The sequence below is a fragment of the Companilactobacillus sp. HBUAS56275 genome (assembly GCF_036913655.1).
GTDB classification, from domain to species: Bacteria; Bacillota; Bacilli; order Lactobacillales; family Lactobacillaceae; genus Companilactobacillus; species Companilactobacillus pullicola.
In genome coordinates this window covers 1-57,671 of record NZ_JAYKKK010000007.1, presented here as the reverse complement: position 1 = coordinate 57,671, position 57,671 = coordinate 1, and the positions used below count along the sequence as shown (strand labels likewise).

The following is a 57,671-nucleotide window of genomic DNA, read 5'->3' as shown; positions in this document are numbered from 1 at the left end:
ATTTTCCCATTGATAGTTTACATGTTCAAAAAATTGCCTAAGCACCACACCGCTATTTTGGTAACGAGTGCAATCGTGCAATTACTACTAGTGATAGGGATTAAGTATTGGTTGCCAGGTGTTGACCGTGACAGTTGGTGGTATTTATTCAGAGCTTACGGAATGAACGTTTTAGTTTACCAATTCTACTTCATAGCTGGGGCTTTCGTAGCTATCCACTATGATCAAGTTGATAAGTTTATTGAGAAAAATCATCGGGTGATCGGCTGGTCAACTTTGGTTATGGCAATTGGGACGGTGTTCTTATTCTTTGGTAATCAAAATATTTTGAAACTAAGTATGAGTGCCACGGAATCAATTCACCAACCATTTATCTTTATCTACGATACTTTCATGATTGCCTTTGTTTTCTGGATCGGACGACAGTACGCCCATGCTCGAAACAATGGGTTGCCGAAGATAATTGACCGAGCAGTAAGCAATATGGCTAAAGTATCTTTTGGGATTTATCTAGTTCAGACGATTCCCATTACATTGCTATATGGCATTCTCAGCGTGATAAAGGTACCTTCAATCGTCATGTTGTTGTTATTGCCATTAGGATACGCATTTGTACTAGGCGGAGCCTTTCTTATCTCATGGTTCTGCTACAAAGTTCCTCCATTTGGAATACTAATCGGACGCCCGCAGTGGCACCTAACAAAAGGAGTTAAAAAATATGTCAGAAATAACGAATCTATTAAACAAACAGTTAAAGAATAATAAAAATGAAAAAATTATTAAGGATGAAACCACGAATAAGTGGTTCACGGGACTTGAATTTGCCGAGGATGTCAATGATTTGAAAAAAGAATTGATAGACTTACACATTGGTTTAGGAGATGTTGTCTTGGTATGTCTACCAAATACGGCAGCCTATCCCGTTTTGACCCAAGCACTTTGGGAAGTGGGGGCAGTCATGCATCCAATCTCTGCTACAACTCCAGAAAGAGAATTACAACAAGAATTAAGTGAACATGATTACGTTGCCTCAATTGTAGGCGAGGACTTAGTTAATGCCGTTTTGGATGAGAGAATGGCTATTGTAACGGCGTTACATTTACAAACTTATTCAATCTTGCACATTATTCGTGATCGAAATTTATTAGGACATGAACCGGCTTTACCCAGAGAAGATGATTTGGCCTTGATTCTTAATACTTCCGGCACGACAGGCAAGCCTAAACGAGTTGGATTAACACATCGTATTTTGAAAAATGCAGCTGAACATGACATTGAAAGTCACAAGATGAATGCTGATGACACCACGTTGATAGTAATGCCAATGTTTCATATCAATGCCCAAGCCATTTCTATCCTTTCTACCAGATTGTCAGGCGGCAAGATTGTAGTAGCTGAGAAGTTTAGTGCTTCAAAATTCTGGAATCAAATTCGGGATAACGGCGTTACATGGGTTTCAGTAGTACCAACAATTGTGAATATTCTGTTGATAAATCAAAATTCATTGGCGGCTTACGATGAAGATATTAAACTACGATTTGTGAGATGTTCATCGTTTGCTTTACCACTTGATAAATTAACTGAATTTCAAACTAAGTTCCATACAAGAATCATGGAGGGATATGGTATGACCGAAACAGCAAGTCAGTGCACCATTAATCCATTTGACGCCCCTAAGGTCGGTTCAGCCGGTAAAGCATTCAAGACTGACGTTGCGATTATGATTGATGGAAAAATTACATCTGAAAGTAATCAATTGGGTGAAATTGTAGTTAAAGGTGATCACGTGATTAGCGATTATTTAGACCCACATCCAGATTCATTTAAGGACGGCTGGTTCTTAACTGGAGATTTAGGTTATTTAGATAACGATGGCTACCTTTTTGTCAAAGGTCGTAAAAAAGACATTATTAATCATGGCGGTGAAAAAGTTGCGCCGGCCCAGGTTGAAAACATCCTAAGCCAATTAAATTTTGTCCGAGAGGTCTCAGTTATTGGAACTCCGGATACGCTCTATGGTGAAGCTGTTACAGCTGTTGTCATCACTCGTGGAGAACAAGATGAGGAATTGGAACGTCGAAAGATTATGGCACATGCAAAGGCCAGTCTTGCTAACTATGAACAACCAACACGTATCTTTTTTGTAAAAGACTATCCACGTAATGCTACGGGCAAAGTAATTCGCTTGAAATTGCGTGAACAAGTAATGTCAGCACTGGTAGGTAAGCGTGCATGAACAAAAGAAAACGTACTCTAAAGAAGATTTTAATCAGCGTTGTTCTACTTTTCTGGGCGGTAGTCGCTCTATATGGTTTCAAACAAACTGACACGAGTAGCTCTAGTTCAGGATTACAGACAGTAACAATTGGATATCAAAAAGGTGATCCTTTTGATATTGCCAAACAACGTGGTGAATTTGTTAAGAAGATGAAAGCCAAAGGTTACAAAGTTGTCTTCAAGGAATTCCAAGATGGTAATTCTTTGATGCAAGCATTGAAAGCCGGTAGTGTCGATTATGCTAGAACAGGTGATACGCCTCCAGTCTCAGCCCTTTCATCAGGTACTAAGTTAACCTATGTTGCTGCAGGAGCTTCGAAGGCTAAAGGATCTGGTATCTTAGTTAAGAAATCTTCAAGTATTTCTTCAATTGAGGATCTGAAAGGTAAGAAGGTCGCATATACTAAAGGAACTAGTTCCCAGTACATGTTGTTAGCTGCCTTGAAGAAGGCGGGTATGAGTGCTAGTGATGTTACATGGGTCAATATGGATCAATCCAGTGCCAGTGTTGCCTTTTCAAAAGGTAAGGTAGATGCTTGGGCTACTTGGGACCCTTATACCTCACAAGCTGAAACTAATCAAAACGCGAAAGTATTAGTAGATGGCTCGGGAATTACGAATAATCGTGATTACGTTCTAGCAACTCAAAGCTATGCTAAAGAAAATACTGAGGTTTCTAAATACTTGATCAAGTATTTGGAAGAAGATATGCAATGGGCTAACAATAATCATAATGAGCTTATAACGATGATGAGTAAGTCCTTGAAAGTTTCTAAAGCTGTAGTCAAGAAGATGGTAGAACGCCGTACCTATGGTATTTACGCGATGAATTCGACTTATGCCAAAGAGGAACAAAAGATTGCCGATACTTTCTATGATGCAGGCTTAATTGATAATAAAGTAACTATTAGTGAATCAGGTGATTATAAATGATGATAATAATAAATAAAAAGGTCGACCAGTTGGTCGGCTTTTTTGCTATCATTTAAAGATATATAAAGGGGAACATTATGAAAATAGGTGAACAACTTCAAAATCAGCGTAAACTGCATGGCATGTCGCAAGATGAACTGGCGGATGAATTGCATATATCTAGGCAATCGATATCTAAATGGGAAAATGGAAAATCTTTGCCGAGTTTCAGTAATGTTGTGGCTATTAGTGATCTATTTGATATTTCTTTAGATGAGTTGATTAAGGGTGACGCCGAATTGATGGATCAGTTTGAGTCTGGCAAACCTAAGATAAGTAAAACCTGGATGATAATAATCATCAGTTTCACAATCGCCATAATTATAATGGGAATTCTTAGGATTCTTCGAATATCAGATGATCGAATTGATACCTTATTTAGTATTCCTGAAATTATTGCATTCGGTTTTTTAATATATAATATTGATTGGAAAAAGTTTAATAAGGGAATAAATAAGAAACTAGTCTTTTGGGGAATTATTTGGCTAGGGTTGTATTTGATTCCTATAATAAATGATTTTATTGCTGGTTTCATTTACGGATTCACACATTAAATTATAGAAGAATATCAACTGATGTGTCTTTAAATGGCCGTCGGCAGTAGAAAATCTGTGGACCGCTGGAACGTGGCGGACACGATTATATGCCATAACGGTTATATAACGTATTGCCATGAATCTTTAGCTTTACATTGTTCGACGCAACTACTAGCTTCTGTCTTAGACAGCTCATTATCGATAAGATTTGATTATCAAAGAAATGAGGTGCTGGTTATGAATGTTAAAGAAAGAAGCTATTCAATTGGAAAAGGCTTTTTATTAATGGTTTGGTTTTATTTCTTGTATCAAGTGTCGGCAATTCCTATGGTGATTCCTACGCTTAAAACTATAAAAGAACTATGGATCAAGATTATCCTATTCGTTTTAGGAATTGTGCTGTCATATTTATTAATGAAATATATTTGGGATTATTTTGCAGGGGATTTCCATCCGGATGTGGAATTTCTGCCTTCTTTCGACAGAAAACATAAGGTCGTTATCTATATAATTTTGGCGATACTACTTCTAGTATTGGTAGGTTGGAGTTCATATGTGGTTCCTACTTCTGACAATCAATCAGAAATTATTGATATGTTTGGGAAAGGTAAGTGGAGTACTATTGTGTCGGTAGTTGCTTTAGGGCCGGTAATTGAGGAGTTGATTTTTCGTGGTGCTTTGCAAAAACTATTCTTTAGACGAATTGAAACTAAGTGGCAGATGGGATTATATATTATAATCTCAACGGCATTATTTACTTGGATTCATGGAACACCTTTTAACGCTCAGATGATTCCTTATCTAGTTATGGGTGTCATATTCTCATCATCATACGTTTTATTGGGTGATATTAAATATGATATTTCTTTACATGTACTGAATAATTTAATTTCTATTATTATGATGTCTGTATAGAAATTGATTTGTAACCATGGCATAACGATAATATTGTAATTGCAACCCCAAGTTTCTGTTCAGCGTGTGTGACTTAAGATAAGCTGTTAATTATCAAATGGGGTGGTTTTATGAAAATAAGTAGACAATTACAAAATCAACGTAAGCAACACAACATGTCACAAGAGGACTTAGCAAATAAGCTGAATATTTCACGTCAGGCAATTTCTAAGTGGGAAAACGGAACTTCGTTACCTAGCTTTATTAATGTGATCGCGATAAGCGAGTTATTCGATCTTTCTTTGGATGAACTCATCAAAGATGATCCTGAGCTGATCAGTAAATTTGAACATGAAAAAATTGGTTTAACTAAAGTAGAAACTATTGTCACAGTTGGCTTTGTCTTGGCTTTTGTAATTTTAGGGGTATTCTACTTTTATGGAATCACTTCACATGAAATGACGGATTGGATTTCATTATTTGAGTTGGTCGTTGGGATTGGCCTTTTAACTAATATCAAATGGAAAGTATTTAATAAATCACTTAATAAACGGGCCGTTATTTTTGGTATATTACTGCTAGCTCTATTCCTAATCCCTCAAATTATGCATGCTGTTCCTGAAATCATTCGAGGTATAGATCAGGGTATTGCGTATGGAAATTAATAACGAATGCGTAACGATAAAATTTGTAAAGAGGGTCGACTTTAAGTCGATTCTTTTTGTATATTTAGGTGACTTAGTAAGTGCAACCTCTAGGTTCTCGTCTAATTAAGTTATTGCATCTAAAATTGTGACTAAATAAAGGGGGACGCCAAAATGAAAATTGGTGATCAATTACAACAACAGCGTAAGCTACATCATATGTCACAGAATGAGTTGGCGAATAAACTTCATTTGACCAGACAGTCGATTTCAAAATGGGAAAATGGAACAACACTGCCGAGCTTTGCCAATGTTATTGCCATTAGTGAATTATTTGGTGTCTCTTTGGATGAACTGATTAAAGGAGATGTTGCACTGATGGATAAATTTAAGGATGATGGAAAAATCAAGTTAACGAAGCTTGAAACAATTGTGATTGTAGGATTTCTACTAACCATGATTGTTCTAGTTTCAATTTATATAATTGGAATTTCTATGAGCAATGTAATTGATTGGATGTCAGGATTTTCTTTAATATTTTTTATTCTTTTTGCTGTAAATATTAATCGAAGAAAATTCAATGCAAGTCTCAATAAGAAAGCTGTGATCTTTGGGATTTTACTATTAGTTTCAATCTTAGTGCCATTTATTATGAGTATTTTTAGTGGATTTGTAGAAGAAATGATAAGAATACAATGATTTCCCAAATAAAAATACCCTCTCAAATTTTGAGAGGGTATTTTAATCTTCTGAATTGAAATCTATCATAGGTAGGGTCATGGCCGGAAAACCACTTGCAGCGGTCATCATTGAGACTAGCGGCCGTAAATAAGATAGTAAGATCGTAGCAGCGTCTGTTTGTAAAATTTGTAAGGCGTCAACATTAGATATTTCATCATCGACTTTAAAATATGAAGATATTTTAGCAGAAATTTTATAAGGTACTTCATCTCGATTGAGATTAATAAAGAGGCTCAAATAGACGGGTACAGCTGAGTCCCAATCTATTTCTAGTTCTGGAGGCATTTCGACCATTGTTTTGATGTCTAGTTGTTCGAGACCATCAATGATATCGAACTGCTCATTAACTTTAAGGTCGAATTCTGAAACGATGGGATCATCAAATTGTAAGTATCGATCAATTTTATTCATGGTTGTCCTCCTCATACTTTTGTGTAAGTTTAGCATGTTCCGGAAGAAAGTAATATTTATCAGCTATTTCATTAAAAAATCGACCTCTAATGGGTCGATTTTTTTAAGCAGTTTGTTTTTGAATTTCCTTTTCACCGAGAATTTCATTGAGAACTCGATCTGCAACGATACCAATTTGACCGGCATTACGATTCTTAGGGCAATCTTCTTCATAATAGTTGGTAGATTCTTTCATAACGACGATACGGTCAGCCATACGTGCAGCTTCATCGACGTCGTGGGTAACAAGGATAGTTGTAAGATGTTGTTTCTGACAAACATCTAAGATTAGATCTTGCATCTTTCTTCTAGTTAAAGCATCCAACGCACCAAGGGGTTCATCTAATAATAAAACCTTTGGGTTAGTCATCAGGGCTCTGGCTAGAGCAATTCGTTGTTTTTGACCACCAGATAATTGATTAGGAAAATGGTCGGCATAATCGCCTAATTCGACGAGATCCAATAGTTCTTTGGCATGTGCTTTAGTATTTTTATCTTTTGAACCAAATGATAAATTGTCTAAAACATTCATCCAGGGAAGTAATCTATCTTCTTGGAACATCATTCTCATAATGGAACGGGAATTGTCTTCACCAACGTTGATGGAACCACTAGTTGGTTTTTCTAGGCCGGCAATTAAGCGGAGTAAGGTACTTTTACCACCACCACTCATACCAACTAAAGCGATGAATTCTCCTTGATTAATATTGAGGTTCACATTTTCCAAAGCAGTTAGATCTTGATACATTTTATTAACATTTTTAATTTCAATCATTGAATTTTTATTCATTAAACGTTACTCCTTCCAGTTTTTTGCCAATCAAGTAGTAAACTTTCAAAACTCTTTGCGACTAAGTCAGAAATTTTACCCAAGATGGCGTAGACGACGATACATAAAATAACAGTTTCCATATCCATGAAGTCTTCAGCATTATTAGCCATATATCCGATACCAGAACTGGCTGAGATGGTTTCAGCGACGATTAAAGTAGTCCACATAACACCTAGAGCGTAGCGGATACCGACGAGAATTTGTGGTAAGGCAGCTGGAAAAATAATTTTGAAGAACATTTGACTTTTGGATAATTCATACGATTTTCCCATTTCGATCAAATCCGGATCAACCGAGCTGATACCGTGGAAAGTATTGATATAGACAGGGAACATGGTTCCGATAGCGACTAAAGAGATCTTGGCCGATTCATTAATACCAAGCCATAAAATAATTAATGGAATAAGTGCTAAATGGGGAATATTACGGAACATTTGAATAGAGGAGTCGAATAGTAGTCGACAAGTTTTGGACATTCCGTTAATAAATCCAAGGATAAAACCAATTCCACCACCGATCAGAAGTCCTACGGTAGCTCGGTAAAGACTGATACTAAGGTTTTTAGGTAATTCGCCACTTTGAGTTAGTTTGATTCCGTCTTGGAGTACTGCTAAAGGCGATGGCAAAACGGAACTAGACAACCAACCTAGAGAGGAACTGACTTGCCAAAAAAGAATCAGGATAATTGGCAAGAGAAATGGTAATAGTTTAGTCACGGGAAGGCTTAATTTTCGTTTCTTCCTCGCGATGGTAAGAGTATTCTGCATTATCTAGGCCTCCTTTAATTGTTGAGTCACTTCTTGAGCTAGAAGTGTGCGTTGAATTTTTCCAGTAGCATTCTTTGGTAATTGACTACTAAAGATATACTTCGTTGGACGTTCAACAGGTAATAACTGCTCATTTGCTAATTCATTCAACAATGCAAGTTGGTGTCGATGATCTTGACTGATTTCAGTAGGAACAATAACGGCGGTGACAGTCTCACCATAAATTTTGTCAGGAACGCCAATTACAGCCATTTCGCGAACAAATTTCAAAACGTTGAGGCAATCCTCAACAGCCAGTGGATTAACATTTTCACCACCGCGGATGATCATTTCTTTACTACGACCAGAAATCTGTAGGTAACCATTCTCATCAAGAGAACCCAAGTCTCCGGTCAAGAGCCAACCATCATGAAAAGCTTCAGGTTGTGGATCGAGGTAGTGTGTAATAACACTTTCACCTTTGATAGCAATTTCTCCAATTTCATTTGATCCTAGTTCTTGATAATTCTCGTCTAAAATTTTTAGTTCAGTTCCAACAGGTAAACCGACACTATTTTGAAGTGGTTCATCTAATGGATTTTGAGCGATCTGACTAGCAGCTTCGGTCATACCGTAACTTTCGATCAAAGGAACACTGAAGCGACGGTTAAACTCTTCGTGGGTGCTTGGTAGTAAGGGAGCCGAAGCCGTTCTGAGAAATCTTAAATTGTTAGCAGCTGGCTGTTCGTCGCGTTGTAAAAGAATGGCAACGATTGCTGGAGTGAGTGAAATCCAACTTACCTTTTCACTACTGACTTCTTTCCAAAAGAGATGGGCACTGAACTTGGGACGGAAAAGCAGTTGTCCGTGGGATAGGCGAGTGGCCAAGTTGGAAATTACTAAGGCGTTGATATGAAACATTGGCATCAGGATAAAAGTACTGTCGTGACTGGTGAGTAACTGACTATCAATTACGTGGAAAGCTCCGGCTAAAAGTTGATGATGTGTTAATCCAACGCGTTTAGGTTTTCCTGTTGTACCGGAAGTATGCATGATAACCGCCAGTTGATCGTCATCGGGAGTTTCGTTTAGATGCGCGATGTGTGCGTTACGGATAAAAATTTGAACTTCTGGTTCATGTAAAGTAGTTAAACGTGGCTGATTAGTAAAAGTATCTTTTAAAATAGACAGTTCTTTAATATTTTCATTAAGGATAATTGCTGAATAATGGTATTGATCTTCCAATTCACTAATTTGAATTTCAGTGGATACAGGATTGATAGGTTGAACGATAGCCCCGATATCCCAAAGACTCTGGATAACGATCGAATAGGAAACGGAATTGGATAAGGCGACTAAGACGATATCGTTATGACCGATACCTTTGTTTTGCCAATAGTTTTTCCAAACACTTTCTTCTAAGTTAAGTTCACTACCTGTGTACCAGTGCTGGCCGGCATCTTGCATCAAAGGACGAGAAGAGCCGGAAATCAATTGTTGTTTTAATCTTTCTGTAAGTTCTGACATAAGTAATACCAAGTCCTTTCACTTGTTTAGTTGTTTGATTGAATAAACATAGTTTACAAGGATGTTGGCTGAGCAACTACTTAGGTTCGATAAGGTTTTTATAAGAAAAACTTAGAAAAGGGAGAGGCCCAAGCAAAGGTGCCCAGCTCACGAGGATTTACATGGTATTTGGAATTGCACACGTAGTGGGCGAGGCCAAATATTAGGTAAACCGGAATGAGTTCCTTTGCTTGGGCCGTTTAAACTGCATGCTTGAGGATAGGGCTGAAAAGGAAGGATTGTGGAAATATGCCACTCTCCACAACAAGCGGGATTGGTCTGGAACGCTGTGGACACAGATTTGAGCCAATTGAAGTTCGCAATTGTCTCAAATACTGGTCTTTTTCTAGGTGGGCAACCCACCAAGAAAAATTTCACGGCTGAGACCAATCCCGCTTGTTGCTCCGAGTTGAATAGTAGTTCTAGTTTAAGGATTTTTTCTGAATTTTGGGAACTTGGAATAGTGGTTTTTAATTTAGGTCAGTTCTTACTTGGGTTCGGAGAGCGCATGCTAATGAAGTAATTGTGATATTTTAATAGGATAGTGCTCCATCGTTCAGAGTTATCAATATTAAAAGGGAACAGAAACGAAGAATAACGAATTAAATAATTTATCACGAGTAAAATAATCAAAGTGTTATTTAGTCCGGAGTAAGAATTGGAAATGCATTCAGCTATGAAATTATTGTTATCGGCTATGCCGATTACAATAAGACCGATCTTGGAGATCCATGATTTCGTGCGAAGAACGAAATTATTAGCTCCAAGTCGTGTCCATAGCGTTCCAATGCATTCCCAATTCTTGCGGAGGACGGCAATCTATAGTGGAAATAAAAAAATCCAACTCCCAAAAGGAATCAGATTTCGTCAAATGTTATTTTAAAAATACTGCCACGAGGTTGATTATTGAGTACTTCGATACTGCCGTTGTTCAACTTAACTAACTGGGAAACAATGGATAAGCCTAAACCACTGCCTTTAATTTCAGTTGAATGAGAAGTATCTACTCGATAGAACCTTTGGAAAATAAGTTTTTTCTGATCATCAGGGATACCCATACCTAAATCGGCGACGGATAACTCTACTTTGTGATCGATGGACTTCAAACTCAAGGTTATCGGTGCATCGTCATCGGAATATTTGTTGGCATTATCTAATAACGCTACGATAATTTGTTTCAAGGTATCGCAATGTCCTGAAATGTGTAGGTCGGGTTCGATTTCTAAATTCATCTTGTGAGGGATGGATGCTTCATAGTGTTGTCCGATTTGTTCAGTTATCTCTGACAAATTCTCATCTTGTAAAATAACCTTTGCTCGGTCGGCTCGGGATAAATGTAAGAGGTTCTCAATTAAATTTTGCATACGCAGCGATTCTTCATCGATAAAGTCGAGTGATTCGGGTATGACTTCGGGATGTTTGTCACCGTGGCGTTTAATTAAATTGATATTGCCTCGTACGGCTGCAATTGGTGTTCGCAATTCGTGTGAGGCATTGGAAACAAAGTCTTTTTCTCGCTGTAGTCGTTCGTTTTGAGCTGTTAGTAAGTCGTTAAAGGCATTACCTAACTCGTGAATTTCTTGAGGACTCTTGGGCACGGTCAAAGTGGGTTGGTCGACTTCGGAGTCTTTGATGGTACTTCGTGTTTCATTAACTAATTGAATTGTGGGGGCACTTAATTTGGCTGCTAATTGTTGCGCCCACCAGGTTCCAAATCCTAAGGTAATGAAGACTACGATACTAATAATGATCAATAATAAAATCATGCTGTTGATCAATTTATTTAAACTTACCCAAATTTGGTAAGTCGTATCTGATTCTTTTTGTGAATAGAACAAGAAGAAGCCATAGCCGTTTACGTAGACGACATTTTTACCGAAGACGCTAAATTTTCTCTGGGCAATGAATTTCTTGGAGGCCGATGAAGTCATGATAACTTGGCCTTCGCGTCCAGATGTGGCAGTGATGGAGGACTTATTAGTTTTAACACGAATAACGGTATTCTGTTTAGAGTGACGGTTATTCTGATTATTCCAATGGATAAAACTTGGGATGTCATCGATGTTAGCTCGGTTTAAACCCATCATTTGTCCCTGAGCTTCATGAACGGTTAGAAGTGATTGTTGCACGCCAACGATAATCAGAATCAAAGCACTGATTGATAAAGTAATAATAATAACTAATTTCTTAATACCATTGCTGATTAACTCTTGATATGTCAACTGTCTATCGTTCATTCCGTCACATCCTCAAGTGAATAGCCGACACCTCTGATAGTTTGAATTAGAGGTTTATTTTTTTTGCCATCAACTTTGTTACGTAAATATCCAACGTACACATCAACGACGTTCTGTTGGCCTAAGAAGTCTTCACCCCAAACGTTATCGAGTAGTTCATCACGAGTAAAGACTTTACCAACGTGTTGTAGGAAGAATAGTAACAGATCATACTCACGTCTAGTTAGTTGGACAATAGCGTTGTCTCTAGTAACTTGGTGTGATTTAGTATTCAAAATTAAATCAGCAATTTGATAAGTTTGATCAGGTTCAGTCAGGTGTTCAGCACGTCTTTGGATGACTCGTACACGAGCTAACAATTCCTCAATTTCAAAAGGTTTAGTAATGTAGTCGTCAGCACCATTATCGAGGCCAGCCACCTTATCTCCGACATAATCACGAGCCGTCATAACGATAACAGGCACCTGATCATGCTTTCTGATACGACGTAAAACTTCCATGCCATCTAATTTAGGCAGCATCCAATCTAATAAAATCAACAGTAAGTCATTTTGATGTTTCTCGTACAGATCCATTGCTTCAACGCCGTCATTAGCGATGACTGTTTTGAAATCCTCAAATTGTAACTCCTTACTAACGTAACTTGAAAGACTACGTTCATCTTCAACAATCAAAATTGTATTTTTCATAACAAATCTCCCAATAATTATTTATTTCATTATAACTACCTTTTATTAAAGAAAGCTAAAAATTCCATTGTGTATGACATATATTTGTTAAATGCCTAGTTATTAGATATTAACGCTAATTATCAAAAAAATCCTAATCCAGATAATTGTATTTAATGTAGTAGGAATTATTATTTTGACAGAAGTAAATAAGGTATTTTTTAAACTAGGAAGTGTTATGATGCGTTCACAAAAAATGGTAGGCAAAATTACTGATCAATTGCCGGTTATCCTAGTCTTAGGTTTCTTTTCATTGTTGACTTCTATTTCCGGATCAAGCACTAATTTAGCTTTACCAAATATATCTAGAGCATTAAAAATAAGCAATGGTCAATCGACTTGGATCATTCAAATTGGTTTGATTGTTGCGACAATAACCTTTGTTTTGTTTGGTCATTTGGGTGACATGATTTCGAAGAATTTTGTATTTACTAATGGTGGCAAAGTTTTCGTTATAGGTTCACTTGTGACTGGACTTTCGATTAATTTTCCAATGATTATGATTGGAAGAACCATTCAAGCTATTGGTGTCGCGATGATTATGGCTAATTCTCTGGGAATTGTTAGTCAGTACTTTCCTGATGAATCACGTGGCGAAGCTCTATCAATGATTGCCATGTTTATTTCAATGGGAGCTATTTCTGGGCCAGCTATCGGTGGGATAATTCTGTCGGTTGCATCTTGGCGCTGGATTTACTTATTTAATGTGCCTTTGGGTATCATAATCATTTTATTTGGTCGTAAATTATTACCAACACCTAAAGTTTCTCTGGAAAAAATGTCATCATTACTGAAACGATTTAATTGGTTGGGGCAAATTATTTTTTCCATTGGCTTAACTTTATTCTTCTTAAGTGGTGCTTATTTTCAAAGCGGGATGAGTTCTTTTATAACAGGACTGATTTTTTTGGTAGTAGGTGGTGTGATTGCGCTATTAGCCTTTTATCAAGATCAGAAGTTTCACGAGTCACTGATTTCGACAGAATTGGTAAAAAACTGGGATTATTTGATATCGATTTTTATCCTATTTTTGGCGATGTTGGTTAACTCAATGTCTAATATCCTGTTACCATTCTACTTACAAAGCTATGGTCGAATTTCACCATTTATTAGTGGTTTATTGTTGATGGGGCAAGCTTTAACTATGCTAGTCGTCACACCAATCGCAGGATATATCACTGACCATTGGAATCGGGTCAATTTAGCGATTATCGGCTTGGCAATTTTGTTAATATCACAGATTGGTTATGCAATGTATCCACGAACGATGAACATGTTTATGATTATTACGCCAATTGTTATTAATGGCATTGGTTTGGGATTATTTTTACCGCCCAATAATACAATTACTATGGGTTCTGTTGATGACAGCTTATCGGGGGTGGCCGGTTCAATCACTTCATTTGCTAGAACTTTAGGTATCACGATGGGTATCAGTATGGCCTCTATTTTATTATTTGTGCAATTACCAAAAGGATAAAATATTACACCAAGTCTGGGTTTATCCTTCTTGAGATCATTCGATCACGTCTTTTATGTAGCAATTGCTATCTCTGCTTTATCATTGATTGTCATGATTTGGAGAAAATTTGCTACTAAGAGAACATAGCGTTCTTTTAGGTTAGTTTGTGTTACACTACAAACTGATCAGTTTGAAAAAGGATGACTTAAATGGAAAAAGCAATTGAAATTCTCAAAAAAAATAATTATAAGGTGACTAAACAGAGAACAGACTTAATTAGTTATCTCAAAAATTTTACAATTCATTACGTTGCTATCAACGATATTGTCAATTACATGCGCAATCTCTATCCTGGTATGAGTAACAATACAATTTATCGCAATCTCAAGGAGTTTGAGAGTATCGGTTTAGTTGAATACCAAGAAAAAAATAAGACGTTGGTTAAGTATCAGTGTGATTTCGAACATCGCCATCATCATCATTTTGTCTGTAAAAACTGTGGTCGGGTGACGGAGTTAAAGGCTTGTCCAATCGAATTCTTTACTGACCAGTTGCCTGGTTATACAGTTGAAGGCCATGCGATTGAGGTTTATGGTTTGTGCGCTGACTGTACTAAGAAGTTGCAACAAAAAGAAGCGTAAAATGATGGGGATGTATTTTGATTCCCGTTTTCCACAAAAAATATGTGGGCCGCTGGAACGTGGTGGACTCGACTTGAAGCTAATAATTTTACACTTCGTGCGAAATCATGGATCTCCAAGTCCGGTCTCCTACTAACCTTGCTTCGCAAGCTAAGTAGAATTTCACCACTGAGGGCCCACATATTTTTTGTTCCAGACTAATGAAGTATTCCATTCACTAAAATAGAAATGGAAATTGATATTTTTTGAAATTTATAAATTTTAATAGATATTAATTTGATTTGTAAGTAAAATAAATCATTCTTATTCTTCCAAAAAAGACGTTCACACTTAATCTATGAAGTGAACGTCTTTTTAATTTGGAAAAATATCTTGAAATGAAATATATTGGATTAAATATTTTATCTCAAACCAAACAATCGAAGTACTTTTTGTGGAGGCCGGCACTTTAAGCACATCAATCTTTAATGATTAAGTTTCCAATTCTTATAGCATAAACCTAAAAAGTAAGCAATTACTTCAAAAGCTGAGATGAAGAAGGTTACGGGCCAATTAGTAATGAAAGCTAGGTATAAGCCTAACCAAACGCCGATTAGAGATAATCCTACTGAAACAGCAATCATTTTTGGTACTGAGTGGACGATATATTTTGCGGTGGCTGCTGGAAGGGTTAAAAGTACGAAGACTAGTAGGGAACCAACAATTTGTGCACCGATGCTGACACTCAAGGCTAGGGTGATCAAGAAAGTTATCGAGAGTAATCTTGTTTTGAGCCCAGCTGCTTGCGCTCCAATGTGGTCAAAGGAGTCAAAGGATAGCGGTTTATAGAAGAAAATAAAGATCACAATCACAAATATAGCTAAGATCATCAGTTGATGAACTTCTTGAGCGCTAATTCCAACGATACTACCGAATAAAATATTAGTGGCGTAACTGCTTGATTCTGAGGATAGGGATAAGAAGAGGATTCCTAAACCAATGAATAACGAGGAAATGGCACTGATAGAGGCCTCACGTCTGGAGGACTCTGCACTCAAACTTCCTACGGCAATTGAACTGACTAAGGTGAAGAGAATCATTCCTGCTAGTGGCGAAATACCAACTAGAATTCCGAATGATGCTCCGGCAAAACCGATTTCTGATAAGGTGTGGGACAGAAAAGACATATTTCGTGAAACTACAAAAACACCAACTAATCCAGCCGTTATAGCGATAAAAGTACTGGCAATAAAAGCTTGTCGCATAAATTCATATTCAAACATAAAAATTATTCCTCCATCTCAAACATATCTTCAGAAACGTCTTGTACATCAATTGGTTCAACGGTCTTATTTTTGAATAGGAGAGCCCGACTGGTGTATTTCTTGGTCAAATCATAATCATGGGTAATGAAAATAACTGTCAGATGATATTTACGGTTCAATTCCTGGACTAGATCCATCAGTTGGTTCTTGACTTCAACGTCCAGACTCGCAGTAGATTCATCGAGAATCAAAGTTTTAGGATCATTTAATAAAGCTTGTGCTAAATAGGCTTTTTGCTTTTCACCACCGGAAACTAATCCTAAAGGTCGATCCTTAATTTCAGTTAATCCAGTTCGTTGAAGAATTGTTTTGATCAACTCATTATTATGCTGACGTTTTTCGGGATTTAAGGTTATCTTTAAATTTAATCTGATAAATTGTTCAATACTCAAAGGGTAATCTGAATCGATATTTCGGAACTGTGGAACGTATCCAATAGTTTGATTGGAAGTTTCAATGTGACCACCAGAAGGCTTTTCTAGTCCAATAATTATTTTAACAAGAGTGGTTTTACCGGAACCATTAGGTCCAACTAGACTGATAAATTCGCCATCATTGACTTGAAAATCAAGATTTTCGAAGACTAGTTGATTACCGAATCTTTTTGATAAATTTTCTACTTTGATCATAGTTATTTCTCGCTTTGTAGTATTTGATTGAGTTGCTTGTATTGCGATAACATCCATTGCTTATAAGTCTTATCTTTAGGTAAAGTTTCTGTGACCTTTAAAATGGGGATGTTATTAGCTTTAGCTTTTTTGACAAAATTATTAATGATCTTACTGTCTGTCTGGGTGTTGAGAACGAAGAAAGAGATCTGTTTATTCTTAATTCCTTCGTTCATTTTCTTGATGTCAGCTGGAGTAGGGTCGGTGCCATTTTCAATCGCTTTTTCAAAAGATTTGTTGGTGACTTTGAAGCCAGTTGCTTTTAATGAGTAATCGAAAACTGGTTCACTAACATAAACGTTTTTATTTTTGGAACTCTGAGATTTTTGACGTAATTTAGTGAGTTCTCTTTGAACAGGCTGCAGGGTGCTGATGTATTTTTGAGCGTTATTTTCAAAATAAGTTTTGTCATCAGGATACTTTTTGGCTAATTCTTTGGCTAAGTATTTAGCATATTTCGGCATTGTTTGTGGTTCGTACCAAATATGAGGATTGTCGCCGATTTTTTTATTCATAACATTTTCACCAATTTTGATGAAAGTACTGTTATCATCTTGATTCAACTTGTTCATCCAAGAATCATAGCCTAAACCGTTGGCAACCGTGATGTCAGCGTTACTAACTTGTTTGGCCACATTGGTAGTGGGCTCGTAGTCGTGAGGATCAATGGCAGGATTATTAATGATGGAAGTAACAGTTCCTTTGTCACCAACTACGGCTTTTGCAACTTCGGCGTAAAAATCAGTGGTAGTCACAATCTTTATTTTTGAACCGCTATCTTTATTAGTGGCTGCTTTACTGGAACAGCCAGATAAAATGAGTAGAAAAATAAGTAGAAAGAAACTTAACAGACGATATCTTTTTAAATGCATTTTAAAACTCCTTAATGATAAATATTACTATTCAATAATAAATTAAGCTCCTCTTAATGTAAATGGTAAAATTTATCATTTACTAAAAATGCCATTGGCTTTAACCTTTTATAGCATAGAAAACATTTGAAACCCAATAAAAAAGCCCGTCAAATTAATAATTAAAATTTGACAGGCTTTATTTATTTTATTCAGAATAACTCTGGATATTCTTGGCTAATTCAATAACACGACTTTTAATATCTTCACGGACATCACGAAAATCATTCATAATATCTGTTTCACTACCAGTGCTTTGGGCAGGATCATTAATAGGCCAATGCAACCAGCGAGATGATTGGGGAATAATACACTTATCACGTGCTTCACCACAAAGGGTTATGACGATGTCAGCATCATTTAAAAAGTCATTGTCGATTAATTTAGATTTTTGTTGGGAAATATCAACTCCATCTTCAGCCATGGTTTTAACAGCACGTTTATTTAAACCATCGACACGAACGCCAGCACTTCTCACGTCCCAATCGGGCAGATACTTCTTGGCATAACCTTCAGCTATTTGACTCCGACAGGAGTTTCCGGAACAAAGAAAATACAATTTTTTATTCATTATTTTTTATTCCTAGTTTAATTTGACATTCAGGACAGAGACCATAAACTTCCATGTGGTTACCAGAAATCATGTATCCAGAAATCTCAGCCGTCTTTTCTTCAAGACCCTTTTCGGTATCGCTGAAACCTGGGTACGTAACGTCTACTATTCGTCCGCAGTTCGTACAAATGGCGTGGTAATGGGGTGTACCGAAGTAATCATAGTGGGTACTTCCATCACCATTTTGCAGTTCCACGACTAAATGGTGGTCAACAAAAGTATTGAGGGTATTATAAATCGTGGATGCACCCATATTGGGTAATTCTTTACCTAAGGCATCACGAATTATTTCAACAGTAGGATGATTATGATGGCTAACTAAGTAAGCCAAAATAATGTGACGTTGGGGAGTAACCCGAAGCTTGTGATCCTTAAGGATTTGTAGTGTTTCTTCCATTACAGCATTACTAGCCATGAGCAATCTTCCTTTCTACTTGAGAATCATTACAAAGTAATTATATTACTAAAGTTCGGATAATGACAATATTTTAAGCTTGATTTATGAAATCGCTTTACTGACATAAGATAGTTTACTTTTCAGAAAATAAGAGTTACGATGTACTCGTTAACAGATGAGAACCATTCCAATGTAACAAAAAATTAGATTTTTACTCAAATACAGTTATGGCCGATATCAACTGATGTGGTTTAAGTATGCCCGTCGTTCGTAGAAAATCTGTGGGCCGCTGGAACGTGGCGGACACGACTTGAAGCTAATAATTTTTCACTTCGCGAAAAATCATGGATCTCCAAGTTCGGTCTTCTACTAACCCTGCTTCGCAGGCTAAGTAGAATTTCGCCACTTAGGGCCCACAGATTTTCTACGAACGACTATATCTCTGTTTCTATAAAGATATAAGTGTATTTAGATTTGTTATTAGATACTATTTTTTATCTAGAATTTTAGAAATAAACAAATAATAGAATAGCATATTAGTCCGGAGCAACAAGCCCGATTGGTCTCAGCCGTGAAATTTTACTTGGTGATTTATCACCTAGTAAAAGACCTGAATTTGAGACAATTGTGAACTTCAATTGGCTCAAATCAGTGTCCACAGCGTTCCAGACCAATCGGGCTTGTTGTGGAGGACGGCAAGAACACAACTACAACCGAATTTGAGTAAGAACCGAAACTTAAGGGGTGAGCACTATGCCTAAGACAAAGAAGAAACAAAGTTTAGCTGAAAAAATTAACGTAATGCGTGCCAGTGTTATGGGCGCTAACGACGGAATTATATCCGTTGCCGGAATCGTTATTGGTGTTGCCAGTGCACAAAGTAATAATCATGCTATTTTTCTATCAGGAATCGCTGGTATGTTAGCTGGAACCATTTCAATGGCTATGGGTGAATGGGTTTCTGTAAGTACGCAACGTGATACCGAGAAACGTGCTATTGAAAAGGAATCCGCAAGACTTGATGGTCATTATGATGAAGAATTTGGCTACATTCGCGATAAGTATCAAGCAACTGGGATTTCGGAAGAATTAGCTACTCAAGCTACAACGGAAATGTTGAGCGATGATCCTTTAGATGTAGCAGTTCGTGAAAGATATGGCTTCAATCCTAAGGAACAAACAAGTGCCATCGCAGCGGCATTGGCTTCGATGATTTCGTTCCCAACAGGATCAATTTTACCTTTAGTATCAATTACAATGTTTCCTCAAGATATTAAATTACTTGCGACTGTGATTGCTGTTATTATCGCCTTAGTGATTACTGGATATGCCGCTGCTACTCTAGGTGGTGCCAAACGTGGTAAAGCTGTCATTAGAAATGTTGTTTCAGGATTATTAACAATGTTGGTAACTTATGCGATTGGATCACTATTTGCACATTAGTAGGAGGGAAGAAATATGAAAACTATGTCAATTTCAAAACCAAAGAAACAAAAGAAAACCATGGCCGAACGTTCGAATACCCTTCGTGCTGGTGTCTTAGGATCAAATGATGGAATCTTAACCGTTGTCGGAGTGCTATTTTCAGTGGCCGTTGCGACAACTAATACCTTTACTATTTTCATTGCCGGTCTGTCAGACCTTTTGGCATGTGCTTTTTCAATGGCTTCTGGGGAATATGCCTCAGTTAGCTCTCAAAAAGATACTGAAAGAGCTGCAATTGAAAAAGAACGTGAATTGATTAAAACTAATTATCAAGATGAATTAGATGTAGTAGCAAACTACTATATAGAACGTGGTGTAAAAAAAGGAACCGCCGACAGCATTGCTAAAGAATTAATGTCAAAGGATGCTTTAGGAACAGTAGTCAGAGTGAAGTATGACCTGCAACTAGGACATTACATGAGCCCATGGGATGCAGCATTTTCATCACTAGTATCAGCTGCCTCAGGTGGTATTTTCCCATTAGTAGCAATGACACTATTACCATCAGCAATCAAATGGCCAGGAACAATATTGGCCGTCACATTGTCAGTTGCACTTACAGGATATTTAAGTGCTAAGTTAGGTGATGGATTAGTTAAGACCGCTATTATTCGAAATGTTATCGTAGGAATTATTACCATGGCAATACATTATTCCGTTGGATTAATGTTGTAAGAGAGCAGAGAGCGAAGCAGGCCTGGGAATTTCCGAGGATTTGCCTAAGACCTGGAATTATCCGCCGAACTTGCGGATGATTTCAGATCTGTAGCAAACCATAGGAAATTGGCCTGCACAGCTCGTTTCCACTATATTGCATAGAACCATGGTTATTAAAAATAGAAAATACAACAAATAAATGAAGAAATAGGATGGAATTCAGATTTTTACTCTGAGGTTTCCATCCTATTTTTAGTATATTAAGCCAAGACTGTGTTAAAAGAATCACATAGTTGTTATACTGTAAACGGTTACAAAGATATTTTTGGTATGACAGGTCGAAAATAATTAGAATGCGGGGTTTTAATTATGAATGAAGAAAGTACTGAAAAATTTATCCAAGCATTACATGAAGGCGTAGTTCCAGCTACAGGCTGTACAGAACCGGTGGCAGTTGCATATGGAGCTGCGAATTGTATGAAGTATTTATCCGATGGGGTTGTGGATAAAATTGAGGTCAATGTCTCATTAAATATTATGAAGAATGCGACAGCTGTAATCGTTCCTGGTACGGGAGAACCAGGATTGCAAATAGCTGCATCTGCAGGGGCTCTGATAGGAGATCCAGAGGCCAAACTAAAAGTAATCGCAGGTATAACGCAAGATGATATTCCAGAGATTAAACGATTAGCTTATTCCGGAAAAGTACAGGTTAGGCTAGCTCAGGTTCCGGATGACTTATATGTAGATGTGAAAATAACAAGTGGGTCTGAAAACGTCCAAGTATGGATAGCTGGTGATCATACAAATATTTTCCGTATTGAGAAGAATGGGGAAGTTATTTTTAAAAAAGATCCTCCCGCACCACATGCTAAATCAGAAATTAAACTTTATATGCAGACTGAAAAATTCAAAAATATTTGGGACTTTGCTACAAACGTACCGATCGACAAAATAGGCTTTATGAAACAGGCGGCCGATTTAAATGTAGCCTTATCTGATGAGGGTCTACATAATAAATATGGTCTGCAATTGGGATGTTCACTGATCAATGATAATAGAACGTTAGACAATCAGATCTTAACTTATACAGTAGCGGCCTCGGATGCCAGAATGGGTGGAGCAACGTTGCCAGCAATGTCCAATTCTGGTTCCGGTAATCAAGGTATTTCTGCAACAATGCCAGTCTGGGTCGTAGCACAGAATCTAGATGTTAATGATGAAAAATTAATTAGAGCTCTGACATTATCACATTTGACTGCAATTTATATCCATGCTTTTTTGCCAGTGCTATCAGCGTTTTGTGCAGCTGATTCGGCTGCCATGGGAGCAGCAGCTGGAGTAATGTATTTGTTAGAAGATGATTATGAAGCAGCCTGTATGGCAATAAAGAATATGGTTGGTGATTCCGTAGGAATGGTTTGTGACGGTGCCGGTTGTTCATGTGCAATGAAAGTGGCCAGCGCAGTTTCTTCAATGTATCGAGCAACACAATTGGCTAGAAAAGGTATTGTAATCCCTTCTAGTAACGGCTTGGTTTGCGATGATATAGATGCAACGATTCAAGGACTAGGAGTACTGGGAACAGAAGGATTAAAAGAAACTGATCCTGTGATTTTGAATATTATGATGAATAAGTAAAAAATAACCTGTGCCAATTAAGACACAGGTTATTTTAATAAAATTGTTCGCTGACTATTTAGTCTTTAACATTAAGTCCAATGATTTTTGTAATTCTTCTAATTGTTGGGCATCTTGACAATTACTGTTGCGACGAATGTTTTGAGCCATAACCAGTTTCATGGCTTTATCAACACTTGATTTAACGGCAGATAATTGCATTAAGACCTGATCACAAGGCTTACCGTCGTCCATCATTCGAAGCACAGCATCGAGTTGACCACGAGAACGTTTAAGACGACTAGTGATTTTTTTACTAGCAATTTCTTCGGGCGTTTGAGTCATTAGTAACCTCCCAAATAGATTTCATATAGCAATTATACCTATGCGGGTACCGGGTGGCAAATAATTACATTATTTTTCTTATAAATACTAATAAAACAAAATTGTTGCCAAATATTACCCCTAGGGGTATATTGAAATACATAGAGATGAGAAGGAGATTGAATGATGGCTAATATTACAGAATTATCAGACAAGACATTCAATGACGAGACCAACAAAGGCCTAGTCATTACAGATTTTAATGCAGACTGGTGTCCTCCATGTAAAATGATGAACCCAATTCTTGAAAAGTTATCATCAACAGATGAGTTAGGTGATAAGATCAAGTTTACATCAATGAACGTAGATCACAATCCAGATACACCAAATAATTTTGGAATCCAAGGAATCCCTACATTTATCATCAAGAAAGATGGTAACGTAGTAGGACGCATGGTTGGTTATCAACCAGAAGAGAAGTTCCGTTTGGAATTGGAAAAGTATATGTAGAGAACAGAGAGCGTAGTAAGGGCGCCCAGCCTCCGAGGATTTGCCTAAGAACTGGAATCGCACGCGTACTTTGCGGGCAATTTCAGTTCTGTAGCAAACCACAGGAGGTTGCCCTTACGCAGCTCGTTTCCACTATATTGCATAGAACAATGGTTATTCCAATCAGAGGCTCCAATCCCTCCTAAAAAAATTGTTAAACCAATAAAAATAAGAAATACACTAAATAATAGACGAATATAAAGCAACAAAGTATAGACAAATCAGTAGGCGGATTTGTCTATTTTTTTTGCTCTAATGTCTATACTTGGCACGTAAAAATAAATCAAAAGTTAATTGTAATCGATTACAAAGACTGGTGCTATAATGATCTCGTAAAAACAGCAAGAGGCGATCACTATGATGCAATTTGGTAAGAAAGTTAATTTTAGACCATTATTGATTAGTTTACTTATCGGATTTATTCCAGGAAATGCAGCTTATGCCATCTCTGGAAATGGTCTGATTGGACTTTTCGTTGGTCTTTGTTTCTTTAGTATTATATTTGCTCATTATTATTCAGAATTGCCTGCATTATTTAGTTATTGGCAATTCGATGGGGAGAAACTTGAATATAATAATATGGCAAGTCCAGCTAAACGTGTAAGTATGATATTTTTCCCCAGCTTTGCAAAAATGGAGACAATAAAAAAGGAACAGATAAAGTCTGTTCAATTAATGGGAAATATTCAAGATCAAACCCAACTTCCTTCGATGGTTCCATTTTCCAATGCTTACAGTATTTTCTATTCACGTTTATCAATGATGAAGAATCCTGTCGGAATTGAAATTACAACTACAGATGGCAAACAAATTTATTTAAACGCTGCCAGAGATTATGCTTATGATAAGGAAAAAGCTGTCAAAGAGATCAATACTTTTATGGGTGATTTCTCGAGTTTGAAGAATGCATAAAGATATTTAGTATATTCGTTCAAATAATCACGAATACTTCGAATTTGACCGTAATTACTAACTGAAACGTGGTATATTGTCATATAGAAAAACGGTTACATAATTTATTCAAAGGGATGATGAATAATGGATGGTGTACCAAAGACAGTTGGACGAATCAGTTGGTTTGAGGGTGAAATCATTACTATTGATTTTGGACGCTCAGTTGAATTCGATCCAAAGCAGTATTCAGAACTAACCAGATTAGGACGCTGGATAGATGCGGATGATCTATCGAAATTTTATCTAGTTAAAAAACCTGAAGCAGCATTTCCAGATGATACCATTAATCAAGTTTTAGGCAGATTGAACTTGAATGGTTATGAATTGATCCATAGCAATGCTACATATGCATAAAAAAGAAGAGACAAGGTATTAGTTATGTACCTGTCTCTTCTTTTTTACTGGAAAGCTACGTACTTTTGATCCCAAGTATTTTCGAAGAACGAAATAGTATCTTCGGCAATCATATAATTATTATCAAAAGTAGTCGTCATGTCGTGTTCCATAATTATCTTGTAACCTAAATCATGAGCCACGGTAATCGTTGCGTTACAACAATATTCTGTCTGGGCTCCGCAAATCTCAAGAGTCTTGATGCCATTTTCATTAAGGACATCTTTTAAGTTCGTTTTATAAAAGGCATCAGGATGAGTTTTCTCAATAACTGTGTCGTCATCTTTTCTATCCAATTTGTCAGATAATTTCCACAAATCAGTATCACGTTCTAAGTCTTGATCGTGGTGTTGGATGAAAATAATTGGTAGATTAGCTTGACGATATTCCGAAATTCGATGATCAATATTGTTAATTAAGTCGTTAAAATTGTAACTATATTGGAGAGCTTTTTGCATATCTATAACTAAAAGTGCTTCAGCCATCTTTGGCATAAGATCACTTCCCCTAAAGTTTTTTCTAACCTGAGACTAACATTAACGTAGTCAATTTGGAAGCGATATCGGTTGAATTGAACACCTTTAAAAAATTGGCGACAGCAGTTGATTCGTTTTATAATGGAAAATAATAAAATTTAAGGTAAAAAAATGAAAAAACTAAAAATATTTTCTATTATTATAGGTATAATCCTAGTCATCATTCTAGCAATAGGGGGAGTATTTGTTTATCGGACGCAACAAGCACTGAATTCGTTAGATACGAATAAGACTAGTGTCTCTAAGAAAATCAGTCAGGGTAAGCCATTCTCAATCCTACTTTTGGGGGCTGATACGGGAGCCGACGGTCGTGTGGATCGTGGTAATTCAGATACCATGATGTTGTTGACTTTGAATCCGAAGAAAAAGAATACGGTAGCTTACTCAATTCCTCGTGATGCATTGGCAGAAATGGTCGGTGATAAGCAAAAGAACGTTCAAAAAATAAATGCGGCATACAATATTGGCCTGTCGGATATGGCCAAGGATACTGTCGGTAGTTTATTAGGTGTTCCTGTCGACTATCACGTCGCAATCAATATGGATGCTTTGAAACGGACCGTTGATTTTGTTGGTGGTGTGACTGTTAAAAGTGATTTGAAAGTTTCCTTTGATGGGGTAACGATTCCCAAGGGAACTCATCATTTAAATGGTAAAGAAGCTCTAACATACGCTCGAATGCGTTATCAAGATCCACGTGGCGACTACGGACGTCAAATTAGACAGCAACAAGTTTTGAAAGCAGTTGTTAAGAAGTTGGAGTCTCCACAATATTTAGTTAAGATTCCTGATTTAATTAAAGATTTGGGTAAAGATATAAGTACCGATTTAACTTCAAAAGAAATCAATGAAATTGTCATGAAATATCATAGCAGTGCTGACAACATGGACTTCAACCAGATTCAAGGTAAGACAGCCTGGATCAATCAAAGTTCTTATCAAATTTTGCCAACCTCAACTATGCAAAATGCTTCTAATAACTTAAGAGATAACTTAGGATTGGAACCTAAGACTCTAAATAATACAGAAACAAAATTAAATGCTAAAAATAAAAAATTCTTCGCTGACGAAGATGATATTGATTATGATACGTTTGGCTTAGATACAACGCATTATACAAATAGCACATATTAGAAATTGAAAAAAGCCAGTATGGCAACCATAAGTTCATGGTTGTTGTACTGGCTTTTTCTTATAGTGTGATATCGTCTGTTAATTCACTAGTCTTATATGGAAAACGTGATTCAGAAATTTCAAATGGTTGACCGTCATCTAGATAACTCAGCTGTTTGATAACTAAAACAGGCTCGCCAACTTTACTGGCAATACCGTTTTTAACGTCCTCATCATCAGCAGCTCCAGCACTAATGATTCTATGTGATCCTTCAATACTCAATCCATCTTCTTGAAGATGACCATAGATAGAACCCTCTAGGACTTCTTTAGTTAGGGTTGTGATGGAGGTAGGCATAATTGTGTGCTCGTAGGCAAAAACTTCGCCATTAACAAAACGAACACGACGAATGACATAAACAGGTTCTGTTGGAGGAATAATGAGTTGATCAGCTTCCTTAGTAGTAGGGATGCGAGCCGATAATTCCAATACTTTACTAGTAACTTTTTTGCCCTGATTAGTTAAGGTAGCTCCAAAAGGTTTGTCAATGGGAGATACTTTTCCAAACTTACTAGAATTCTTTTCAGGACTGTAGTCTTTTCTAACAAATGTTCCAGATCCACGTTTTGAATAGACCATACCTTCAACCATTAAAAGCTGAAGGGCCTTGTGAACAGTGATTCTGGTTGTATTATAATCTGCTGCAATTTGATTTTGATCGGGCATCAATTCCCCAGGTGCATATTTCCCAGAGTTGATCTTATTTCTTAAGTCGTCAGCGACTTCTTTATATTTGTAAGCCATGATTTTCTCTCCTAAAACTCTCTTCGCCCTAAGTTTAGCATGAAAATAAAAGTTTTTCGCTTTATTTTAAAAGTATATACTTTTTTAAAAGAAAGTGTTTACATAATTAAAAAATATTGTATACTGTAAACGTATTCAAAAAACGTGGGGTGAAAAAAATGACAAATAAATTACCGGAAAACTTCTTCTGGGGTAATTCAACTTCAAGTATGCAAACTGAGGGTGCTTGGAATGTTGGCGGTAAAGGTAAATCCGTTTATGATGTAAGACCAGCAACTGAAAATTCTTCTGATTGGCACGATGCAATTGATGAATATCATCGTTACGATGAAGATTTTGATTTAATGGCTAAACAAGGAATGAACTGCTATCGTTTCCAAATTTCTTGGAGCCGTGTAAATCCTACTGGTGATGGAGACTTTAACGAAGAGGGTATTGAATTTTATAGCAAATTGATCGATGCCTTAATAGCCAAGAATATTACACCGATGATTTGTTTGTATCATTTCGATATGCCATTGAATTTGGCAGAGAAATATAATGGCTTTTTGTCCCGTCACGTTGTGGATGCATTTGTTCGTTATAGTACTGAAATGGTTAAACGTTTTGGAGATCGTGTAAAATATTGGATTACATTTAATGAACAAAATCTTTATTCCATGAGCGAGGCCTTCAGAATTGCCGGTTACTTAAAAGGTGACGAAACTGACGATGAACTATATCAAATTAGTCATCACGTTATGTTGGCCCATGTTGGTGTAGCTAATTACATTCATGAAAATACGGATTGTCAAATCGGTGGGATGTTGGCATACAGTGAAGTTTATCCAGCATCACCAAATCCTAAAGATATTTTATATGCTCGCCAAATCAATGAATTTCTTAACCGTAATTTGTTGGACGTATTCGTTTATGGACGTTATTCAAATGAAGTTTTGACTTTTGTTAAGAACCACAATATCGATATGGATTATCAACCAGATGATGATAAAGTTTTGATCAAAGTAACATCTGATTTTATTGCTTTCAGTTATTACCGTAGTGATACGATCAGTGCTGAAATGGTTCCTGAAGGAACGATTCCTAATTATTACCTTGATAAAGGCGTTAAGAAGAATCCTTTCTTGGAAACATCAGAATTTGGTTGGCAAATTGATCCATTAGGATTTAGAGATATCTTGACAAAAGTCTACAACGAATATGGTGTACCAATGTTTCCAATTGAGAACGGAATCGGTGTTCGTGAAGAGTTTGATGGTAGTGAGATAAACGATGACTATCGTATCAAATATCACCGTGACCACATTCAAGCTATGGAAGACGCAATCTTTGAAGACGGCGTTGAAGTCTTAGGTTATCTGGGATGGGGATTGATTGATATCCCTAGTTCTAGTGGAAATATGGACAAGCGTTACGGAACAGTTTACGTCAACCGTACAAATCATGACCTTAAAGATATGAAACGTGTACCAAAGAAGAGTTATTGGTGGTTGAAACACGTTATTGAAACGAATGGAGGTGATTTGTCAGATTTGAAGTAAGTATCTAAGTTAAAAAACTTTTTCGGGGGCGAAAGTATGTCATTACAGAATTCAAAAGCTGCAGATAAATTTGCGACTTTTGCAGCTAAAATGGGTGCTCAAATTCATCTACGTTCATTACGTGATGCGTTTGCCACTATCATGCCGCTTTATATCCTTGCTGGATTAGCGGTTCTATTAAATAACACAGTCTTTACTTGGATTTTTAAGGGTAAGACATTGTTGCACGTTCAATATTGGGGAACTTTATTGAGTAATGCGACATTAAATATTTCAGGTATTTTAATTGCAGCTATGATTGGTTATTGTTTAGCTAAAAACAGACGCTTTGATAATCCAATCTCTGCTGCTCTAGTATCAATGTCTGCTTTGGTAACTATGATGCCAAATACAGTTAAATTGATTCCAGATGGCGCTAAAAAAACAGTCGATATTTCAGCTGTTTTGCCATTTACTAACTTGGGTACAGGAGCAATGTTCGCCGGTGTTATCGTTGGTTTGATTGCTACTGAAGCCTTTGTCAGAATCTCTAGAATTAAGAAGTTACAAGTTCACTTAGGTGAAAATGTACCACCAGCTGTTGGTAAATCATTTGATGTTTTGATTCCTATGATTATTGTTTTATCATGTTCAGCTATTATTTCAGCACTACTTTACAACTTGTCAGGAATGAATTTGATCAATTTGATCACAACATTCATCCAAGAACCACTCCGTCATATCGGAACAGGTATCTGGGGAGTTATTATTCTTTACTCACTAGGTAACTTACTCTGGTTATTCGGTATTCACCAATCAGTTATTTACAGTTCAATTCTAGAACCACTTTTGATTATCAATATTACACAAAACATTGCCGCATATAATGCTGGTAAAGCTATTCCTAATATTATCAACGTTTCCCAAGTTCAAACTTATGGTTTGATGGGTGGTTCCGGTTCAACACTTTGTTTACTAGTTGCCACATTCCTAGTTGGACACAGTGCCGTAACTAAGAACGTTGCTAAATTATCAATTGCACCTGGATTCTTTAATATTAACGAACCTGTTATCTTCGGTTACCCAATCGTTTATAACATTTCACTAGCAATCCCATTTGTACTTGTACCTGTTATGGGTCTTGTAATTAGTTATGTAACAACTGTTTTAGGTTGGATGAACCCATGTGTTATTCAAGTTCCATGGACGACACCAATTGGATTCAGTGCCTTTCTAGCCACTGCTGGTGACTGGCGTGCTGTTGTTATTCAATTGATTACCTTCATCTTGGGCGTTCTAGTTTATATTCCATTCGTTATGATCAACGATAAGGTTCTTGCAAAAGAAAACCAAGGAATGGACGTTAAAGAAGCATAATTAGATATTATAGTCACTTAATTTATACTCTATGGATTTTAAATTCATAGGGTATTTTTTTGTAGAGAAAAGCAAAGTTAGAATAAAATATTTTTTTATTTTGATAAAATTTTGTGAACGTGAAATAAATATGCCAACTCTTAATGACGAGTAAACAAAAGCTGCTCGTTTTTTTGATTAATGAACAAGAACAGAGGGATTTGCTAAGAAATCATCATTTCGAAATTTGAGCAAAGTCAAAATTATGTATATAAGTTTTTAACAAATGATTATCTAGACGTATTTCAGTAGAGAAAAATACGTCTCAATAGAAAAGCGTCAAATCAATCTTAAATCGTCGTTATAACGTTGAACTTTTTCAAGTAAAGTAACAAATATATGAAAATTAAAGAGTATCTTTGAATGAAAAAAGATTGTGATAAAAATATCTTGATTAGTAAATGACTAATATATTCAATCATAAGATTAAAATTATTAAAGTTTAACTAATGTTGTGATATCAGTAATTACATATCAAATAGGGAATACAAGTGTTTATGCATGGTGAACACTTGTGAATTTATTTCGGAAAAACGTACGGTGACAGATGTGAACTACGTCACAAATTCTATTGATTTTTGTAAATGCAACCGTTATCATGAAAATGAAAGCGTTGTAAGGAGAGGCGTGCATTTAACGACTATAATCATTGAAAAAACTAGTAAAAAGTTGGATGGGGTAGTGCTGAAATTATAAAATTTAGTCAATACTGAAACTAGTTTAGTTCTTAATAATGAGTATATCCGTGATTCTATTGTAAATAAATTTCTTCTCACAATGACTTTGGAATTATATAGAGACCCAATTAGTTAGGGGAGGCATTTAAGATGAAAAAGAGCCTGTCTCAATCGGCATATGGTGGTATTTCAGGTGAGAAGTACGTACCATATGTAACCGATAAAGATAATCACGGTGGCAGTTCTGTTGTCATGATCATGGGTGCCATCTTAGCAGTTATTTTTGCAGCTTCAACAGCATATTCAGGTATGAAGGCTGGTTTAACAGTTGCTGCAGGTATTCCGGGATCAATTATTGGTTCTGGTTTGATCGCAGCTTTTGCTAAGAAGAAGGGTATTTTAGGCAAGAATCTTCTGCAAGGGATGTCCAGTGGTGGTGAATCAATTGCCAGTGGGATGATTTACGTTTTACCCGCTATCATAATTATTGGCGGTCGTGTCAACTTCATATCCGGGGTTATAGTTGGTGCTTTAGCGGTATTATTTGCTATCGGTACTGCTTCACTAGTTGAGAACTACTTGGTAGTTGAAGAGCACGGAAAATTAGTTTATCCAGAATCAATGGCTATCTCTGAAGCCTTAGTTGCTTCAGAAGCTGGTGGTGACTCATTGAAGTTCATGGGTATTGGTTTTGGAATTGGTGGTATTTTGACCTTGCTAACGACGCAAGTCTTTGGTTGGGTCAACAGTACAATTACTTATGTTGGTAATTCTTTCTATCGTTGGAAGATGTCGACGGAAGTTAACCCAATGTTAGCTGGTATTGGATTCGTTGTTGGACTGGATGTTGCGTTGACAATGTTTGCTGGTTCAATTCTTTCCAATTTTGCCATCACACCATTGATTGCTAACTTTACGCAGATGGCTGGAAATAATGCTAAAGATTGGAATGATGTGGCACTTGCTGTAAATCAAATGGGTGTTGATCAAGTTGCTGGTTCATATTCCAAATATATTGGTGCCGGTATGATGCTCTGTGGTGGTATCGTCGGAGCTGTAAAATTGATTCCAGTTATTGTTACATCTATTAAAAAGACTTTGAATGCTAGAAATGGCAGCAGCGAAGATCGTAATATGTTAGGTATTTGGTCATTAGTTATTGCCGTTATTGCTATCTTTGTCGTTGGTTTCTTTGTATCAGGAAATATTTTGATGGCCATTGTAGGTGGTATTTTAGCTATTATTTTGGCAATGTTATTCGTTATTGTTTCCGCTAGACTAGCCGGAACAATTGGCTGTTCTAACGCACCTGTTTCAGGTATGACGATTGCTTCACTAGTTATTATGACGTTAGTTTTCGTTATCTTTGGCTGGAAGAGCAATGCTGATAATCAAATTCTTCTACTATTTGGTGTATTTATTGTTACTGCCATTTCTGTTGGTGGTGCTTATATGCAGACACAAAAAGTCGATTATGTTATCGGTGGTAATAAGAAAGAAATGATGAAGTACTTCATGATTGCTGCCATTATCGGTGTTATTGTCGTAGTCGGAACAACTGTAATTCTTGAACCTCAATTAAAGATCACAGGTTCAAATCCACCATTCGGAATGCCACAAGCTAACTTAATTGCTACATTGACAACCGGAATCATGTCAGGAAATCTTCCTTGGATTATGATTATTATCGGTGTCGTTATGGCTATTGTTTGTTGGATGTTAGGTCTATCAATTATGACTGTTGCTTTAGGATTCTATCTACCAATTTCAACAACTTCAATTATTCTAGTTGGTGCTTTGATCAAATTATTGATCGATAAGGTAACAAAGAATAAAGAGTTGAAAGACAGACGTATTCAAAGCGGTGTCAGTCTATCATCAGGTTTAATTGCTGGTGGTTCAATTATTGGATTGATTGGGATTATCCTACATGTTACTGGAGTACTTGGCGACAAGGTTCCCGCTGGTTTTGCCGGCAGTAACGTAATGGGATTGATCTTATTAGCAGTCTTAGTGATTGCCGTTATCATTCCATTGTTAAATATTAAAAAGGAAGCAAAATAAGTAAGGGGCGATGAAAATGGCTAAACGTCCAGAATTAACTGAAGAAGATTTAAAACATATGATATTTCAGAAGAATCCGGAAGTTGTCTATAAGAGAAAGGCAGGAATCGTTACGATTGTCCGGGAACAGAATCATCCGATTCAAAAATTTTTCCGCAAATTGCATATGCACATTCCTGAAGAAACCTATCTAGAGATGGATGAGTATGGTAGCTATGTTTTTACTAAAGTTAATGGACGTCGCAACGCCTACGAAATCGGAAAAGAACTTGCTGAAAAATTTCCAGATACTGATAAGTATCGTTACACAAGATTAATTTTGTTCCTGCAACAAATTGAGAGTGTCGACCATCTGATAGAACGAGTATCATAATTATTAAATAATTAAAAATTTTTATTAATGGGGGATATTAAAATGACAGATCGTATTGAATTATCAGCATGTACATCAATCATGGTTGGTAAGAAGGCTTCAATGGATGGAGCAACTTATATTTCAAGAAACGAAGACCGTTTGAATGCTATTTATAGAAAACGTATTATCGTTCAACCTGCTGTTTCAGGCCGTGACAAAACTTATGTTTCACCATACAACAAGATGACAGCACCTTATCCTGAAAATGGTTATCGTTACACATCAACTCTTGATGCTGACCAAAGTACTGGTCCTAACGAAGAAGATGGATTCAACGAAAAGAACGTTGGTATGAGCGCAACTGAGAGTGTTTATGCTAATGAAAAAGTTCTTGCTTTTGATCCATATGTAAAAAATGGTTTAGCTGAAGATTCACTTGCAACCTTGGTATTGCCATACATTAATTCAGCACGTGATGGTGTTAAATATCTTGGTAGATTAGTTGCTAAATATGGTTCTGCTGAAGGTAACGGACTTCAATTCAACGATAAAGATGAAGTTTGGTACATGGAAGTAGTAACAGGACACCAATGGGTAGCCGTACGTATTCCAGACGATTGTTATGCCGTTGCTGCAAACCAAGTAGCAATTCAAGATATTGACTTCAATGATCCTGACAACTACATGTGGTCCGATGGCATTCAAGAATTCGTATCAGAACATAATTTGAACCCTGACTTTGATCGTTGGGACTTCAGACATATCTTTGGTACAGATACAGAAAAAGATCACCATTACAACACACCACGTGTATGGTTTGCACAACGTTACTTGAACCCTTCAGATGAGCAAGATCCAGAGTCAGCAGAACTTCCATTTATTAGAAAAGCTGAAAAGAAGATTGCCGTAGAAGACATCCAATATCTATTGAAATCACACTATAATGAAACAAAGTATGATCCACTAGGCAGTGGTAGTGAACATGACAAGAAGACATATCGTGCTATTTCATTGTCACGTACAGCTAACTCACATATTCTTCAAATGAGAGATTCAGATAAGAACGGAGCAGCCGGAGTAGAATGGACAGGATTCGGAATTCCAAGCTTCTGCCCACAAGTACCATTCTTTACAAATGCCAACGATATCGACGAATCATACAGTTACACACCAGAAAAGATGGATCTAAAGAGTGCATACTGGATGTATGAAGCCTTAGCAATGGTAGTAGAAAGTCACTATAAGGAATTCGTAGAACCAAACTTAGATTATCAAAAAGCATTATCAGAATGGGCAAGAAGAAAGATTGCTGCAGTTGATGAAAAAGCCGTGACAATGACAGGAGAAGCTCTAACAGATTATCTAACAGAGCAAAACCATGAAATTGTAAAACATTACAATGAAGAGACAATGAAACATCTAGCAGATTTGGTTACACAAGGAACAGAGTTAAGTAAGTTAACATTCAAGATGGATCCAAATCTCTAGAGAGCAGAGAGCGTAGTGAGGGCGCCCAGCTCCCGAGGATTAAGACTACTTTCTCAGTCGGCAACGAAGTGCCGGCAGAGAAAGTTGACTTAACCGGAAGGAGTTGCCCTCACGCAGCTCATTTCAGATAGAGAGCAAACCACAGGAGGTTGCCCCTGCGTAGCTCGTTTCAGATAGAGAGTGGAACAGGACTGCATAGATTCTGAGCATTTGCAGGACTTTGCGAATTGACTGCGAAGCAGGCAGTTCGTGAAGTCAGGCAAAGCACAGGAATCTGGCCTGTGGAACTCGTTTCCACTATTCAGCAGAGAACAATGGTTCATTAGAATAGAAAGCAGAACTAAAAAATAGCAATCCAAAAAACGTTATTGATTTCAACAAGAGCAAAAAAGAATCCCGACAAAAAGTCCATAATATATCAATCCTTCAATCCAAAATAAAAAAATATTAACAAGTAAAACTCTATAAGAAATCAATAAAGTGAAAATAACGATTCTATTTACAAAATGGAAAAACGACAAATGTTGCAGCATTTGCCGTTTTTTTGTGTCTATAAATAATCGTTCATTAGTTAAATAGGGTGAATATATTAAATAAAAATTGTAAACTTATAAATAATACAGTTAATCAGAGGTAACCCAAATGACAGAATTACGTTTTAAAAGTGTTTTCGATATAATTGGTCCAGTTATGGTGGGCCCCAGCAGTTCACATACTGCCGGTGCAGCCAGAATTGGTAAGGTTGTTCATGACATTTTTGGTGAGAAACCTGAAAAAGTAACTATTCATTTATATGAATCATTCGCAAAGACTTATCGTGGACATGGAACTGACATCGCCCTAGTTGGTGGACTCTTAGGCATGGAACCAGATGATGAGAGACTGTCTGATTCTTTGAAAATAGCTTATGAAAAAGGTATAAAAGTCGCTTTTGTTCCTGAAAGTAAGGAAGTGGACCATCCCAATACGGCCAAAATAAAATTAGTAAAAGGTGATCATAACCTGACTGTGACGGGTGTTTCGATTGGTGGAGGAAATATTCAAATTTCAGAAATCAATGGTTTTAAGATGTCACTTAGCTTGGGCACACCAACCTATATTACAGTCCATCAAGATGTTTCCGGAATGATTGCTAAAGTCACAGATGTTTTCTCTAATCTCAATATCAATATCGGTACGATGACAGTTACCAGAGCTTCAAAGGGTGAGAAAGCCATCATGATTATTGAAGTCGATGAACGTCGTCAACGAGATGAAATTTTACAAAAATTACGTGCATTACCAAATGTTGATAGTGCCACATATTTTGAATAGGGGTATTGCTGATGTTTTATACAATTAAAGAATTAGTCAAACAAAGCGCAGATTACGATTCTGTTGCTGATTTAATGGTACAGACAGAAATGAAGAATACTGACCGTAGTAAAGAATTCGTCCGTTCAACGATGGAACGTAACCTTGAAGTTATGGAAAATTCAATTAAAGAAGGTATTGCTGGTGTTAGATCAGTAACTGGTTTAACAGGTGGCGATGCCAAGAAAATGAATTCCTATATTGAAAAGGGCGACTTTTTAAGTGGCGAACCTATCTTGGAGGCCGTTCGAAATGCGGTTGCTGTTAACGAAGTCAACGCTAAAATGGGTTTGATCTGTGCTACACCGACTGCAGGTAGTGCTGGGGTATTGGCTGGAGTTTTGGTTGCAACTAGAGATCGTCTACATTTAACTCGTGAGCAACAAGTCGACTTTTTGTTCACAGCCGGTGCTTTTGGATTGGTAATCGCGAATAACTCATCTATTGCTGGTGCTGAAGGTGGATGCCAAGCTGAGGTAGGATCTGCGGCCGCAATGGCTTCAGCTGCCCTTGTGTGTGCTAAAGGTGGGACAGCACAAATGGCCGCAGAAGCCATCTCAATAACTTTGCAAAATATGATGGGCTTAGTATGTGATCCTGTAGCTGGCCTAGTAGAAGTTCCTTGTGTTAAACGTAATGCTTTAGGAGCTTCTCAAGCAATGATCTCCGCTGATATGGCATTGGCAGGAATTACAAGTGTGATACCAACTGATGAAGTGGTAGAAGCTATGCATCAAGTTGGACAAAAAATGCCTGCTATTTTCAAAGAGACGGCCGAAGGTGGATTGGCAACAACACCAACCGCTTTGAAATTGAAGAAAGAAATTTTTGGCGAATAAAATAAAAAACGTAATTTATTAATGTGTACCTAAAGTCAACATAATTAGGAGTTTACTTGTGGATAAAAATGCATATGATAAATTATTTACGTTGGATAAGGTGTTGAATAGGCCAAGAGTGAGGTTAGCAGGTATTAATGAACAGAAATGCTATTTTGCTCATGGTTTATTTGATGTAAATAAAAAATTTACTGTTATTATGAATTGCAAAGGACATAAAAAGAAAAAACTGTCTTTGATGATCAGGTCTAGTGATGGAGGCAATATGATGAGGTTTGATATTATAGGTAAATCCCATCATGGATACGCTACTCCTCACTTGCATATATTTAATTCTGAAAATATTTTTGACTGTGAATTCATTGAGAAATCTAGTCTTCCATTTCCACTTGGTAGAATTTCAAATGATTTTTTAGATTTTCAGAAAGATTTAGAAATATTTTTTATTTATAATAAAGTTAAACTGGATAACGTTGTTTTTGTAGAGGAGGGCGAATAATATTGGATTCTTCGTTAATAGATAATTATTTGAATTGGTTAAAAAGTCAATATCGTATTGAACAGCTAAATGGTAGCGATGAAATAGTAACTCCATTTACCAATTCAATAGGTGATAATATAACAATCTATGCCTCTTCAAATCCTGATGGAACGATAACTTTAACCGATGATTTTGACACAATTGGCGATTTAGAAATGATGGGGATGAATTTTGATACCTTAACCCGAAAAAAATATTTAAATAGTATATTGAGAAATTACAATGTTCAATGTGTTGATAAAGAGCTTTTTGTTGTGGGAGAAAGAATGAATTTCCCAGATATGAAGCAACGTTTAATGCAAGCAATAATTCATATTGATGATTTATTGATGACTCGTCAGGAGAAATATTCAGGATTTTTTAAGTCAGATGTTTATCAATTTTTTGAAAAAAATGATTTTGGTGGACTTAAGACTTATAGACCTTATGGAGAAAGCGGAAATAATTACGTGGTGGACTATACTATCCCCTTAAAAGGAAATCGTCCATTCAGATTCATTAATTTCACAAATACTTCTTCTTTTTCTACAATAGCAATGACTGGAGCTATGTACGGGGACATTTCAAATGGCTTGGAATATAACTTAAGTAATTCTGAGTTTATTATTATATATAATTCACAAATGTCTCGTCCCAGTCGTAAAAGTATGAATATAGCTGAAAAATACGATTTGAGGTTAATTCCTTGGGAAAACAAATCAGAAATAATGATGTTGAAATAAAATTAAGCTGAAAGAGTAAATCTTTCAGCTTTTTTAGTTATTCAGAAGTAAACTATTATATAAGAAAATTTTTTAATGGAAGGAATTTTATTAATGAAAAGACATACACATGCAGCCTGTACTTCGATTATGGTTGGTAAAAAGGCCTCAATTGACGGATCTAATTACATTGCTCGTAATGAGGACAATTTCGTAGCTAACTGGCCTAAGAAATTCTATGTACAAAAGGCGGTTAAGAATCGTCATGAAACTTATGTTTCACCATACAATAAGTTGACCGTTGAATTGCCAGAGAATGGCTATCGTTATACTACTTCTCCAGATGCTAACCAAGATGAGGGATATTATGAAGAGGATGGTATCAACGAAAAAAATGTTGGAATGAGTGCCACTGAAAGTGTGACAGCCAATGAAAAAGTTTTAGCCTATGATCCTTTGATTGAAAACGGTGTGGCCGAAGATTCGATGACTACTTTAGTTTTGCCATACATTGATTCAGCACGTGAAGGTGTTGAGTACCTAGGTAATTTGATTGCTAAATATGGTTCAACTGAGAGTAATGGCGTTGAATTCTTTGATAAAGATGATATTTGGTACATGGAAATTGCTACAGGCCACCATTGGGTAGCAATCCGTATCCCAGATGATTCTTATGCCGTAGCTGCCAATCAAATTGGTATTGAAGAAATTGATTTCTCTGATCCAGAAAATTATATGTGGTCTGATGGCATTCAAGAATTTGTTACCAAGAATAATTTAAATCCTGACTTCGATAGTTGGAATTTCAGACATATTTTTGGAACAGATACTAAAAAAGACCGCCATTACAACACACCACGTGTTTGGTACGGTCAAAGAATGTTGAATCCATCAGTTGAACAAGATCCCGAATCCTCGAACCTACCATTTCTGAGAAAACCAGAAAAGAAGATTGCAGTCGAAGATATCCAAGCTATTTTAGCTTCACACTATAATGAAACAAAATTCGATCCCATGGGTAGCGGCAGTGAAGAAGACAAAAAACGCTATCGTGCCATTTGTTTATCCAGAACAATGAATTCACATATTTTGCAAATGCGTGATACAGATACAGGCAATCAAGCCATTGAGTGGAAAGGACTAGGGATGCCATGCTTTAGCGCCTATGTGCCATTCTTTACCAATGCCAATGCGATTGACAAGTCATACAGCTTTGTACCAGAGAAGATGAATTTGGACAGTGCTTATTGGTTATACACAGCATTAGAATTCGTAGTAGAAAGTCACTATCAAGAATTTGTAGAACCTAATTTAGACTATCAAAAAGAATTAGAACAATGGGCATGCCAGAAGATAGCAGAAGTAGACGAGAAAGCTCTTAATCTGTCAGGAGAAGCCTTAACAGACTATCTAACAGAACAGAACAAAGAAATCGCTAAACACTTCAACGAAGCTACTAAAGCCCATTTAGGAGATTTAGTTACACAAGGAACAGAGCTAAGTAAGTTAACATTTAAGATGGATCCAAATCTATAGAGAGCAGAGAGCGAAGCAAGGGCGCCCATCCTCCGAGGATTTGCCTAAGGACTGGAATCGCACGCGTACTTTGCGGGCAATTTCAGTCCTGTAGCAAACCACAGGAGGTTGCCCTTGCGTAGCTCGTTTCCACTATAAGACATAGAACCATGGTTAACCATGAATAGAAACAAAACTATAAGACATAGAACCATGGTTAACTAGGAATAAAATCAAACCAAAAAAAATCAGTGCAACAACCCTCAAAAAGGGGTTGAAACACTGATTTTTTTAAACGCCGTTTATCTAATTCGATAACGCAAAATAGTTTTTACTTTCTCTTGAGTCACACGTCTACTATCAGATAAGTAAATTTCACGATGAATTTTAGAAGCACGCTCTCTATTTTGTTCTTCAACCAAACGATCCATTTTTTGAAAACTTTCAGATTCTGAATCAAAGCTACCCATGTGTAAAATTTGAGCTGCACTAGTAGCAGGATAAGTTTTAACTTCGAGATTATCGATTTCTGGTAGGTCTTTCTTTTCCCTAACTTCTTGTATGGCAAAAGTAATCAAGTCATCGGGAACAAAATTAGGAACTCGGATCATGATATCGTAACTGAATTCATTTTTATCAAGATGATCCATTTGTTGTCCTTTTGAAGTCAGTGACCAAACACCCTCCAAAGGGAAAATAGTATAATCATCAAATTCTAAGTCCTTGCCTTGGGCGTATTTCTTGTAAGTTGATTTGATTCCATAGGCTACGGGATACAATGTCTCAACTTTTTGTTTGAATTCACGTCCGTTAGGATTACCAGTTCCGTGGATAGAAATGAATTTTTGTTCAGGTACTGATAAAATCTTAGGGTCTTTCTTAGTAGAATATAATTCTTTATCTTGTTTGCGCCATTCGTATTTCATCGTCTGGCCTCCAAAAGTTTTTTAATTAATAACATTTTATCGCATTATAGGCACGTAACCAATTAAGATGCCAGCAGATAATATAGTCAAATCGTATTTTATTAATAATAAATAATAAGTAATTTTTTGACTAGAAAGGTGATGAAATCAGCCTAAAATTTTGTATAACTTCTTAATATACCACAATTAAAACGCTTTCTCACTACTTTTTTGCTATATCATGAGCTTTTTTTACCCAAAGTGACAATTTCTAGCCTATAATAGACATTGGGAAGTTTTCGTTTGAGAATATGATCAATGAAAGGTAGCGAAGGTATGCAGGTATATAAAAATTCCGCAGAACTAATAGAGCAAATTAAAGAGAGTTATCATAAGTTCATTGATGAATATGAGGGTATAACAGATGATGTTGCCGATGAAAGAATTGAGCAAGTGGACAAAACTCCACGTGAAATGCTCTCATATCAAGTCGGATGGATTAATATGATTTTAGCATGGGAAAAGGCTGAAGCTGGTGGGGAGAAGATCACCACTCCAACTCCTGGATATAAGTGGGATCAAATGCGTCAGCTCTACCATGACTTCAATATCAAATATGGTTCAGATGGCATAGATAATGAGAAAGAAGAATTAAGCAGCACAGTTGATGAACTTATTGCTTGGGTTGATAATATGTCACATGATGAATTGTTTAAACCAGGCGAACGTAAATGGGCAACAACCAAAGCAATGTGGCCCGTTGCTAAATGGATCAGAATCAACGCTGTTTCACCATTCAATAATTACAGTCGTCAAGTTAGAAAATGGAAGAACTTCAATTTAAGAGATAAGAGTACTGTTAATTCATAATAAAAAGGTCCGTATTGACTTAATGTCAGTACGGACCTTTTGTTGTCCATAGTAAAATAAAAAAGCCATTCACTTGAATGACTTTTACAATCCGAAATCTATTAGGAAGTAACCAATGGTTCCAATAATAATCAACATAGCGAAGTTGATTATGGTGAAATACATTAGATACTTTCCTGGATTTTTCTTGAAGAAAAATCGATATTGTTTGAAAGCCAACAAGTTAGCCAATGAACCAACGACAGTACCAAGTCCACCAATATTTGTACCTAAGAAGATAGCATGTACATATTTAGAGAACTTAGAAACTAAAATTGTGGTTGGAACATTACTGATGAATTGACTAGTAATGATCGAAGTTAAATAAGTGCTAGTTCTTGTTTGTAAAAATTGATGTAAGTTATTAACAATTGCTGGTTCACGGTTGATATTACCAACGGCAATAAAGAAACACATGAAAATTAAAACAATTGAGTAATCAACTGACGCAAGGATATGCGGATTGATAAAAATAACTAGCAAGATTGCTGCAATCAAAGATCCCCACATAGGAATTACGGAAAAAATTCCCAAAAAAATAATCACTGTGACAGCGACTGTTAAGGTTAAACTTGGAATGTTTAATTCAACAGCAGGCAACTCAGTTAGTTCAATTGGTTCTTTATCGAAGAAACGAGTTGATAGAAAAATCGCTAAGAAAGTAACAATTGTTATCGGAGTGGACATGATAAAGAATTGTTTGATTCCTAGATTAAAATGCGTCAACAGGAATAAGTTATGAGTATTACCAAAAGGCGTAAACATACTACCAAGGTTAGCGGCCATGGTAATAATAATGACCGGGAAAATTGGATTTACTTTAATATGCTTAGATAGTTGGTAAAATAAAGGAACTAAGGTTAAAATTGTAACATCATTAGTTAAGAACATAGCTCCAAAAAATGCTAAAGAGGCTAACATAAATATCATTTGACGTGTAGTTTTCGCTTTATGCGTCATATACGCGGCGTAATATTTTAGAAAGTCCAAATAGTCATAAATCTGGATTATAATCATCATAGATAATAGTGAAGCAAGTGTCTTCCAATTAATGTCCATCAATTGTGGTGGACTAATAAAGATTGATGTTAGAATTGCTGCTGCCCCAGCAATCCATAGCACCTTATCTGAAAATACACGTTTTAATACAGCCATTTATGTTTTCCCCTACAAAAAAGAAGTACCCTATCTAGTATAAAGATAAAAGTAGTGTTAAAAAAGATAATTATGTAAAAATTGCCGAAATATTTTTTAAAAGTTAAATATTCTAAAAATTATTTCCATGAAAAGCATAATATATCATAACCTAAGTATACTAAATATCAATTATAAGGAGTGTTAATATATGCAAATAATTATATCGATTTTATTATTCGTCCTCGGGATTGCCGTTATGGTGGTTTCTTTCAAGGCAAAAAAAGAGGTAGTTTATTATGCACTCCTAGCTGTTGGCTTAATTTTATTTTTTGCTGGCATCCACTTTATCTTCCCAAAATAATTAATGCCAAGTGGACATGAGACTGATATAATCTAGTCGTATCAAATAGGGGAGGTAATTTCCATGATCCTAAAAAAGACGGCTCTATTAGTCTTAGTTTCAATTATTCTCAGTATGATTGAAATGACAGTTGATCCGATGTTTATTTTAGGCAGAGCATCCTTGATATTCTCGGTATCGCTGATGTTTTTACTATCATTGCTATTTGTTAGACGTTTGTGGAAGTATGCAAACTAAAATGAGGTCAAAAAAGGAATCATCTCCAAATAATGGAAATGATTCCTTTTTTGTTTCATGAATGTTTCACAGGGAACACTAGTAATCCCCGTCAGCAATTTTTTCCAAAGTAGTTTTGGATGGGATGAAGAACAGATTGCCGGTAATTGGTGTACTGAAATCTAATAAACGGTCACTCTTAGTGAACATATTAGTCAACATACGATTAGTGATAGCAAATTCTTTGGAGTAACCAATAAAGTAAGTTCCTGTCACATCTTTTGCAGGGTCAGAGAAAGGCACGTTCATTCTAACAATTTTGTGTTCGACGCCACCTTCTTCATCTTTAGAAACAACGTTGTGGGCGTTAGGTAATTTTTCGTCATCATCCAATTCACGATCGGAGAACTTATGACGGCCAATGGCTTTTTCTTGATCTTCAGTTTTTAATTTTTTCCAAGCATCCATATTATGAATGTATTTTTGAGCAAAAGCATATGAACCATTAACAAATTCAGGGTCCTGTTCTTCGTCGATCAAAGTGTAATCCATTGATTCAACTCCGGCAGGATTTTCAGTTCCGTCAATAAAGCCAACGATAGAGCGTCCTTCCATGTATCTGAATCCATGAGTTTCATCTTCAACGGTTGTGATTGGACGTAAGATTTCCATGAATTGGTCCATTAGTTCATAGCAGACAGCCATCTTTTTGGAGCGAATATGAATGAATAGATCGCCAGGTGTGGAAACAGCTGTATATTTTGGTCCTTTGATTTCTTTAAAGTTTTCTAGTTCTTTTGGCTTTGGAGCATTTGGGAAAAGATAGTCCCAAGCATCTGATCCAAATCCCCAAGCAATGTGTGCTTGGGCTTCGGGGTCACGAATCCTCATACTGTTGATAATTGAATTGGACATGTCAGAAAATTCAGCGATGGCATCGCGGTCGTCCTCTAAGTTTTCACGCTTCAACATCAAGGTTGTAAAAATAACACTTTCCCCGGCGTCTTTATACACGTCTTGGGCTTTTTTTATATCTACAGTCATGAATCTACCTCCAGAATGTTTGTTTATACAGATAGCTTATCATAATATTCCTTTAGTAGTTATTATTAAAATTCATAAAATAAAATTCTTGATAATGTTAAAAATTAAGATAATAATAATTTTAATAAGATCGTTGAAAGGAAGAACAATATATGTGTACTAGTCTTAGTCTCGAAGCTTTGGATGGTTCAAAATTTTTAGCCAGAACAATGGATTTTGCTTTTGAATTGAATGGTCGTCCAACATTTTTACCAGAAAATTATCAATGGGTTTCTTCTTATGATAAGAAAGAATATTCCAGTAAATACGCTGTGATGGGAACAGGTGCCAAATATGGTGCTAATTACATGGTAGCGGATGGATTTAACGAATACGGTTTATCAGCGGCTGAATTATATTTTGCCAACGCTGCTAAATATGATAAGGAACCAGTTGAAGGAGAAATGAATCTGGTTGCTGAAGAATTTATCCTTTGGGCTTTGGGTAATAACAAATCAATTGAGGATTTGAAAGAAAATCTCAAACAAGTTCATTTGATCGAGTCAGATCGTGGCGTAATGAAACAAAATCAACCACTTCACTGGATTTTCAGTGATGCTACAGGAGCAACTTATATCCTTGAACCAGAAGGAAATGGATTAACTCTTCAAGAAGATAAAGTAGGAGTTATGACTAATACACCAGATTACAATTGGCACAAGACCAATTTAGCTAATTATTTAGGCGCACAAACTACTAACTTTTCAGCTAAGTCCTTTGGTGAAGAGGAAGTTATCCCATTAGGTCAAAATGGTACTTTCAGATTACCTGGTGGTTATACGGCTGTCGACAGATTTGTTAGAGCAGCTTTTATGCGTCAAAATACAGAAACACCTAAAGACAGTCATCAAGCTGTTAACACAATTTTGCATATGTTAGACAGTGTAACAATCCCTCGTGGCGTTAATATCAAAAATAACGGCGAATCAAGTTACACACAGTATCAAACTGTTTTGGACATGACAAACCGTGCCATGTACTTTGTACCTTATGGTAATCGTAGTGTTTATACTGTTAAAATGACTGACGATATGATCAAGAATCAAAAAGAACCTAAAGAATTCCCAGTAACAATGGAACAAGAATTCAAATCATTGAATTAATATTTTTATTGGAAAAGTAGCGATTATTTAGAAATCACAGTACGTTTTGTATGTATGTGTGTGTGTGATCTGGATAGTCGCTGCTTTTTTGTTTTGGTGAAGGATGTCGTCCTCCGCAAAAATTGGGAATGCTGTTGGAACGCTATGGGCGCGATTTGAAACTAATTATTTTACACTTCGTGCAAAATAATGGATTTCCAAAGTCGGCCTCATTGTAACCGGCAAAGCCGGTAACAATGATCTCATAGCTGAACGCATTCCCAATTTTTGTTCCAGACTAAGGAGTGTTTCTACTGTTTAGTTTGAAATAAATTTATTAGTTGGTATGGATACTTATTATCAGTTTGGGACGCGCAATCATATAGGAGTACTTGAGGAGAATAATATTGTTGATTTTTTATTTCCTCAAACAAGAAAGTCAAAGTGTTATTTAGGCCGGAGCAACAAGAAAATTGGCTCAGCCATGAGATTTACCTTAGCAATTTATTGCTTAGGTAAAGGCCGAGCTTGAAGATCCATGATTTTTCACGAAGTGGAAAATTATTAGCTTCCAGTCGGCCCATGGCGTTCCAGCCAAATTTTCTTGTTGCGGAGGCCGGCCCCTTAGCAAAATTAAATAAAAAGATGAGCTTTGGGATGTAATTAATCATTTTTATAAGATATAATCAAAACGAGAGATAGATACCATATTTTGAATTGGTGCGACCCAATTATAAAGTGAGGAAGAAAAATGGCTGATTTAGTTTATCAAAAAATCATTACATCTTTAAAGAAGGCAATCGACGACGGTGAATTTTCAGATATGAGATTACCAGATGAAAGATCTTTGGCAGAAAGTTATAACGTAAGTCGTAGCTCAATCAAAAGGGCTTTAGGCTTAATGTCTGATCAAGGCGTTATTTTTAAGAAGCGTGGTTCAGGAACTTTCGTCAATCCCTTATATTTGAAACAGGATTCATATTTTAACTATAGTGGAAAGAATTTGGGCATCACAGATAGTTTTAAGGCTAATGGACAAAAACCAGGTATCAAAGTATTGAAATTTGATGTGGTTCATCCAGATAAAGATTTGCAAGGAAATCTCTTTTTGAAGCCTAGCGAATTTGTATACTCGTTTAAAAGACTACGTTTATTGGACGATGTGCCTTTTATGGTAGAGACGGGCTACATTCCAATTAAATTAGCTCCAGAGTTGTCTGAACAAATTGCTTCCGAATCTATCTTTAATTATGTAGAATCTGAGTTAGGAAAAGAAGTCAATAAAACTTATCTAACGATTTCAGCCGAGCCATCTGATGACGAAGGTAAAAAATTATTAAATCTATCTGCCAATGAACCTGTAGGTATCATGGAAGGTATTTTCTTTTTGGACGATGGGACACCGTTTGAATTCTCGACCATGAAGCTACATTACAAGTATTTTAAGTATGATTCATTCGTTGATCTAGACAATAAGTAAGCATTTTCAATAATTGGGTCGAACCAATTATAAAAGTGGTTGACTTCTATCCAGAAACTGGTTACAATAATAATTGTAAAAACTTAAGGAGTGTGCTGGTAATGACTGATTACTCATCAAAAGAATATTTAAGTTTACTTGATAAATATTGGCGTGCAGCCAACTATGTTTCTGTTGGACAATTATATTTAAAAGATAATCCTTTATTAAGACGTGAATTAAAAGCTAGTGATGTTAAGGTTCACCCAATTGGACACTGGGGAACTATTGCTGGACAAAACTTTATTTATGCCCATTTGAACCGTGCAATAAACAAGTACGGACTAAAAATGTTTTATATTGAAGGCCCAGGTCATGGTGGGCAAGTTATGGTTTCTAACTCATATCTAGATGGAAGCTATACAGAAATTTATCCTGAAATCACAGAAGATACTAAGGGTATGCAAAAGCTCTTCAAGCAATTCTCATTCCCAGGTGGTGTTGCATCTCATGCTGCCCCTGAGACACCAGGATCAATGCATGAAGGTGGAGAATTAGGTTATTCTCTATCACACGGTGTTGGTGCAATTCTTGATAACCCTGACGAAATCGCTGCTGTAGTTATTGGTGATGGTGAATCTGAAACTGGCCCATTGGCTGCTTCATGGTTCTCAAATGTCTTCATTAACCCAGTTAATGATGGTGCTGTATTGCCAATCTTGAATCTAAATGGTTTCAAGATTTCTAACCCAACAATCTTGTCACGTAAGAGTGATGAAGATCTAACTAAGTACTTTGAAGGTATGGGTTGGGATCCAATGTTCGTTGAAGGAACAGATCCTGAAAAGATGCATCCAGAAATGGCTAAGACTGTTGATGCTGCTATCGAAAAGATTAAGAGTATTCAAGAAGAAGCTAGAAAACATCCAGCTTCAGAAGCTAAGATGCCTAAGTGGCCTGTAATTATCTTCCGTGCACCTAAGGGCTGGACTGGTCCAAAGACATGGGATAATGCACCTATCGAGGGTTCATTCAGAGCTCACCAAATTCCAATTCCTGTTGACCAAAATGATATGCAACATGCAGACAAGTTGGTTGAATGGTTGGAATCATACAAACCTGATGAACTATTTGATGAAAATGGTACTTTGAAGCCAGAAATCGCTGCTATTACACCTAAGGGTCAAAGCAGAATGGCTATGAACCCAATCGTTAACGGTGGGGTTGATCCTAAACCTCTTGATTTGCCAGACTACAAGAACTATGCTTTGAAGTTTGACAAACGTGGTGCTACAGAAGCTCAAGATATGATTGAATTAGGTAAATATATGAACGGTGTTATCAAGAATAACCCTGATAACTTCAGACTATTTGGACCTGATGAAACAATGTCTAACCGTCTATATGGCGCATTTGAAGCTAGTCCTCGTCAATGGATGGAACCCGTTGATGAACCATGCGATCAATATGAAGCACCAGTTGGCCGTATCATCGATTCACAACTTTCAGAACATCAAGCTGAAGGATTTAACGAAGGTTATACGTTGACAGGTCGTCACGGTATCTTCGCAAGTTACGAAGCCTTCTTGAGAGTTGTCGACTCAATGCTTACACAACACTTCAAGTGGTTGAGAAAAGCTAACGAATTGAGTTGGAGAAATAAGTATCCTTCACTAAACGTTATTGCTACATCAACTGCTTTCCAACAAGATCATAATGGTTACACTCACCAAGACCCAGGTATCATTACTCACTTGGCTGAAAAGAAACCAGAATACATCCGTGAATACTTCCCAGCTGACACAAACTCATTGCTTGCTGTTATGCCTAAGATTTTGGATGATCAAGAAAAGATCAACTTGTTGGTAACTTCTAAACAACTTAGACCTCAATTCTACACAATTGAGGAAGGTGAAGAATTAGCTGATAAAGGACTTAAGGTTATTGACTGGGCATCAAATGACAACGGTGATCCTGATATCGTTATCGCTGCTGCTGGTACAGAACCAAACCTTGAAGCCTTAGCTGCTATTAGTATTCTAAGAAAACAAAAACCAGAAATTAAGATCAGATTCGTTAACGTTGTTGATCTATTGAAGTTGAGATCACCAAGAGTAGACCCTCGTGGTTTAACTGATGAACAATTCAATGAAATCTTCACTGTTGACAGACCAGTATTGTTCGCATTCCATGGTTTCGAAGATATCATTAAAGACATCTTCTTCGAACGTGACAATCATAATCTATACGTTCATGGTTACCGTGAAGAAGGAGATATTACAACTCCATTCGACATGCGTGTTGTTAACCAAATGGATAGATTCCACTTAGCTGAAGAAGCTGCTGTTGCTGTTCAAGGCGACGGTGCATCTAGCTTTGCAGATGAAATGGAAGGTATCGTTGACAAACACAACAAGTACATTCGTGAATATGGTGACGATTTACCAGAAGTAAAGAACTGGACTTGGGAATAAAAAAATTCAGATAACTAATAAATAGCATCTAGTAATCCTATTCTGGATTATTAGGTGCTATTTTTTTGGTCCGTATGAATAAAATTAGAATTGATATAAGTTATTAGTGATAAACGTGTGTTCACACATACTTAACAAGTGTCCGCAAAGACCGCTACGACAGTGATTACGGAACAAATAAAATTAAAAATAATTGAATAAGTTTATTTTTAATTTTCAAAGGAAAATAACTTAGAAAACTTTGAGAGTTTTCTGAAATCCCACTCAGAGTAGAGTTTTATCCTTAATTTCTTCTAAGATAATAATATGGTTTATTAGAAAGAAATTTGCAATTTAAAAAACGGCTGGAAGTACTGATCTAATGGGTTGTAAATCACTTTTTGACGTGTTATTCTCATCTATGGAAAAAAGGAGAAAGAACACTTAAGGGGTGGATATTATGACAACAAGAAACGTAAAATTCATGAAAGTAGTACTAATGGCGGTAGTGGCCATGTTATTAATGATTTTATTCGTTTTACAAAGCCGATACTCCATTCCAGTTGCTGGTTTAGCATTGATTGCTTTAGCAGTATACTCAGAAGACAGAATTTCTAAGAAGCATACTTTCAAGTTTACTATTTAGTCAAATAGTACAAATTATTTTAGGGAGTCCAGATGGGCTTCCTTTTTTTGTACCTTCAAAAGCTCACTAACAATGCATTTATATAGTGATATAATTGCATTATTTAATTAATAGGGGGCTGGAATGATTGAAAAGGGGATATAAGTTAAATATTCTAATTAATTCATTAGGGGTACTTATGGCCTTGGGCTTGCTCGGTAACAATACGATAGTTCAAGCACAAACTGATCCAGCTACTCTGAATGATGAAAATGTTTCTTTAAGTGATATCAAATATGCTGGCACCGATGGAACATGTCAGTGGTATATTTCGAATGATGATATTTTACATATTAAATCGGGAACGTTAGCTAGTGGTTCTTTGGGGAAAATGTTGACAGTCGATGAAAACAAATATTCTAAAGTTAAATTTGATAATGAAAAACAAAATGTTAAACGAATCATTTTTGAAGGAAATGTCTATTTGCCAGAAGATTCATCGTGGCTCTTTACAGGTTTAGGAAATAATTTGGACGGAACCTCGGGATTAGTTGAAATCAAGAATGCTGATAGACTGAATACTACTAATGTGAAAGATATGAGCCATATGTTTGATGGTTTGAGTAGTCTGAAGTCAGTCGACGTTTCAACTTGGGATGTTTCAGGAGTCATAGATATGAGTTATATGTTCCATAACACTGGATTAGCAGTGATCGATGTTTCCAATTGGAATACGGGTAATGTTTTAGATATGCAAAGTATGTTTAGTTCCAGTAATGTGGATTCGGAATTGGAAGATTTGAACGTTTCGGCCTGGAATGTCAGTAACGTTAAGAATATGTCTTCAATGTTTGCAAAAGTCGACAAGCTAAAAAACTTAGATGTTTCCAATTGGAATATTAGTAATGTTGAAAAAATGAAGCATATGTTCAGTGGTGCTCAAAAGATAAAAGTATTAGATTTTAGTAATTGGGACAACAAACAAGTTAAATCAACAGGATTACTGTCAGGTACTAATATAAAACGATTAGATCTGCCACCTAATTTTTCACTGAGACACTCAGATTTAGGACAGGATTTAACTGGAAATGACAATTTTCAAAAGTGGATGATTACTGATAGAAAGGGCAATGAACGCGTAATTACTAGTAAACAGCTAATTAAAAGTAATTATGTTGGGGTCGCCAAAAGTGCTAAGAACCTAGCCGTCTTTGATGTTAATGTACCTAATAACGTTAACCAACGAATTGTGAATAAGAACGTTCTAGGAAGTCTTAAAAATGGGACGGCAACTTTAACAATTAAAATTCCGCAAAAAGATGGCTATAAGGTTAATAAAAAATTTATTACCTTCACGATCGATACGACTAAATTGCAGGCTACAAAGGGACGTTACATCGTTTCTTCACCAGAGAGGGTAACTTATAAGAAGATTGATTCAAAAGGGCAGATCAGCTCTGTGAACCATCTATTAGCTACGTTACCGAATAAGAAAGCCACAATATATGATGATAACGGTCATAAAACAAGTAACAAATTGACAACTCAAACTAACTGGTTAAGTGATAAACAGATGAAAGATGGTCCAATCTATTATCGTGTTGGCATCAATCAGTGGGTCAGAGAAGATGATGTTTACGTCTATCAGACACAGTCTTTAATTGTCCAAACGGGTAATTTAGATAATGATTTGGTAAATGCTCAAGGACAGCCAGTACCACAAAGAAATCTATCATCACAAACTAGCTGGCAAGTGGATCGATTAGCTTACCTAAATGGAAAGACTTATTATCGTGTGGCAACAAATGAGTTTGTTCCAACGGCGGATGTGACGATTGTTAAATAGAATTGGATAAGTATGCCGTCGTTCGTAGAAAATCCGTGGGCCGCTGGAACGTGGTGGACACGACTTGAAGCTAATAATTTTCCACTTCGTGCAAAATCATGGATCTCCAAGCTCGGTCTTCTACTAACCTTGCTGACGCAAGCTAAGTAGAACTTCACCACTGAGGGCCCACAGATTTTCTACGAACGACTAGATTTCTATTTTTAGTATTATTTATTAAAGCTGCGGTATTTGGATAGTACAATCGGATAAAGATTAGAAACTTTGCTCTATTTACTCTAATGGTGAGAATAGGGTATATGTATCTATCAATATTATTTAAAAGTGTTTTATCATGTTAAAAATATCAGTACTAAAAAGGGCACTTATATCGACCGAAATGGTTGGTATAAGTGCCTTTTGAATTTGGAAATATTTTTTTAGTGAGGTATAGTGAATAAAATATTTTATTCAAACTAAACAATCAAAGAACTCTTTAGTCCGGAGTGAAAATTGGGAATGCGTTCAGCCATGAGATTATTGTTATCGGCTTTGCCGATTACAATAAGGCCGGTTTTGAAGATCCATTATTTTGCACGAAGTGTAAAATGATTAGCTTCAAAACGGCCCATAGCGTTCGAATGCATTCCCAATTTTCGCGGAGGACATATCCCAATCTCTATCCCTTAATCAGCGTAAGGCAATGAATCCGCAGATACATCCTCTTTATTTAGCAAGATAATATTTTCACCCTTTTGTTTACGACGTTCGATATCTTTTTCGCCCCAAACGCAAAGATCTTCGAGAATCTTGTTGAGTGATTCGCCGTAATCAGTTAAAGAATACTCAACTTTTGGCGGAATCTGACTGTAAACTTTACGGTCGATAATACCGTCATCTTCCAATTCCCTCAATTGTTGAGTTAACATTTTTTGAGTGATATTAGGGATGGCACGTCGTAATTCACCTGTGCGCATGATTCCGTGTTTGAGGTGACAAAGAATAATTGGCTTCCATTTGCCACCAATAATTCTCATTGTATCTTCAACACCAATGTTATAAATTGCTTGTTTCATAATTGCCATCCTCCTTAGTATTTGTATAGTAACATCACTATTTATTCATAGCAATTTTCTAATTCTGGTTCACGAGCTGGATTGTTTTCCATTCTAATGAGGATAGCAATCAAAATGATACCGACAACGAGCATGGCAATTCCTAACCAAGGAGTGTTGATCAGTTGATTGTGAGCTACGGCTTGACCACCGATAGTTGAACCTAAAGTGATGCCTACGTTGAAAGCTGAAATATTCAATGCAGAGGCCAATGGGACTTCGTTAGGCGTATATTTCTCAGCTAGTTGAACAATGTACAACTGCAATCCAGGAACGTTCATAAAGGCAAAGAGGCCTAATAAGAGGATAGCTAGTAAACCTAAGAAGTGTAGATTGATAACTAAGCGGGTAATCAATAAGGCAATTCCCAAACCGACAAACATTCTCAAAAGAGCGATTAAGGGACGCTTATTGGCCCATCTACCACCAAGAGTATTTCCGATAGCAACAGCTACGCCGTAAAAAATTAGGATAATGACAATGGCACTCTGTGACCAACCCATATTTTTATTGAGGATAGTAGTTAGGTAAGTATAAACGGGGAAAGTAGCTCCGTAACCTAAAGCGGTGATAAGCAAGATCAACAGTAGTTGTGGTTGCTTAAGAATCTTCCAAATACCTTTGACACTAGTTGGTTTTGGCAATGGTAATTCTTTTGGTACGAGGATGATATTAGTGATCAAACCAACTAATCCCAAGGCAACCAAGAAGAAGAACGACATACGCCAGTTAAAAGTTTGGCCGATAAATGTCCCTAGTGGAACACCCGTGATAGTTGCGACGGTTAAACCTGTAAACATGACAGCAATGGCTGAAGCACGTTTGTTAGGTGCGACTACGTCGGCAGCAATCAATGAAGCAATTGTCATGAAAATTCCATGAGATAGTGCGGCAATGACACGACCAGCCAATAAAATGGCAAAGCTAGGTGCTAGTGCAGCTAACATGTTACCAATGATGAAACTGACCATAATACCAATCAACAGTTTCTTGCGATCCCAACGATTAGTAATTAGAGCCAAGATTGGAGCACCAAACATGATTCCAGTAGCGTAGATAGAAACAGTTAGCCCTCCTTGTGCTAGTGAGATGCCAAAAGTTTTTGTTAGTAATGGCATGATCCCAACACTGATAAATTCCGTAGATCCAATAGCAAAGGCACTGATAGCCAATGATAAGAGAATCCAAGTTGATGAAACTTTTTTATTCATAATTTTTCCCTCCTACAGCGAATAATGAGTATGTGAATCATTATATGGGGTTGGGAGAAATAAACAATTACGTACTTTAAAGTGCAGTAGGTACTAAAAAGTACCTATAAAATTAAATTAAAATATTTTAATGATATTATTGACATATTAATTTTTGAATGTTTAACTAGAAAATGTAAATTGCAAACGAGGAGAACTTTATTATGAAAACTAATAAACAGTTGTCACATTTGAATAATCAATTTGCCTTTAGCTTTTTCTTTAGATAGCGTTTGTATTCAGTCTCTGGATGCGAACGCGTACGTGTTCGTATCTATTGATTGGCTAAAGCTTTTAAACATGTCTTTGAAGCCAGATAGATACGGGTTGAATCTATCTGGAGATAAATTGCGCCCGGGCAAACCAGTTAGATTCGATTACGAATCTAGCTGGTTTTTTTTATATTCTCAGGAGGGTTTTTCATGAAAAAATATTTAATCGGATTAATGACAATTATGGCGGCAGTTATTCTCGCAGGATGTACCAACAGTTCAACTGCTACAGATAAGAAGACTATTAACGTTGGAATCTTACAGGTAGTACCTCATGGTTCATTGGACGAGGCACGCAAAGGATTCAAAGAGGAATTGAGCAAAGAAGTCAAACAACACGATAAATCAATGAAAGTTAATTACAACTATCAAAACGCCCAGGGGGATCAGGCTAATTTAAATTCAATGGCTCAACAATTAACGCAAAAGAAGAATGATTTGATCTTAGGAATTGCCACTCCTTCTGCACAAGCTTTGGCCAAGAAAACTAAATCAACTCCAATTGTAGTTACAGCGGTAACTAATCTGAAGAGTGCTAGATTAGTGAAGGATGATCGTAAACCGGCAACCAATGTTACTGGTACCAAAGATTTGGGTCCCGTGGATAAACAAGTCAAACTGTTAACAACTTTGACCAAGAGTTCGAAACCAATTGGGGTTATGTACAACTCATCTGAAGAGAACTCCGTTTTGCAGGTCAAAATGGTTAAGGAATATGCTAAGAATCACCACATTAAATTAAACATCGTCAGTGTGACAAGTACTAATGATGTGGCCAGTGCAGTTTCAGGGATGGCTGATAAAGTTTCAGGAATCTATTTGCCAACAGATAATCTAATGGCTAGTTCGATGAAAACAATCGGTAAAAAAGCTCGTGAAGCTAAATTGCCAGTTGTTACAGGTTCAATTGAAATGGCTGAAGATGGCGGTGTCGCTACTTACGGAATCAACTATAACGATTTAGGTAAACAGACCGCTAAGATGGCTTACAAGATTTTGATCGACAAAAAGAAACCTCAGGATATGCCTGTTGAAACTTCACATACTTTGAGACTTTATGTCAATAAAGCTAATGCCAAAGCTATCGGCATCGATCCAAGCAAAATTACGAAACCATAGGTGATAAAAATGATTATATCTAGTTTAGGACAAGGATTACTGTGGGCGCCATTAGCAATCGGTGTCTTCATTACATTTAGAATTTTAGATATACCGGATCTAACAACAGAAGGTAGTTTTCCATTTGGAGCAGCTGTGACAGTTAGTCTGATGATTAAAGGACAATCCGCACTAGTAGCGACAATTGTTGGTTTCTTAGCAGGCTGTGTAGCCGGTTTGATCACTGGAATCTTGGATACAAAATTGAAGATTCCATCATTGTTGGCAGGAATTTTGACGATGACCGGCTTATATTCGATCAATATGCACATTATGGGAAAATCTAACGTTCCATTACTAACGCAAAAAGTTTTGACCGGATATTTACCAGAAAGTCTCACCGTTGATATGCAAACAATTGTGTTAGGACTTATCGTAGTCGCAATAGTAATGGCTGTACTTTATTGGCTCTTTAAGACACGTTTAGGATTGTCACTAATGGCGACCGGCGATAACAAGAACATGTCAGCTGCTAATGGAATCAATACTGACGGGATGATTATCTTTGGTTATATGATCTCCAATGGTCTAATTGCTCTATCAGGAGCATTGATTGCTCAAAATAATGGTTACGCCGATATTGGTATGGGAATAGGAACAATTGTTATCGGTTTAGCATCAGTTTTAGTCGGAGAAATTTTCTTACGTGGTTACAATATTTTAGTCAGATTATCAGCCATGGTGCTAGGTGCCATTGTTTATCGTTTCTTGTTAACAGTTGCGATGAGTTTAGGATTCCCAGCCGATGATTTAAAAATTTTATCAGCAATAATCTTGATAATCGTAATCTGCGTACCAATTATTCAAAATCGAATCAGGACGAAGCGCCAATTGAAAAAGTATTTAGCACAAATGGAGGACGAAGACGATGGAAGTATTACAAGTAAAGCATCTGCAAAAAGTATTCTTTCCCGGGACTAGAAACGAGCGTCACGTTTTGAAGAATATCAATTTAAACGTTTATGAAGGAGACTTCATTTCCGTAATTGGAAACAATGGTGCCGGCAAGTCTACTCTAATGAATGCCATCGCGGGGACCTTAAGTGCTGACGCGGGTGAAATTGATCTAGTAAAACATGATGTTTCCAAAAAATCAGTCGCATACCGATCACGTTGGATGTCACGAGTTTTCCAGGATCCAAAGATGGGGACCGCAGGAGATTTGACGGTAATGCAAAATCTAGTTTTAGCCAAAAGTCACACCAAAACAATCAGTTTAAAGTGGTATCAGAAAAAAGCTGAACAAGAGAAATATTTAGCTTTGTTGAAGACACTTAATATGGGCTTAGAGAACTTCTTGAACACTCAAGTGAAGTACCTCTCTGGTGGACAAAGACAAGCTTTATCGCTGTTAATGGCGACATTGAGCAAACCTAAGCTATTGCTGTTAGACGAGCACACTGCAGCGCTAGATCCCAAAACGAGCCAGGAAGTAATGTCGATAACGAATAGTATCGTCAAGGAACAGAAGTTAACGACAATGATGATCACACACAAAATGTCAGATGCATTAAAATATGGCAATCGTTTGATCATGGTTCAAGATGGACAAATCAAGTTAGATGTCAGTGGAGAACAAAAGGATAATTTGGATAAAGAGTCATTATTAGAAGCATTTGAGTAGGATGCCGTTCTTTAGCTTAGTTAATGTAAGCTGCCGTCCTCCGCAAAAATTGGGAATGCTGTTGGAACGCTATGGGCGCGATTTGAAACTAATTATTTTACACTCCGTGTAAAATAATGGATTTTCAAAGTCGGCCTCATTGTAACCGGCAAAGCCGGTAACAATGATCTCATAGCTGAACGCATTTCCAATTTTTGCTCCGGACTGAATGGCACGTTGATTGATTAATAACCCTTAGATTAGAAATGCTGGGATTTTCTATTATGATTAGCTCAAGTATGCATATATGATTCCACTAACACATGTAAATTACGCATAGAGGATGTTAAACGAATGTGATTGTGTTGAATTAAATAGAACTGAAAATTATTTTACAAGGCTCAAAAATAATCCAAATTCTTATGTGAATAGTGCTAACATTTCTGAATTAATTGAGACAAATAATAAAATACGTTATCAAGTCGGAAGAAAAATCTCTGTGGACCCTCAGTGGTGAGATCTGACTTAACGATTTATCGTTTAGTCAAAGACCGAGCTTAAAGACAATTGCGATTTTCAATTGGCTTCAAGTCGTGTCCACCACGTTCTGCTATAGTCCCACTATGGTTGACATTTTAAATACTATAAATTCATATTCTCAGCCATGGAGGGATTTCATGCCGAAATACACATC

Annotated in this window: 55 protein-coding genes and 1 pseudogene (1 of these 56 running past the window's edge); 37 read left to right on the top strand and 19 right to left on the bottom strand. The window is 36.6% G+C overall.

Annotated elements, in window-relative coordinates; genetic code table 11:
- From U8526_RS12055 to U8526_RS12025, 7 genes are all read left to right on the top strand, one after another.
- Positions 1-762 carry the 3' portion of an acyltransferase gene (locus tag U8526_RS12055; RefSeq protein WP_334342214.1) on the top strand. The gene continues 438 nt to the left of window position 1, outside the view, so 762 of the gene's 1,200 nt are visible here — the last part of the coding sequence; its start codon lies beyond the left edge, outside the window; it ends in the stop codon at positions 760-762.
- Positions 719-2,236, top strand: coding sequence for an AMP-binding protein (locus U8526_RS12050; protein WP_334342213.1), 1,518 nt, complete (start codon positions 719-721; stop codon positions 2,234-2,236). Before U8526_RS12055 ends, U8526_RS12050 begins: the two co-directional genes overlap by 44 nt.
- Positions 2,233-3,210 (top strand): aliphatic sulfonate ABC transporter substrate-binding protein, encoded by a 978-nt coding sequence (locus U8526_RS12045; RefSeq protein WP_334342212.1) that lies wholly within the window; start codon positions 2,233-2,235, stop codon positions 3,208-3,210. Before U8526_RS12050 ends, U8526_RS12045 begins: the two co-directional genes overlap by 4 nt.
- Before the next feature lie 77 nt (positions 3,211-3,287).
- Entirely contained in the window at positions 3,288-3,803 is a 516-nt protein-coding gene (locus tag U8526_RS12040; protein ID WP_334342211.1) for a helix-turn-helix domain-containing protein, read from the top strand.
- A gap of 219 nt (positions 3,804-4,022) precedes the next feature.
- Positions 4,023-4,700, top strand: coding sequence for a CPBP family intramembrane glutamic endopeptidase (locus tag U8526_RS12035; protein ID WP_334342210.1), 678 nt, complete (start codon positions 4,023-4,025; stop codon positions 4,698-4,700).
- A gap of 110 nt (positions 4,701-4,810) precedes the next feature.
- Positions 4,811-5,344 (top strand): helix-turn-helix transcriptional regulator, encoded by a 534-nt coding sequence (locus tag U8526_RS12030; RefSeq protein ID WP_334342209.1) that lies wholly within the window; start codon positions 4,811-4,813, stop codon positions 5,342-5,344.
- A gap of 153 nt (positions 5,345-5,497) precedes the next feature.
- Positions 5,498-6,022, top strand: coding sequence for a helix-turn-helix domain-containing protein (locus tag U8526_RS12025; protein ID WP_334342208.1), 525 nt, complete (start codon positions 5,498-5,500; stop codon positions 6,020-6,022).
- A 42-nt stretch (positions 6,023-6,064) separates the two neighbouring features.
- On the opposite strand, the gene U8526_RS12020 is transcribed toward U8526_RS12025, so the two are convergent.
- The 6 genes from U8526_RS12020 to U8526_RS11995 form a co-directional block, all read right to left on the bottom strand.
- A complete protein-coding gene (locus U8526_RS12020) occupies positions 6,065-6,475 on the bottom strand; it encodes a protein-export chaperone SecB (RefSeq protein ID WP_334342207.1) in 411 nt (136 codons plus the stop codon).
- Positions 6,476-6,578: 103 nt separating this feature from the next.
- On the bottom strand, positions 6,579-7,304 hold the full coding sequence (locus U8526_RS12015; RefSeq protein ID WP_334342206.1) for an ABC transporter ATP-binding protein: 726 nt from the start codon (positions 7,302-7,304) through the stop codon (positions 6,579-6,581).
- Entirely contained in the window at positions 7,304-8,113 is an 810-nt protein-coding gene (locus tag U8526_RS12010; RefSeq protein WP_334342205.1) for an ABC transporter permease subunit, read from the bottom strand. Before U8526_RS12010 ends, U8526_RS12015 begins: the two co-directional genes overlap by 1 nt.
- A 3-nt stretch (positions 8,114-8,116) precedes the next feature.
- On the bottom strand, positions 8,117-9,619 hold the full coding sequence (locus U8526_RS12005; protein ID WP_334342204.1) for an AMP-binding protein: 1,503 nt from the start codon (positions 9,617-9,619) through the stop codon (positions 8,117-8,119).
- 896 nt (positions 9,620-10,515) lie between these two features.
- Positions 10,516-11,895: a sensor histidine kinase gene (locus U8526_RS12000; protein ID WP_334342203.1), complete on the bottom strand. Its 1,380-nt coding sequence runs from the start codon at positions 11,893-11,895 to the stop codon at positions 10,516-10,518.
- On the bottom strand, positions 11,892-12,584 hold the full coding sequence (locus U8526_RS11995; protein ID WP_334342202.1) for a response regulator transcription factor: 693 nt from the start codon (positions 12,582-12,584) through the stop codon (positions 11,892-11,894). Before U8526_RS11995 ends, U8526_RS12000 begins: the two co-directional genes overlap by 4 nt.
- A gap of 235 nt (positions 12,585-12,819) precedes the next feature.
- Between U8526_RS11995 and U8526_RS11990 the strand changes: the two are divergent.
- Together U8526_RS11990 and U8526_RS11985 are read left to right on the top strand one after the other, a co-directional pair.
- A pseudogene (locus U8526_RS11990) lies at positions 12,820-14,232 on the top strand (MFS transporter).
- Between the two features lie 62 nt (positions 14,233-14,294).
- Complete coding sequence (locus U8526_RS11985) at positions 14,295-14,726, top strand: Fur family transcriptional regulator (RefSeq protein ID WP_334342201.1); 432 nt, start codon at positions 14,295-14,297, stop codon at positions 14,724-14,726.
- A 464-nt stretch (positions 14,727-15,190) separates the two neighbouring features.
- On the opposite strand, the gene U8526_RS11980 is transcribed toward U8526_RS11985, so the two are convergent.
- The 5 genes from U8526_RS11980 to U8526_RS11960 form a co-directional block, all read right to left on the bottom strand.
- Complete coding sequence (locus tag U8526_RS11980) at positions 15,191-15,994, bottom strand: metal ABC transporter permease (protein ID WP_334342239.1); 804 nt, start codon at positions 15,992-15,994, stop codon at positions 15,191-15,193.
- A complete protein-coding gene (locus tag U8526_RS11975; protein WP_334342200.1) occupies positions 15,994-16,659 on the bottom strand; it encodes a metal ABC transporter ATP-binding protein in 666 nt (221 codons plus the stop codon). The genes U8526_RS11980 and U8526_RS11975 overlap by 1 nt, the downstream gene beginning before the upstream one ends.
- A gap of 2 nt (positions 16,660-16,661) precedes the next feature.
- Positions 16,662-17,570 (bottom strand): metal ABC transporter solute-binding protein, encoded by a 909-nt coding sequence (locus U8526_RS11970; RefSeq protein ID WP_334342199.1) that lies wholly within the window; start codon positions 17,568-17,570, stop codon positions 16,662-16,664.
- 187 nt (positions 17,571-17,757) lie between these two features.
- A complete protein-coding gene (arsC, locus tag U8526_RS11965; protein WP_334342198.1) occupies positions 17,758-18,180 on the bottom strand; it encodes an arsenate reductase (thioredoxin) in 423 nt (140 codons plus the stop codon).
- A complete protein-coding gene (locus tag U8526_RS11960; RefSeq protein ID WP_056953150.1) occupies positions 18,173-18,637 on the bottom strand; it encodes a Fur family transcriptional regulator in 465 nt (154 codons plus the stop codon). The genes arsC and U8526_RS11960 overlap by 8 nt, the downstream gene beginning before the upstream one ends.
- A gap of 735 nt (positions 18,638-19,372) precedes the next feature.
- On the opposite strand from U8526_RS11960, the gene U8526_RS11955 reads away from it, so the two are divergent.
- The 3 genes from U8526_RS11955 (at position 19,373) to U8526_RS11945 (ending at position 22,402) form a co-directional block, all read left to right on the top strand.
- Positions 19,373-20,062, top strand: coding sequence for a VIT1/CCC1 transporter family protein (locus tag U8526_RS11955; protein WP_334342197.1), 690 nt, complete (start codon positions 19,373-19,375; stop codon positions 20,060-20,062).
- 15 nt (positions 20,063-20,077) lie between these two features.
- Complete coding sequence (locus U8526_RS11950) at positions 20,078-20,779, top strand: VIT1/CCC1 transporter family protein (RefSeq protein WP_334342196.1); 702 nt, start codon at positions 20,078-20,080, stop codon at positions 20,777-20,779.
- A 351-nt stretch (positions 20,780-21,130) separates the two neighbouring features.
- Positions 21,131-22,402, top strand: a complete 1,272-nt coding sequence (locus tag U8526_RS11945; protein WP_334342195.1) for an L-cysteine desulfidase family protein — start codon at positions 21,131-21,133, stop codon at positions 22,400-22,402.
- A gap of 54 nt (positions 22,403-22,456) precedes the next feature.
- On the opposite strand, the gene U8526_RS11940 is transcribed toward U8526_RS11945, so the two are convergent.
- On the bottom strand, positions 22,457-22,726 hold the full coding sequence (locus tag U8526_RS11940) for a metal-sensing transcriptional repressor (protein ID WP_334342194.1): 270 nt from the start codon (positions 22,724-22,726) through the stop codon (positions 22,457-22,459).
- 162 nt (positions 22,727-22,888) lie between these two features.
- Between U8526_RS11940 and U8526_RS11935 the strand changes: the two genes are divergently transcribed.
- From U8526_RS11935 to U8526_RS11925, 3 genes are all read left to right on the top strand, one after another.
- Positions 22,889-23,215 carry a thioredoxin family protein gene (locus tag U8526_RS11935; protein WP_334342193.1) on the top strand — a complete coding sequence of 109 codons (327 nt, stop codon included), beginning with the start codon at positions 22,889-22,891 and terminating at the stop codon, positions 23,213-23,215.
- A 396-nt stretch (positions 23,216-23,611) separates the two neighbouring features.
- The gene (locus U8526_RS11930) at positions 23,612-24,166 is read left to right on the top strand and encodes a hypothetical protein (protein ID WP_334342192.1); all 555 of its coding nucleotides are present in this window, start codon (positions 23,612-23,614) and stop codon (positions 24,164-24,166) included.
- A 126-nt stretch (positions 24,167-24,292) separates the two neighbouring features.
- On the top strand, positions 24,293-24,562 hold the full coding sequence (locus U8526_RS11925; RefSeq protein ID WP_334342191.1) for a hypothetical protein: 270 nt from the start codon (positions 24,293-24,295) through the stop codon (positions 24,560-24,562).
- A gap of 44 nt (positions 24,563-24,606) precedes the next feature.
- Here U8526_RS11925 and U8526_RS11920 read toward each other — a convergent pair whose 3' ends face one another.
- Positions 24,607-25,095 (bottom strand): cysteine hydrolase family protein, encoded by a 489-nt coding sequence (locus tag U8526_RS11920; RefSeq protein ID WP_334342190.1) that lies wholly within the window; start codon positions 25,093-25,095, stop codon positions 24,607-24,609.
- 153 nt (positions 25,096-25,248) lie between these two features.
- Between U8526_RS11920 and U8526_RS11915 the strand changes: the two genes are divergently transcribed.
- A complete protein-coding gene (locus U8526_RS11915; RefSeq protein ID WP_334342189.1) occupies positions 25,249-26,271 on the top strand; it encodes an LCP family protein in 1,023 nt (340 codons plus the stop codon).
- A gap of 58 nt (positions 26,272-26,329) precedes the next feature.
- On the opposite strand, the gene U8526_RS11910 is transcribed toward U8526_RS11915, so the two are convergent.
- Positions 26,330-27,055 carry a GntR family transcriptional regulator gene (locus tag U8526_RS11910; RefSeq protein ID WP_334342188.1) on the bottom strand — a complete coding sequence of 242 codons (726 nt, stop codon included), beginning with the start codon at positions 27,053-27,055 and terminating at the stop codon, positions 26,330-26,332.
- A gap of 158 nt (positions 27,056-27,213) precedes the next feature.
- Here U8526_RS11910 and U8526_RS11905 point away from each other — a divergent pair, with 158 nt between their 5' ends.
- The 10 genes from U8526_RS11905 (at position 27,214) to U8526_RS11860 (ending at position 39,545) form a co-directional block, all read left to right on the top strand.
- Positions 27,214-28,596, top strand: coding sequence for a glycoside hydrolase family 1 protein (locus U8526_RS11905; RefSeq protein WP_334342187.1), 1,383 nt, complete (start codon positions 27,214-27,216; stop codon positions 28,594-28,596).
- A gap of 36 nt (positions 28,597-28,632) precedes the next feature.
- Positions 28,633-29,952 (top strand): PTS sugar transporter subunit IIC, encoded by a 1,320-nt coding sequence (locus U8526_RS11900; RefSeq protein WP_334342186.1) that lies wholly within the window; start codon positions 28,633-28,635, stop codon positions 29,950-29,952.
- 866 nt (positions 29,953-30,818) lie between these two features.
- A complete protein-coding gene (locus U8526_RS11895) occupies positions 30,819-32,732 on the top strand; it encodes an OPT/YSL family transporter (RefSeq protein WP_334342185.1) in 1,914 nt (637 codons plus the stop codon).
- A 16-nt stretch (positions 32,733-32,748) separates the two neighbouring features.
- The gene (locus U8526_RS11890; protein WP_334342184.1) at positions 32,749-33,105 is read left to right on the top strand and encodes a PqqD family peptide modification chaperone; all 357 of its coding nucleotides are present in this window, start codon (positions 32,749-32,751) and stop codon (positions 33,103-33,105) included.
- A gap of 42 nt (positions 33,106-33,147) precedes the next feature.
- Positions 33,148-34,575: a C69 family dipeptidase gene (locus U8526_RS11885; protein ID WP_334342183.1), complete on the top strand. Its 1,428-nt coding sequence runs from the start codon at positions 33,148-33,150 to the stop codon at positions 34,573-34,575.
- 642 nt (positions 34,576-35,217) lie between these two features.
- A complete protein-coding gene (gene sdaAB / locus U8526_RS11880; RefSeq protein WP_334342182.1) occupies positions 35,218-35,889 on the top strand; it encodes an L-serine ammonia-lyase, iron-sulfur-dependent subunit beta in 672 nt (223 codons plus the stop codon).
- An 11-nt stretch (positions 35,890-35,900) separates the two neighbouring features.
- A complete protein-coding gene (gene sdaAA / locus U8526_RS11875; protein WP_334342181.1) occupies positions 35,901-36,767 on the top strand; it encodes an L-serine ammonia-lyase, iron-sulfur-dependent, subunit alpha in 867 nt (288 codons plus the stop codon).
- 58 nt (positions 36,768-36,825) lie between these two features.
- Positions 36,826-37,266 (top strand): hypothetical protein, encoded by a 441-nt coding sequence (locus U8526_RS11870; protein ID WP_334342180.1) that lies wholly within the window; start codon positions 36,826-36,828, stop codon positions 37,264-37,266.
- A 2-nt stretch (positions 37,267-37,268) separates the two neighbouring features.
- Positions 37,269-38,030, top strand: a complete 762-nt coding sequence (locus U8526_RS11865; RefSeq protein WP_334342179.1) for a DUF1828 domain-containing protein — start codon at positions 37,269-37,271, stop codon at positions 38,028-38,030.
- A 93-nt stretch (positions 38,031-38,123) separates the two neighbouring features.
- Positions 38,124-39,545, top strand: coding sequence for a C69 family dipeptidase (locus U8526_RS11860; protein WP_334342178.1), 1,422 nt, complete (start codon positions 38,124-38,126; stop codon positions 39,543-39,545).
- A gap of 281 nt (positions 39,546-39,826) precedes the next feature.
- Here the strand turns inward: U8526_RS11860 and U8526_RS11855 are convergent, their stop codons facing one another.
- A complete protein-coding gene (locus U8526_RS11855) occupies positions 39,827-40,450 on the bottom strand; it encodes a GyrI-like domain-containing protein (RefSeq protein WP_334342177.1) in 624 nt (207 codons plus the stop codon).
- A gap of 297 nt (positions 40,451-40,747) precedes the next feature.
- Here U8526_RS11855 and U8526_RS11850 point away from each other — a divergent pair, with 297 nt between their 5' ends.
- Entirely contained in the window at positions 40,748-41,299 is a 552-nt protein-coding gene (locus tag U8526_RS11850; RefSeq protein ID WP_334342176.1) for a ClbS/DfsB family four-helix bundle protein, read from the top strand.
- A gap of 84 nt (positions 41,300-41,383) precedes the next feature.
- On the opposite strand, the gene U8526_RS11845 is transcribed toward U8526_RS11850, so the two are convergent.
- Positions 41,384-42,493: an SLC13 family permease gene (locus tag U8526_RS11845; protein WP_334342175.1), complete on the bottom strand. Its 1,110-nt coding sequence runs from the start codon at positions 42,491-42,493 to the stop codon at positions 41,384-41,386.
- Between the two features lie 190 nt (positions 42,494-42,683).
- Between U8526_RS11845 and U8526_RS13010 the strand changes: the two genes are divergently transcribed.
- Together U8526_RS13010 and U8526_RS11840 are read left to right on the top strand one after the other, a co-directional pair.
- Positions 42,684-42,836 carry a DUF6095 family protein gene (locus U8526_RS13010; RefSeq protein WP_442886254.1) on the top strand — a complete coding sequence of 51 codons (153 nt, stop codon included), beginning with the start codon at positions 42,684-42,686 and terminating at the stop codon, positions 42,834-42,836.
- Between the two features lie 63 nt (positions 42,837-42,899).
- Complete coding sequence (locus U8526_RS11840) at positions 42,900-43,073, top strand: hypothetical protein (protein WP_334342174.1); 174 nt, start codon at positions 42,900-42,902, stop codon at positions 43,071-43,073.
- A 78-nt stretch (positions 43,074-43,151) separates the two neighbouring features.
- Here the strand turns inward: U8526_RS11840 and U8526_RS11835 are convergent, their stop codons facing one another.
- Positions 43,152-44,096, bottom strand: a complete 945-nt coding sequence (locus tag U8526_RS11835) for a Dyp-type peroxidase (protein ID WP_334342173.1) — start codon at positions 44,094-44,096, stop codon at positions 43,152-43,154.
- Between the two features lie 152 nt (positions 44,097-44,248).
- Here U8526_RS11835 and U8526_RS11830 point away from each other — a divergent pair, with 152 nt between their 5' ends.
- The 5 genes from U8526_RS11830 (at position 44,249) to U8526_RS11810 (ending at position 51,600) form a co-directional block, all read left to right on the top strand.
- Positions 44,249-45,238: a choloylglycine hydrolase family protein gene (locus U8526_RS11830; RefSeq protein WP_334342172.1), complete on the top strand. Its 990-nt coding sequence runs from the start codon at positions 44,249-44,251 to the stop codon at positions 45,236-45,238.
- 730 nt (positions 45,239-45,968) lie between these two features.
- A complete protein-coding gene (locus tag U8526_RS11825; RefSeq protein WP_334342171.1) occupies positions 45,969-46,697 on the top strand; it encodes a GntR family transcriptional regulator in 729 nt (242 codons plus the stop codon).
- A 101-nt stretch (positions 46,698-46,798) separates the two neighbouring features.
- Positions 46,799-49,150 (top strand): phosphoketolase family protein, encoded by a 2,352-nt coding sequence (locus U8526_RS11820; RefSeq protein WP_334342170.1) that lies wholly within the window; start codon positions 46,799-46,801, stop codon positions 49,148-49,150.
- Positions 49,151-49,589: 439 nt separating this feature from the next.
- Complete coding sequence (locus U8526_RS11815; protein ID WP_334342169.1) at positions 49,590-49,775, top strand: hypothetical protein; 186 nt, start codon at positions 49,590-49,592, stop codon at positions 49,773-49,775.
- Positions 49,776-49,902: 127 nt separating this feature from the next.
- A complete protein-coding gene (locus U8526_RS11810) occupies positions 49,903-51,600 on the top strand; it encodes a BspA family leucine-rich repeat surface protein (RefSeq protein WP_334342168.1) in 1,698 nt (565 codons plus the stop codon).
- 665 nt (positions 51,601-52,265) lie between these two features.
- Here U8526_RS11810 and U8526_RS11805 read toward each other — a convergent pair.
- Positions 52,266-52,655 carry a winged helix-turn-helix transcriptional regulator gene (locus U8526_RS11805; protein WP_334342167.1) on the bottom strand — a complete coding sequence of 130 codons (390 nt, stop codon included), beginning with the start codon at positions 52,653-52,655 and terminating at the stop codon, positions 52,266-52,268.
- Between the two features lie 41 nt (positions 52,656-52,696).
- Positions 52,697-53,905 (bottom strand): MFS transporter, encoded by a 1,209-nt coding sequence (locus U8526_RS11800; RefSeq protein ID WP_334342166.1) that lies wholly within the window; start codon positions 53,903-53,905, stop codon positions 52,697-52,699.
- A gap of 461 nt (positions 53,906-54,366) precedes the next feature.
- Between U8526_RS11800 and U8526_RS11795 the strand changes: the two genes are divergently transcribed.
- The 3 genes from U8526_RS11795 to U8526_RS11785 are packed head-to-tail and all read left to right on the top strand — an operon-like array spanning position 54,367 to position 56,998.
- Complete coding sequence (locus tag U8526_RS11795; protein ID WP_334342165.1) at positions 54,367-55,335, top strand: ABC transporter substrate-binding protein; 969 nt, start codon at positions 54,367-54,369, stop codon at positions 55,333-55,335.
- Positions 55,336-55,344: 9 nt separating this feature from the next.
- Positions 55,345-56,295 carry an ABC transporter permease gene (locus U8526_RS11790; RefSeq protein ID WP_334342164.1) on the top strand — a complete coding sequence of 317 codons (951 nt, stop codon included), beginning with the start codon at positions 55,345-55,347 and terminating at the stop codon, positions 56,293-56,295.
- Complete coding sequence (locus tag U8526_RS11785; protein WP_334342163.1) at positions 56,243-56,998, top strand: ABC transporter ATP-binding protein; 756 nt, start codon at positions 56,243-56,245, stop codon at positions 56,996-56,998. Before U8526_RS11790 ends, U8526_RS11785 begins: the two co-directional genes overlap by 53 nt.
- The last annotated feature ends 673 nt before the right edge of the window (positions 56,999-57,671 follow it).

Coding starts and splice junctions, on each gene's coding strand:
- U8526_RS11985 (WP_334342201.1), top strand. CDS start 14,295: ATGGAAAAAGCAATTGAAATTCTCAAAAAAAATAATTATAAGGTGACT.
- U8526_RS11970 (WP_334342199.1), bottom strand. CDS start 17,570: ATGCATTTAAAAAGATATCGTCTGTTAAGTTTCTTTCTACTTATTTTT.
- U8526_RS12045 (WP_334342212.1), top strand. CDS start 2,233: ATGAACAAAAGAAAACGTACTCTAAAGAAGATTTTAATCAGCGTTGTT.
- U8526_RS11910 (WP_334342188.1), bottom strand. CDS start 27,055: ATGGCTTACAAATATAAAGAAGTCGCTGACGACTTAAGAAATAAGATC.
- U8526_RS11855 (WP_334342177.1), bottom strand. CDS start 40,450: ATGAAATACGAATGGCGCAAACAAGATAAAGAATTATATTCTACTAAG.
- U8526_RS11940 (WP_334342194.1), bottom strand. CDS start 22,726: ATGACTCAAACGCCCGAAGAAATTGCTAGTAAAAAAATCACTAGTCGT.
- U8526_RS12030 (WP_334342209.1), top strand. CDS start 4,811: ATGAAAATAAGTAGACAATTACAAAATCAACGTAAGCAACACAACATG.
- U8526_RS11960 (WP_056953150.1), bottom strand. CDS start 18,637: ATGGCTAGTAATGCTGTAATGGAAGAAACACTACAAATCCTTAAGGAT.
- U8526_RS11915 (WP_334342189.1), top strand. CDS start 25,249: ATGAAAAAACTAAAAATATTTTCTATTATTATAGGTATAATCCTAGTC.
- U8526_RS11905 (WP_334342187.1), top strand. CDS start 27,214: ATGACAAATAAATTACCGGAAAACTTCTTCTGGGGTAATTCAACTTCA.
- U8526_RS12015 (WP_334342206.1), bottom strand. CDS start 7,304: ATGAATAAAAATTCAATGATTGAAATTAAAAATGTTAATAAAATGTAT.
- U8526_RS12025 (WP_334342208.1), top strand. CDS start 5,498: ATGAAAATTGGTGATCAATTACAACAACAGCGTAAGCTACATCATATG.
- U8526_RS11830 (WP_334342172.1), top strand. CDS start 44,249: ATGTGTACTAGTCTTAGTCTCGAAGCTTTGGATGGTTCAAAATTTTTA.
- U8526_RS11815 (WP_334342169.1), top strand. CDS start 49,590: ATGACAACAAGAAACGTAAAATTCATGAAAGTAGTACTAATGGCGGTA.
- U8526_RS11840 (WP_334342174.1), top strand. CDS start 42,900: ATGATCCTAAAAAAGACGGCTCTATTAGTCTTAGTTTCAATTATTCTC.
- sdaAB (WP_334342182.1), top strand. CDS start 35,218: ATGACAGAATTACGTTTTAAAAGTGTTTTCGATATAATTGGTCCAGTT.
- U8526_RS11785 (WP_334342163.1), top strand. CDS start 56,243: ATGGAAGTATTACAAGTAAAGCATCTGCAAAAAGTATTCTTTCCCGGG.
- U8526_RS11835 (WP_334342173.1), bottom strand. CDS start 44,096: ATGACTGTAGATATAAAAAAAGCCCAAGACGTGTATAAAGACGCCGGG.
- arsC (WP_334342198.1), bottom strand. CDS start 18,180: ATGAATAAAAAATTGTATTTTCTTTGTTCCGGAAACTCCTGTCGGAGT.
- U8526_RS12035 (WP_334342210.1), top strand. CDS start 4,023: ATGAATGTTAAAGAAAGAAGCTATTCAATTGGAAAAGGCTTTTTATTA.
- U8526_RS12005 (WP_334342204.1), bottom strand. CDS start 9,619: ATGTCAGAACTTACAGAAAGATTAAAACAACAATTGATTTCCGGCTCT.
- U8526_RS11930 (WP_334342192.1), top strand. CDS start 23,612: ATGATGCAATTTGGTAAGAAAGTTAATTTTAGACCATTATTGATTAGT.
- U8526_RS11850 (WP_334342176.1), top strand. CDS start 40,748: ATGAAAGGTAGCGAAGGTATGCAGGTATATAAAAATTCCGCAGAACTA.
- sdaAA (WP_334342181.1), top strand. CDS start 35,901: ATGTTTTATACAATTAAAGAATTAGTCAAACAAAGCGCAGATTACGAT.
- U8526_RS12040 (WP_334342211.1), top strand. CDS start 3,288: ATGAAAATAGGTGAACAACTTCAAAATCAGCGTAAACTGCATGGCATG.
- U8526_RS11800 (WP_334342166.1), bottom strand. CDS start 53,905: ATGAATAAAAAAGTTTCATCAACTTGGATTCTCTTATCATTGGCTATC.
- U8526_RS11805 (WP_334342167.1), bottom strand. CDS start 52,655: ATGAAACAAGCAATTTATAACATTGGTGTTGAAGATACAATGAGAATT.
- U8526_RS11895 (WP_334342185.1), top strand. CDS start 30,819: ATGAAAAAGAGCCTGTCTCAATCGGCATATGGTGGTATTTCAGGTGAG.
- U8526_RS11845 (WP_334342175.1), bottom strand. CDS start 42,493: ATGGCTGTATTAAAACGTGTATTTTCAGATAAGGTGCTATGGATTGCT.
- U8526_RS11795 (WP_334342165.1), top strand. CDS start 54,367: ATGAAAAAATATTTAATCGGATTAATGACAATTATGGCGGCAGTTATT.
- U8526_RS11925 (WP_334342191.1), top strand. CDS start 24,293: ATGGATGGTGTACCAAAGACAGTTGGACGAATCAGTTGGTTTGAGGGT.
- U8526_RS11885 (WP_334342183.1), top strand. CDS start 33,148: ATGACAGATCGTATTGAATTATCAGCATGTACATCAATCATGGTTGGT.
- U8526_RS11860 (WP_334342178.1), top strand. CDS start 38,124: ATGAAAAGACATACACATGCAGCCTGTACTTCGATTATGGTTGGTAAA.
- U8526_RS11945 (WP_334342195.1), top strand. CDS start 21,131: ATGAATGAAGAAAGTACTGAAAAATTTATCCAAGCATTACATGAAGGC.
- U8526_RS11955 (WP_334342197.1), top strand. CDS start 19,373: ATGCCTAAGACAAAGAAGAAACAAAGTTTAGCTGAAAAAATTAACGTA.
- U8526_RS13010 (WP_442886254.1), top strand. CDS start 42,684: ATGCAAATAATTATATCGATTTTATTATTCGTCCTCGGGATTGCCGTT.
- U8526_RS12020 (WP_334342207.1), bottom strand. CDS start 6,475: ATGAATAAAATTGATCGATACTTACAATTTGATGATCCCATCGTTTCA.
- U8526_RS11920 (WP_334342190.1), bottom strand. CDS start 25,095: ATGCCAAAGATGGCTGAAGCACTTTTAGTTATAGATATGCAAAAAGCT.
- U8526_RS11825 (WP_334342171.1), top strand. CDS start 45,969: ATGGCTGATTTAGTTTATCAAAAAATCATTACATCTTTAAAGAAGGCA.
- U8526_RS12010 (WP_334342205.1), bottom strand. CDS start 8,113: ATGCAGAATACTCTTACCATCGCGAGGAAGAAACGAAAATTAAGCCTT.
- U8526_RS11950 (WP_334342196.1), top strand. CDS start 20,078: ATGAAAACTATGTCAATTTCAAAACCAAAGAAACAAAAGAAAACCATG.
- U8526_RS11900 (WP_334342186.1), top strand. CDS start 28,633: ATGTCATTACAGAATTCAAAAGCTGCAGATAAATTTGCGACTTTTGCA.
- U8526_RS11790 (WP_334342164.1), top strand. CDS start 55,345: ATGATTATATCTAGTTTAGGACAAGGATTACTGTGGGCGCCATTAGCA.
- U8526_RS11890 (WP_334342184.1), top strand. CDS start 32,749: ATGGCTAAACGTCCAGAATTAACTGAAGAAGATTTAAAACATATGATA.
- U8526_RS12050 (WP_334342213.1), top strand. CDS start 719: ATGTCAGAAATAACGAATCTATTAAACAAACAGTTAAAGAATAATAAA.
- U8526_RS11995 (WP_334342202.1), bottom strand. CDS start 12,584: ATGAAAAATACAATTTTGATTGTTGAAGATGAACGTAGTCTTTCAAGT.
- U8526_RS11820 (WP_334342170.1), top strand. CDS start 46,799: ATGACTGATTACTCATCAAAAGAATATTTAAGTTTACTTGATAAATAT.
- U8526_RS12000 (WP_334342203.1), bottom strand. CDS start 11,895: ATGAACGATAGACAGTTGACATATCAAGAGTTAATCAGCAATGGTATT.
- U8526_RS11975 (WP_334342200.1), bottom strand. CDS start 16,659: ATGATCAAAGTAGAAAATTTATCAAAAAGATTCGGTAATCAACTAGTC.
- U8526_RS11935 (WP_334342193.1), top strand. CDS start 22,889: ATGATGGCTAATATTACAGAATTATCAGACAAGACATTCAATGACGAG.